This window comes from Tabrizicola sp. T74 (assembly GCF_057219935.1).
This window is the reverse complement of the sequence record NZ_JBXVVT010000001.1, coordinates 1,098,434-1,154,930: the sequence shown is the minus strand read 5'-3', so window position 1 is coordinate 1,154,930 and position 56,497 is coordinate 1,098,434. Positions and strand designations below refer to the sequence as shown.

General features: G+C 67.7%; 47 protein-coding genes (2 of these 47 cut by a window edge). 15 read left to right on the top strand and 32 right to left on the bottom strand.

Annotation, left to right across the window (positions count from 1 at the left end):
• The 4 genes in view from AC2EAL_RS05950 to AC2EAL_RS05935 are tightly spaced (at most 33 nt apart) and all read right to left on the bottom strand, a layout consistent with a single transcriptional unit that may run on beyond the window.
• A protein-coding gene (locus AC2EAL_RS05950; protein ID WP_484723246.1) for a MarR family winged helix-turn-helix transcriptional regulator crosses the window boundary here: on the bottom strand, positions 1–392 show its 5' portion. Its footprint begins 58 nt before the window's first position; only the first 392 of its 450 coding nucleotides appear in the window; it begins with the start codon at positions 390–392; the stop codon falls past the left edge of the window.
• Positions 389–1,219, bottom strand: a complete 831-nt coding sequence (locus AC2EAL_RS05945; protein WP_484723245.1) for a carbon-nitrogen hydrolase family protein — start codon at positions 1,217–1,219, stop codon at positions 389–391. The genes AC2EAL_RS05950 and AC2EAL_RS05945 overlap by 4 nt, the downstream gene beginning before the upstream one ends.
• Positions 1,219–1,476 (bottom strand): glutaredoxin 3, encoded by a 258-nt coding sequence (gene grxC, locus AC2EAL_RS05940; protein WP_484723244.1) that lies wholly within the window; start codon positions 1,474–1,476, stop codon positions 1,219–1,221. The genes AC2EAL_RS05945 and grxC overlap by 1 nt, the downstream gene beginning before the upstream one ends.
• Before the next feature lie 33 nt (positions 1,477–1,509).
• The gene (locus tag AC2EAL_RS05935; RefSeq protein ID WP_484723243.1) at positions 1,510–2,232 is read right to left on the bottom strand and encodes a double zinc ribbon domain-containing protein; all 723 of its coding nucleotides are present in this window, start codon (positions 2,230–2,232) and stop codon (positions 1,510–1,512) included.
• Between the two features lie 23 nt (positions 2,233–2,255).
• Here AC2EAL_RS05935 and AC2EAL_RS05930 point away from each other — a divergent pair, with 23 nt between their 5' ends.
• Both AC2EAL_RS05930 and hemH read left to right on the top strand, forming a co-directional pair.
• Positions 2,256–3,095, top strand: coding sequence for a methyltransferase domain-containing protein (locus AC2EAL_RS05930; protein ID WP_484723242.1), 840 nt, complete (start codon positions 2,256–2,258; stop codon positions 3,093–3,095).
• 51 nt (positions 3,096–3,146) lie between these two features.
• On the top strand, positions 3,147–4,247 hold the full coding sequence (gene hemH, locus AC2EAL_RS05925; protein ID WP_484723241.1) for a ferrochelatase: 1,101 nt from the start codon (positions 3,147–3,149) through the stop codon (positions 4,245–4,247).
• A 213-nt stretch (positions 4,248–4,460) separates the two neighbouring features.
• Here the strand turns inward: hemH and AC2EAL_RS05920 are convergent, their stop codons facing one another.
• Positions 4,461–4,913 carry a cupin domain-containing protein gene (locus AC2EAL_RS05920; RefSeq protein WP_484723240.1) on the bottom strand — a complete coding sequence of 151 codons (453 nt, stop codon included), beginning with the start codon at positions 4,911–4,913 and terminating at the stop codon, positions 4,461–4,463.
• A gap of 148 nt (positions 4,914–5,061) precedes the next feature.
• On the opposite strand from AC2EAL_RS05920, the gene lhpI reads away from it, so the two are divergent.
• Positions 5,062–6,831, top strand: a complete 1,770-nt coding sequence (gene lhpI, locus AC2EAL_RS05915; RefSeq protein ID WP_484723239.1) for a cis-3-hydroxy-L-proline dehydratase — start codon at positions 5,062–5,064, stop codon at positions 6,829–6,831.
• 60 nt (positions 6,832–6,891) lie between these two features.
• On the opposite strand, the gene AC2EAL_RS05910 is transcribed toward lhpI, so the two are convergent.
• A complete protein-coding gene (locus AC2EAL_RS05910; RefSeq protein ID WP_484723238.1) occupies positions 6,892–7,485 on the bottom strand; it encodes a L,D-transpeptidase in 594 nt (197 codons plus the stop codon).
• 177 nt (positions 7,486–7,662) lie between these two features.
• Between AC2EAL_RS05910 and dalA the strand changes: the two genes are divergently transcribed.
• Complete coding sequence (dalA, locus tag AC2EAL_RS05905) at positions 7,663–8,169, top strand: divisome-associated lipoprotein DalA (protein WP_484723237.1); 507 nt, start codon at positions 7,663–7,665, stop codon at positions 8,167–8,169.
• 48 nt (positions 8,170–8,217) lie between these two features.
• On the opposite strand, the gene AC2EAL_RS05900 is transcribed toward dalA, so the two are convergent.
• The 7 genes from AC2EAL_RS05900 to hslO all read right to left on the bottom strand — a co-directional run bounded on the left by AC2EAL_RS05900 (position 8,218) and on the right by hslO (position 16,843).
• Positions 8,218–8,709, bottom strand: coding sequence for a L,D-transpeptidase family protein (locus AC2EAL_RS05900; RefSeq protein ID WP_484723236.1), 492 nt, complete (start codon positions 8,707–8,709; stop codon positions 8,218–8,220).
• A 100-nt stretch (positions 8,710–8,809) separates the two neighbouring features.
• Complete coding sequence (locus tag AC2EAL_RS05895; RefSeq protein ID WP_484723235.1) at positions 8,810–10,024, bottom strand: class I SAM-dependent RNA methyltransferase; 1,215 nt, start codon at positions 10,022–10,024, stop codon at positions 8,810–8,812.
• Positions 10,021–11,877, bottom strand: coding sequence for an ABC transporter ATP-binding protein (locus AC2EAL_RS05890; protein WP_484723234.1), 1,857 nt, complete (start codon positions 11,875–11,877; stop codon positions 10,021–10,023). Before AC2EAL_RS05890 ends, AC2EAL_RS05895 begins: the two co-directional genes overlap by 4 nt.
• Positions 11,878–11,988: 111 nt before the next feature.
• Positions 11,989–13,836 carry an ABC transporter ATP-binding protein gene (locus AC2EAL_RS05885; protein WP_484723233.1) on the bottom strand — a complete coding sequence of 616 codons (1,848 nt, stop codon included), beginning with the start codon at positions 13,834–13,836 and terminating at the stop codon, positions 11,989–11,991.
• Positions 13,837–13,993: 157 nt separating this feature from the next.
• Entirely contained in the window at positions 13,994–15,136 is a 1,143-nt protein-coding gene (locus AC2EAL_RS05880; protein WP_484723406.1) for a CCA tRNA nucleotidyltransferase, read from the bottom strand.
• Between the two features lie 130 nt (positions 15,137–15,266).
• Positions 15,267–15,863: a CoA pyrophosphatase gene (locus AC2EAL_RS05875; RefSeq protein ID WP_484723232.1), complete on the bottom strand. Its 597-nt coding sequence runs from the start codon at positions 15,861–15,863 to the stop codon at positions 15,267–15,269.
• Entirely contained in the window at positions 15,860–16,843 is a 984-nt protein-coding gene (gene hslO, locus AC2EAL_RS05870) for an Hsp33 family molecular chaperone HslO (protein ID WP_484723231.1), read from the bottom strand. The genes AC2EAL_RS05875 and hslO overlap by 4 nt, the downstream gene beginning before the upstream one ends.
• A gap of 79 nt (positions 16,844–16,922) precedes the next feature.
• Between hslO and AC2EAL_RS05865 the strand changes: the two genes are divergently transcribed.
• Positions 16,923–17,360 (top strand): NUDIX hydrolase, encoded by a 438-nt coding sequence (locus tag AC2EAL_RS05865; protein WP_484723230.1) that lies wholly within the window; start codon positions 16,923–16,925, stop codon positions 17,358–17,360.
• Here AC2EAL_RS05865 and AC2EAL_RS05860 read toward each other — a convergent pair.
• Positions 17,292–18,599: a PP2C family protein-serine/threonine phosphatase gene (locus AC2EAL_RS05860; protein WP_484723229.1), complete on the bottom strand. Its 1,308-nt coding sequence runs from the start codon at positions 18,597–18,599 to the stop codon at positions 17,292–17,294. The genes AC2EAL_RS05865 and AC2EAL_RS05860 overlap by 69 nt on opposite strands.
• Positions 18,600–18,769: 170 nt before the next feature.
• On the opposite strand from AC2EAL_RS05860, the gene AC2EAL_RS05855 reads away from it, so the two are divergent.
• Positions 18,770–19,108: an Hpt domain-containing protein gene (locus AC2EAL_RS05855; RefSeq protein WP_484723228.1), complete on the top strand. Its 339-nt coding sequence runs from the start codon at positions 18,770–18,772 to the stop codon at positions 19,106–19,108.
• A gap of 243 nt (positions 19,109–19,351) precedes the next feature.
• Here the strand turns inward: AC2EAL_RS05855 and ilvA are convergent, their stop codons facing one another.
• A complete protein-coding gene (gene ilvA / locus AC2EAL_RS05850; protein WP_484723227.1) occupies positions 19,352–20,599 on the bottom strand; it encodes a threonine ammonia-lyase IlvA in 1,248 nt (415 codons plus the stop codon).
• A gap of 138 nt (positions 20,600–20,737) precedes the next feature.
• Here ilvA and AC2EAL_RS05845 point away from each other — a divergent pair, with 138 nt between their 5' ends.
• The 4 genes from AC2EAL_RS05845 to AC2EAL_RS05830 all read left to right on the top strand — a co-directional run bounded on the left by AC2EAL_RS05845 (position 20,738) and on the right by AC2EAL_RS05830 (position 30,079).
• Entirely contained in the window at positions 20,738–21,964 is a 1,227-nt protein-coding gene (locus AC2EAL_RS05845; RefSeq protein ID WP_484723226.1) for an argininosuccinate synthase, read from the top strand.
• Positions 21,965–22,227: 263 nt separating this feature from the next.
• On the top strand, positions 22,228–25,035 hold the full coding sequence (locus AC2EAL_RS05840; protein WP_484723225.1) for a S8 family serine peptidase: 2,808 nt from the start codon (positions 22,228–22,230) through the stop codon (positions 25,033–25,035).
• The gene (locus AC2EAL_RS05835) at positions 25,032–26,918 is read left to right on the top strand and encodes a trypsin-like peptidase domain-containing protein (protein ID WP_484723224.1); all 1,887 of its coding nucleotides are present in this window, start codon (positions 25,032–25,034) and stop codon (positions 26,916–26,918) included. The genes AC2EAL_RS05840 and AC2EAL_RS05835 overlap by 4 nt, the downstream gene beginning before the upstream one ends.
• Complete coding sequence (locus tag AC2EAL_RS05830) at positions 26,918–30,079, top strand: hypothetical protein (RefSeq protein ID WP_484723223.1); 3,162 nt, start codon at positions 26,918–26,920, stop codon at positions 30,077–30,079. The genes AC2EAL_RS05835 and AC2EAL_RS05830 overlap by 1 nt, the downstream gene beginning before the upstream one ends.
• A gap of 15 nt (positions 30,080–30,094) precedes the next feature.
• Here the strand turns inward: AC2EAL_RS05830 and AC2EAL_RS05825 are convergent, their stop codons facing one another.
• From AC2EAL_RS05825 to AC2EAL_RS05800, 6 genes are all read right to left on the bottom strand, one after another.
• Positions 30,095–31,117, bottom strand: a complete 1,023-nt coding sequence (locus AC2EAL_RS05825) for a serine protease (RefSeq protein ID WP_484723222.1) — start codon at positions 31,115–31,117, stop codon at positions 30,095–30,097.
• Complete coding sequence (locus AC2EAL_RS05820; protein ID WP_484723221.1) at positions 31,118–33,040, bottom strand: caspase family protein; 1,923 nt, start codon at positions 33,038–33,040, stop codon at positions 31,118–31,120.
• A gap of 181 nt (positions 33,041–33,221) precedes the next feature.
• Positions 33,222–34,679: a patatin-like phospholipase family protein gene (locus AC2EAL_RS05815; RefSeq protein WP_484723220.1), complete on the bottom strand. Its 1,458-nt coding sequence runs from the start codon at positions 34,677–34,679 to the stop codon at positions 33,222–33,224.
• Positions 34,676–36,037 carry a sensor histidine kinase gene (locus AC2EAL_RS05810; protein WP_484723219.1) on the bottom strand — a complete coding sequence of 454 codons (1,362 nt, stop codon included), beginning with the start codon at positions 36,035–36,037 and terminating at the stop codon, positions 34,676–34,678. The genes AC2EAL_RS05815 and AC2EAL_RS05810 overlap by 4 nt, the downstream gene beginning before the upstream one ends.
• Complete coding sequence (locus tag AC2EAL_RS05805; RefSeq protein ID WP_484723218.1) at positions 36,034–36,717, bottom strand: response regulator transcription factor; 684 nt, start codon at positions 36,715–36,717, stop codon at positions 36,034–36,036. Before AC2EAL_RS05805 ends, AC2EAL_RS05810 begins: the two co-directional genes overlap by 4 nt.
• An 11-nt stretch (positions 36,718–36,728) precedes the next feature.
• Positions 36,729–38,048 carry a S1C family serine protease gene (locus AC2EAL_RS05800; protein WP_484723217.1) on the bottom strand — a complete coding sequence of 440 codons (1,320 nt, stop codon included), beginning with the start codon at positions 38,046–38,048 and terminating at the stop codon, positions 36,729–36,731.
• Between the two features lie 150 nt (positions 38,049–38,198).
• Between AC2EAL_RS05800 and AC2EAL_RS05795 the strand changes: the two genes are divergently transcribed.
• Positions 38,199–38,816, top strand: coding sequence for a hypothetical protein (locus tag AC2EAL_RS05795; protein WP_484723216.1), 618 nt, complete (start codon positions 38,199–38,201; stop codon positions 38,814–38,816).
• Complete coding sequence (locus tag AC2EAL_RS05790) at positions 38,816–40,864, top strand: caspase family protein (protein WP_484723215.1); 2,049 nt, start codon at positions 38,816–38,818, stop codon at positions 40,862–40,864. Before AC2EAL_RS05795 ends, AC2EAL_RS05790 begins: the two co-directional genes overlap by 1 nt.
• A 77-nt stretch (positions 40,865–40,941) precedes the next feature.
• Here the strand turns inward: AC2EAL_RS05790 and AC2EAL_RS05785 are convergent, their stop codons facing one another.
• From AC2EAL_RS05785 to AC2EAL_RS05775, 3 genes are read right to left on the bottom strand one after another with little or no spacing between them, the layout of a single operon-like run.
• Positions 40,942–42,132: an MFS transporter gene (locus AC2EAL_RS05785; protein WP_484723214.1), complete on the bottom strand. Its 1,191-nt coding sequence runs from the start codon at positions 42,130–42,132 to the stop codon at positions 40,942–40,944.
• A gap of 37 nt (positions 42,133–42,169) precedes the next feature.
• Positions 42,170–43,573 (bottom strand): FAD-binding oxidoreductase, encoded by a 1,404-nt coding sequence (locus AC2EAL_RS05780; protein ID WP_484723213.1) that lies wholly within the window; start codon positions 43,571–43,573, stop codon positions 42,170–42,172.
• Position 43,574: 1 nt separating this feature from the next.
• Positions 43,575–44,234, bottom strand: a complete 660-nt coding sequence (locus tag AC2EAL_RS05775) for a helix-turn-helix domain-containing protein (protein WP_484723212.1) — start codon at positions 44,232–44,234, stop codon at positions 43,575–43,577.
• Between the two features lie 213 nt (positions 44,235–44,447).
• Here AC2EAL_RS05775 and AC2EAL_RS05770 point away from each other — a divergent pair, with 213 nt between their 5' ends.
• Positions 44,448–45,053 (top strand): DUF4336 domain-containing protein, encoded by a 606-nt coding sequence (locus AC2EAL_RS05770; protein ID WP_484723211.1) that lies wholly within the window; start codon positions 44,448–44,450, stop codon positions 45,051–45,053.
• On the opposite strand, the gene AC2EAL_RS05765 is transcribed toward AC2EAL_RS05770, so the two are convergent.
• From AC2EAL_RS05765 to smc, 6 genes are all read right to left on the bottom strand, one after another.
• A complete protein-coding gene (locus tag AC2EAL_RS05765) occupies positions 45,050–45,610 on the bottom strand; it encodes a sarcosine oxidase subunit gamma (protein WP_484723210.1) in 561 nt (186 codons plus the stop codon). The two genes, AC2EAL_RS05770 and AC2EAL_RS05765, sit on opposite strands and share 4 nt — an antisense overlap.
• The gene (locus AC2EAL_RS05760; protein WP_484723209.1) at positions 45,603–48,539 is read right to left on the bottom strand and encodes a sarcosine oxidase subunit alpha family protein; all 2,937 of its coding nucleotides are present in this window, start codon (positions 48,537–48,539) and stop codon (positions 45,603–45,605) included. The genes AC2EAL_RS05765 and AC2EAL_RS05760 overlap by 8 nt, the downstream gene beginning before the upstream one ends.
• Positions 48,536–48,820, bottom strand: coding sequence for a sarcosine oxidase subunit delta (locus AC2EAL_RS05755; RefSeq protein WP_484723208.1), 285 nt, complete (start codon positions 48,818–48,820; stop codon positions 48,536–48,538). The genes AC2EAL_RS05760 and AC2EAL_RS05755 overlap by 4 nt, the downstream gene beginning before the upstream one ends.
• Before the next feature lie 12 nt (positions 48,821–48,832).
• The gene (locus tag AC2EAL_RS05750) at positions 48,833–50,083 is read right to left on the bottom strand and encodes a sarcosine oxidase subunit beta family protein (protein WP_484723207.1); all 1,251 of its coding nucleotides are present in this window, start codon (positions 50,081–50,083) and stop codon (positions 48,833–48,835) included.
• 106 nt (positions 50,084–50,189) lie between these two features.
• Complete coding sequence (locus AC2EAL_RS05745; RefSeq protein WP_484723206.1) at positions 50,190–50,312, bottom strand: hypothetical protein; 123 nt, start codon at positions 50,310–50,312, stop codon at positions 50,190–50,192.
• Between the two features lie 78 nt (positions 50,313–50,390).
• Positions 50,391–53,846: a chromosome segregation protein SMC gene (gene smc / locus AC2EAL_RS05740; protein ID WP_484723205.1), complete on the bottom strand. Its 3,456-nt coding sequence runs from the start codon at positions 53,844–53,846 to the stop codon at positions 50,391–50,393.
• A gap of 145 nt (positions 53,847–53,991) precedes the next feature.
• On the opposite strand from smc, the gene AC2EAL_RS05735 reads away from it, so the two are divergent.
• On the top strand, positions 53,992–54,450 hold the full coding sequence (locus AC2EAL_RS05735; RefSeq protein ID WP_484723204.1) for a GNAT family N-acetyltransferase: 459 nt from the start codon (positions 53,992–53,994) through the stop codon (positions 54,448–54,450).
• Here the strand turns inward: AC2EAL_RS05735 and AC2EAL_RS05730 are convergent.
• Complete coding sequence (locus AC2EAL_RS05730) at positions 54,429–55,484, bottom strand: NAD(P)/FAD-dependent oxidoreductase (RefSeq protein ID WP_484723203.1); 1,056 nt, start codon at positions 55,482–55,484, stop codon at positions 54,429–54,431. The genes AC2EAL_RS05735 and AC2EAL_RS05730 overlap by 22 nt on opposite strands.
• Before the next feature lie 43 nt (positions 55,485–55,527).
• Between AC2EAL_RS05730 and mnmC2 the strand changes: the two genes are divergently transcribed.
• The gene (mnmC2, locus tag AC2EAL_RS05725; protein ID WP_484723202.1) at positions 55,528–56,226 is read left to right on the top strand and encodes a tRNA (5-methylaminomethyl-2-thiouridine)(34)-methyltransferase MnmC2; all 699 of its coding nucleotides are present in this window, start codon (positions 55,528–55,530) and stop codon (positions 56,224–56,226) included.
• Here mnmC2 and lpxK read toward each other — a convergent pair.
• A protein-coding gene (gene lpxK / locus AC2EAL_RS05720) for a tetraacyldisaccharide 4'-kinase (protein ID WP_484723201.1) crosses the window boundary here: on the bottom strand, positions 56,188–56,497 show its 3' portion. The gene runs 680 nt beyond the window's last position; the window shows 310 of its 990 coding nt (coding positions 681–990); the start codon falls outside the window, past its right edge; the stop codon is at positions 56,188–56,190. The two genes, mnmC2 and lpxK, sit on opposite strands and share 39 nt — an antisense overlap.

The following is a 56,497-nucleotide window of genomic DNA, read 5'->3' as shown; positions in this document are numbered from 1 at the left end:
CGGACCTTTTCGTGGCCGATGGATTGGACCACCTCGGCAATCAGCGGCACGACGCTGGCCACGGCCCCGTCGCGCGCCGCCCGGCCCGAGGGGCTGATCGCCACGAACTTCTGCCGCGCGTCCTCCCAATCCGGGCGGATATGGACGTGGCCCGCCCATTCCAGCTTGGTCAAGGTGTTGGTCATCGCCCCGCGGGTGACGTGGAACGACTTCGCCAGCTGCGCCGGAGTGCGTTCGTCGTTGATCCGGGCGAGGTGGTTCAGCACGCTGAAATGCGACAGCTCCATCCCCTTGGGCAGGACCTTGGAAATCCGGTTGCGCGCCAGCTGGTCGGCCATGAACAGCTCGCCAAACAGCGCCACCGCGATGTCGTCGGCCTTTTCCCCGCTCATGGTCCGTCAAAACTCCGGTCATGGCTCAGCGAAGGCACCCGGCCCCGGGCCTTGTCGACCTCGGCCAGATTCAGGTCGACCAGCGTCACCCCCGGTTCGGTGCCCGCATCGGCGAGGATCTCCCCCCAGGGCGCAATGGCCAGGGAATGGCCGTGGGTCTTGCGGCCCTTGCCGTTCGTCTCGGGGTGGAAGCCGGTCTGCGCGGGCGCGAGGACGAAGCAGCCCGTCTCGATCGCACGGGCGCGGAGCAGTGTCTCCCAATGTGCCGCGCCGGTGATGTGGTTGAAGGCTGCGGGCACAGTGATGACCTGCGCCCCGCCTTGCGCCAGACGGCGGTAGAGCGCGGGAAAGCGGACGTCGTAGCAGACGGTCATACCGATCTTGGCGAAGGGCGTCTCGGCCACCACGGCCTTCGCGCCCGGCCGGTAGCCTTCGCTTTCGCGGTAGACCTCGGTGGCGGACACGTTGACGTCGAACATGTGGATCTTGTCATAGCGCGCGGCGACCGAGCCGTCGGGGGCGATCAGGAAGCTGCGGTTGGCAAAGCGGCCATCGGCGTCATGGGTCAGGATGCCCAGCGACCCGATCAGCAACCAGATGCCCGCCGCCTTCGCCTCATCCCGCAGGGCGGCGAGGGTCGGGTCGTCCTCCTCATGCCGGAAGACGCTGCGCTGGTGCGCGCGGCTGGAGGAAAGGCCGTTCGTCAGTTCGGGCGTCAGCACGAAGCCCGCGCCTTGGGCGACCGCCTGCCGGATGTAGCCGATGGTCACGGGCAGGTTCGCGACCGGATCATCCGATACGGTCAGCTGAACCAGTGCGGCGCGCATCACGCGGCCAGAAGCGGGTCAAGCTTGCCCGCATCCTCGAGCGCATAAAGGTCGTCGCAGCCGCCGACATGGGTGTCGCCCACGAAAATCTGCGGCACCGTGCGGCGGCCATGCGCGCGCTGGGTCATCGCCTCACGCAGGGTCGGGTCGCGGCTGACATCGATCTCGGCAAAGGCGACGCCCTTCTTCTGCAGCAGGCGTTTGGCCGCGTGGCAATAGGGGCAGATCGGCGTGGTGTAGATTTCGACAGGACGCATCAGGGCACCTCTTTCGCGCCCGAATATAAGGATTCAGCCGTCCTTCGCAACGCGCGCCAGCGCCAGCACATTGACCGAGCGCGCGCCTGCCGAAAAAAGCGCCTCGGTCGCGGCGGCAAAGGTCGCCCCGCTGGTCATCACGTCATCGACCAGAAGGATATCGCGGTCCCTGACCCGCGACTCACGCGCCTTCGGGACGGAGAAGGCGCCGACAAGGTTGGCAAAGCGGGCGTCACGGGTCTTGCCGTCCTGGTTGCCGGTCGACCGCTTCCGCTGCAGGGCGTCGGGGCAATGTTCCAACGCTGCGGCCTTGGCGATGGCCCGGGACAGAAGCGCTGCCTGGTTGTAGCGGCGGCGGAAGAGCCGCATCCAGTGCAGGGGCACCGGCACCACCAGCATGCCGGGTGTCAGGATCGGGCGCGCCACCTTGGCCATCCAGGCTGCGGCGGGGCGCGCAAGGTCCATCCGGTCACCATGTTTCAAGGCCAGCACCAGGTTGCGGGCGTTGCCTGCATACATCAGCGCTGCTCGTCCCCGCTCCCAGGGGCGCGCGATGGCCATGCAGTCGTCGCAAAGCGCGCGTTCCTCGGCATCCGACCCGGGCAGCGGGACGCCGCACTGGTCGCAGACCATGCCCGAGACAAAAGGCGTGTCGCGCCAGCAGTCGCTGCACAATCCGAAGTCGGATTGCACCGGGGCCGAACAGGAAATGCACTGCGGCGGGTAGAGAAGCTGCAGCGCGCCTTGCAATCCCATTTCGCCCTCCTAAAGTCCCGCCGATGAATGACGCCCCGATCCTGACCGACCGGCTGACCCTGGCCCGCCACCGCGCCCGCGCCCTTTCCCAGCCGGGTCACGACGCGGCGATGTTCCTGCACCGGCTTGCCCTGACCGATATTCAGGAAAGACTCACCGAGGTTAACAGACTCTTTACAGCACCCGCCGTGGTGAGCGGTTTTCCCGAAATCTGGCAGGATGTGTGTCCCGGTGCCCTGCCCGTGGCGGATACCGAGGTGCTGGACCTGCAGCCCGGCGCGCATGACCTGATCGTGCATGCGATGGCGCTGCATTGGGCGAATGACCCATTGGGCCAGCTGGTGCAGTGCCGCCGGGCGCTGCAGCCGGACGGTCTGCTGATCGCCGTCCTGCCGGGGGGACGCAGTCTGCACGAGCTGCGATCGGCCCTGGCCGAGGCCGAGGCGCGGGTGACGGACGGGCTCTCGCCGCGCGTGGTGCCGATGGGCGAGATCCGCGACCTGGGCGGGCTGATGCAGCGGGCGGGCTTTGCCCTGCCGGTGGCAGACAGCCTGAACCAGGTCGTCGAGTACCGGGACTTCCCGACCCTGATGGCCGACCTGCGCGCCTCGGGCGAGACGAATGCTCTGGCGGGCCGCCTGCGCCGCTTTACCGGACGGGCGGTGCTGGCCATGGCAGCGGCGGTCTATTGCGAAAACTTCGCCACGCCCGAGGGCCGCCTGCCCGCCACGGTCGAGCTGGTTTTCCTGACCGGCTGGGCCCCGCACGAAAGCCAGCAACAGCCGCTCCGCCCCGGTTCGGCAAAGGCGCGGCTGGCGGATGCGCTGCGGGTTCCAGAGACACCCCTGCCCAAAGACGGTTGACCCCGCCGATCAACCCCTTATGTCCCCACCTGAACCATTGGGAAGAAGATCATGCTGGATGCCCGGAGCACTGCCGTGACGGGGACCGACGTCACCCCGGGCGAGGGCCGCCTCGCCCACGCCCCCGCCGACCACCCCAAGGTGCGCCGGGCGAAGATCGGGGTGCTGCTTGCCAACCTCGGCACGCCGGACGCCTATGACTACTGGTCGATGCGGCGCTATCTGAACGAGTTCCTGTCGGACAAGCGGGTGGTCGACATCCCGGACTGGAAGTGGCAGCCGCTTTTGCAGCTCATCATCCTGTCGCGGCGGCCCTTCACCAGTGGCGCGAACTACAAGCTGATCTGGAACGAGGAGCTGAACGAAAGCCCGCTTTTGACCATCACCAAGGCCCAGACGGCGGCGATTGCGGCGGTGATGGCCGAGAGGCATGGGGCGGAGGTCATGGTCGACTTCTGCATGCGCTATGGCAACCCTTCGACCGACGCGAAGGTGCGGGCGATGGTCGCGGCGGGGTGCGAGAAGGTGCTGTTCTTCCCGCTGTATCCTCACTACGCCGGGGCGACCTCGGCCACCGCGAATGACCAGTTCTTCCGGGCGCTGATGAAGGAAAAGCGGCAGCCGGCGGTGCGGACCGTGGCGGAGTATTTCGACCATCCCCTCTATATCGACGCGCTGGCGAAGTCGGTGGAGGCGGCCTATGCGGGGCTGGACCACCGGCCCGACGTGCTGGTGGCGAGCTATCACGGGATGCCGAAGCGGTACCTGATGGAGGGCGACCCCTACCACTGTCAGTGTGCCAAGACCTCGCGGTTGCTGCGGGAGCGGCTGGGGTGGGAGAAGGGGTCGATCGACACGACCTTCCAGTCGGTCTTTGGCCGGGAGGAGTGGCTGCGGCCGTACACGGTCGAGCATGTGGCGGAGCTGGCGAAGCAGGGGAAAAAGCGGATCGCGGTGATGGCGCCGGCCTTCAGTGCCGACTGCATCGAGACGCTGGAAGAGATCAACGGGGAGATCCGCGAGGCCTTCGAACATGCCGGGGGGGAGGAGTTCACCTACATCCCCTGCCTGAACGATGATGCGGCCCATATTCAGGCGCTGGTCGCGGTGATCGAGGAGAACCTGGGGGGGTGGCTGCCCCGGAAGGGGTGATGTGTCCACGGTGGACACTTGCCAATTTTTAGTGCGATCGCAAGCACTTGCCATTTTCTGTTAGGGTGGCCTTAACCATCTCGGATCCGCCGTCCCAGTGTCCGCCACATGACATAAGGTGCCCGGTCTGCCTTAGGTGTGCCCACAGCTGCTTGGGGGAAGGCCCGTCCGGCAGCTTTGCGGACGAAGCGGTCATTCAAACAGGCGCCCGTCCTAGATTGGCGTTCCATCCAGCCGCGTAAAGCGGCGGCCCGATGGGTCGTGATACATGATCACGTCATGGTCGGGATAATGAACTGCTCCCGACAAAGCACGGCTGCCGATCACCAACATCACCGCATCAGCCGATGATCTGTTCTCTAAGCAGTGGGCAATCGCCGACCCTGCGCGCCAACCCGCCGCATCACCGGTGCGCAGAATTGTCTCGGTCTCCTCGATCAAGACCAGTTCGCCGGAGAGTATGTAGACAAACTCGTCTTCTGTTTCGTGCCAATGTCGATGCGATGACCTTGAGCGAGGAGGCAATCGTTCAAGATGGACACCAAACTGCTGAAGGCCCACCTGGTCGCCAAGTGGGATCATGGCTGATGGACCGTCGTCCTGCCCCGACAGCGGATTTGGGCCACCCGGGTCTTCGGTCCAAACGCGGTTCTCGATCTTGGGCAAACCGTTCTCCGTCGCTGCCGGCCAACCATAGCTTGTGATGAAGCTATCAACAACGTCCGCTAAGGGCTCAAAGCCGTCCCTTGACAGTTTCAGCCAGGGATGTCGCTCTTTCTGCTGATACCTGCTGCAGGTGGGTATCTTTTGTCAGGTGGCGAACACGAGCCTGCTGGCTGGCAAGCGTCAGGGGGACACGATGGCGGCTTCGATCCTGCGGGGAGTGCCCCTGATTTCCGGTCAGGCCAGTGGCGAGGTCCTGCATGCGGATGTCGGTCTCAGCTTCATGGGGGGCGTCGACGCGGCCTCGGGGCGAGTCATCGACGTGCATCATCCGCTGTGCGGGCAGTCGGTTGCCGGGAAGATTCTGGCCATTCCCAGCGGGCGGGGGTCGTGTTCGGGCAGTCTGGTGATCTTCGAACTGTTGATGAACGGCCATGCGCCGGCGGCCCTGGTGTTCCGGCACAAGGAGACGATCCTGACCCTGGGCGTGCTGATTGCTGCAGAGCTGTTCCAGCGCGGAATTCCGGTGTTGCAGCTGGATGAGGCGGGGTTTGCGGCGCTGGCGGGGGTGGGTCATGCGCGGATCGACGACGACAGGGTCGAGCCCACGGAGGGGCCGACCGCCATGCCTCCAGGCTTTGTGCTGCCCGAACCTGACCCAGCGGATTTCGCCCTGAGTGATCTGGACCGCCGCTTTCTGACCGGAGAGTTCGGCGAGGCGGGGCGCATTGCCATGCGGATCGTCCTGCAGACGGCGCGGATCGAGGGCGCGACGGAACTGGTCGACGTGGACATGGCACATCTGGACGGGGTCTTCTACCAGGGCCCGGCGGGCCTGCAGTTTGCGCGGAAGCTCTGTGATCTGGGGGCGCGGGTCCGGGTGCCGACGACGATGAACGCGATCTGCGTCGACCGGCGGAAGTGGCGGACGCAAGGGGTGGCCGAGGTCCTTGGCGAAGGCTCGGACGCGCTGGCGGATGCCTTTGTCGAGATGGGGGCGAAGCCGACCTATACCTGCGCGCCCTACCTGCTGGAGCCTTTCCCGAGGGCGGGCCAGAACATCGCCTGGGGGGAATCCAATGCGGTGGTCTTTGCCAATTCGGTCCTTGGGGCCCGGACGCTGAAGTATCCGGATTATCTGGATATTCTGGTCGCGATCACCGGGCGTGCTCCGCTGGCGGACTGCTATCTGGACTCCGGGCGCCGGGCGACGGTCCGGATCGACCTGCCGCCCCTGGGTGAGGTGGACGATCTGTTCTTTCCGCTTCTGGGCTATCACATCGGCAAGCTCGCGACGAACGAGATCCCGCTGATCTGCGGGCTGGAGGGGCGGGCGCTCAGTCCAGATGATCTTAAGGCGTTGGGGGCGGCCTTTGCCACGACCTCGGCCGCGCCAATGGTGCACATCCTGGGGATCACGCCCGAGGCCACTTCGGCGGAGGCGGTGCTGGGAGAGACGGTGCGCCAGGTGCAGGTGACGCGGGAAGACCTGGCCGAGACCTGGGCCGAGTTGAACATCGCAAAGACGCCGGATGTCGACCTGGTGGCGCTGGGCAATCCGCATTCTTCGCTGACGGAGATTGCGGCGTTGGCCCGGCTGTGTGCGGGGCGGCAGAAGGCGGACGGGGTCCGGCTGGTGGTCACCTGCGGGCGCGATGTGTTCGCCCGGGCCAAGGCGGCAGGGTTCATCGATCGGGTCCGCGCCTTTGGCGGCGAGGTGCTGAACGACACCTGCTGGTGTTTCATCGGCGAACCCGTCGTGCCGCCTTCGGCGCGCAACATCGCCACCAATTCGGGGAAGTACGCGCATTACGGGCCACCGGCTTTGGGCAAGCCCTTTCACTTCGCCAGTCTGGCGCGATGCGTGGACGCGGCCTGTACCGGCCGGATCGACATGACGCTGCCCGACTGGTGCACCTGAGAAAGCAAAGACCGCGAGGCGTTTCCGCCGCGCGGTCCAATCTGGGCCAGAGTCCAAACGTCAGATCAGGCGAACCTGCGTCCCGACCTTGGCGTATTCGTACAGCTCTTCGATGTGTTCGTTGTACAGCCCGATGCAGCCGTTCGACGAGCGGCGGCCGATCTTGCGGGTGTCATGCGTGCCGTGGACCCGGTAGTAGGTCCAGCCCAGATACAGCGCGCGGCTGCCAAGCGGATTGTCCGGCGCCCCGCCCTCGACCACATCGGGCCATTCCGGGTGGCGCTGCTTCATCGCGGCAGTCGGGCGCCAGGTCGGGTTCACGACCTTCTGGACGACCGAGGTCAGGCCGCGGCGGGTCAGTTCTTCCGACAGCGGGACCGAGGTCGGGTAGAGGCGGTAGATCGATTCATCTTCCGACCAGAAGTGCAGCGCACGCGAGGTGGTGTCGGCGAGGATCGCACCGTTCCGCAGGTTGTCGAAGTAGTCCCGCCACTGCAGGATGCGGAAGCTGGAGACGTTGTTGCGGACCGAGGCCGAAGCCGGCTGGGTGAATTCGGTGCTGCCGTCCTGGGCGAAAGCCGGCAGGGCGGCCAGACCGGCGGTGCCCACCATTCCCCCTAGAACCGCGCGACGGTCAATCTTGCCGTTCGCCATGGCTGATACTCCTGCAAGTTGGTCTTTCGCCGGGGATATAACGGCATTGTGCGCAAGGCGCAAATCAAACACCTGTCAGCAGCCGCCGATTGGCGAGATGCCCGTTTGAACCTGCCGCAAGCTTCCGCTAAGAGGGGCCGGACGGCCGCGTGAGACGGCGATGGACTGGTGGACAGAATGAACAGACGCATTTTCCTGCTGGCGGGCGCTGGCATGACACTGGCAGCCTGCAGCACGACAAGTGCCCCGCAAGTCGGTGCAGATGGCAGGCCCCTGCCCCGCGTCTACCGGATCGGCGATCCGCGGGCGGTGTCGTTCCGCTTTCTGGACGCGATGAACACGCTGCGGTCGGCGAAGGGTCTGCCGCAGGTCAGCTTTGACGCAAGCCTGAACGCCGCAGCGGCGACGCATGCCCGTGACATGTCGGTGCAGAACCGGCCATGGCATTTCGGGTCGGACGGGTCCTCGCCGCTGGTCCGTGCACAGCGGGCCGGGTTCGCCGGGCGGCTTCTGGGTGAGAACATCTCGGAGACCTACGAGACCGAGCTGGAGACGCTGTCGTCCTGGATGGCGCGCGACGACACGCGGGTTGTGATCATGGACCCGCTGGCGACGCGGCTGGGCTTTGCCTGGTTCCAAGAGCCGGGCGGCAAGATCTGGTGGACGATGCTGACCGGCGCGTGATCCTGCTGTCAGCGAACGGATCGGGGGCCTGCGGGCCCCCTTTTTCGTTCAGGGCAGGATGATGATCGGGGTGCCTGGGTTCACCATCGAATAGACCCGCTCCATTTCCTTGTCGGTCAGCGCGATGCAGCCCCAGGTCCAGTCGCGGCGGCTGACGCGTTCGTTCGGGCCGCCGTGGATGAAGATCTCGCCCCCCGGGTCCTTGCCCTGGGATTCGGCAAAGGCGATGTCAGCCTCGTTCGGGTAGGAGATGTGCAGCGACAGGTGGAACTTGGAATCCGGGTTCTTGTGGCTGATGAAGTACTGGCCCTCGGGCGTCTTGCCGTCGCCTTCGAACTGCTTGTGGCCGGTGGGTTCGAAGCCAAGCGCGATGTCGTAGGACTTCAGCACCTTGTCATGGTGGAAGAGATACATCTTGCGGCTGGACTTGTGGACCTGGATCTGGGTGACCTCGGGGCCATTGTAACGCTTGAACTTTGAACCGCAGCCCGAAAGGCCGAGGGCGATCACCAGGATCGCAAATACCTTGAGAAACCGCATTTCGTGTCCGCCTGACGACTGCCCGTATTTTTTTCCAATGGATACAGGAAACTGGCCGCTTTGCCTAGACGGCTGGCGGGGCGCGGGGATCACGGAATTGTCAGGGGCGCGACAGGCGGGCGACAAGCTCGATATGGGTGGACCAGCGGAACTGGTCGACGACCTGCACCCAGTCGAGCCGGTAGCCTGCGGCAGTCAGGGCCCTGGCGTCGCGCGCGAAGGTGACGGGGTTGCAGGAGACGGCGGCGATCACGGGAATTTTCGAGGCGGCAAGAGTAGCGGTCTGCGCCTCGGCCCCGGCGCGTGGGGGGTCGATGACGGCGGCGGTGAAGCCGTTCAACTCGTCGGGTTCGAGGGGGCGGCGGAAGAGGTCGCGGGTTTCCACGCTGATGCGGTGGAGGTCCGGGGTGTTGCGGGCGGCAAGGTCAAGCGCCTTGGTCATCGCGGCGTCGCCTTCGACGGCGTGGACCTCCATCGTCTCGGCCAGCGGCAGGGTGAAGGTGCCGACGCCGGAGAAGAGATCGACCACGCGTTTCTGGGGGCCGAGGGCTTGTTTGACGGCTTGGAGGAGGGCGGCCTCGCCTTCTAGCGTCGCTTGCAGGAAGGCCCCGGCTGGGGGGACGACGGTGGCGGTGCCCATCGTGAGGGCGGGTCGGTCGCGGAGGGCCACCGTTTCGCCGTCCCAGGTCAGGCGGGAGAAGCCGTGGGTTTCGACAAGGCGGGCGAGGTCGAGGCGGAGGTTGGCGTCAAGGGGTTTGCCGCCGGTGACCACAACGTCGGGGCCGCCTCGGGTGAGGGTGACCTGGAGCGAAAGCTCGGTGGTGCGGGAGCCGCCGGCCATCACCAGCGCCTGCAGGCCGGGGAAGGCGGCAAGGATGCCGGGGTGGAGGAGCTGGCAGTCGGGGACTTCGGCGATGGTGTCCGAGGCGCGGGCGTGGAAGCCGATCAGGACTCCGCCCTTGGTGCGGCGGGCCGAGAGCGTGGCGCGGCGGCGGGACCGTGCCGGGGAGGTCACCAGCGGGAGAAAGTCGGCGCTGAGGCCTTGTCCGGCGAAAGCGATCTGGACGACCTCTTGCTTCCACCCTGCCACGAAGGCGTCAGAGGCGTGCTGGAGTTGGCAGCCACCGCAGGCGCGGGCGTGGCGGCAGGGGGGTTTCACACGGTTGACCGAGGGGGTGACGATCTTGGGGTCGGTCAGGCGGTCGCCGTCGGGCGTGCCTTCGACGACCTCACCGGGCAGGGTGCCGGGGACATAGATAGGACCCGGGGCGATGCCGTGCCCAAGGTGCCCAAGCCGGTCGATGGTGACGATCACTCTGCCGCTTCCGCTTCTTCGTCTTCGGTGCCGATGAAGCCGCCTGATTGCCGCTTCCAGTAGCGCGCGTAAAGCCCGTCCTTCGCGAGAAGCTCATCATGGCTGCCGACCTCAACAATCCGGCCACGGTCAAGGACGATGATCCGGTCCATCGCGGCGATGGTTGACAGGCGGTGGGCGATGGCCAGCACCGTCTTGCCCTGCATCACGCGGCCCAGGGCCTCCTGGATCGAGGCTTCGACTTCGGAGTCGAGCGCCGAGGTCGCCTCGTCCAGCACCAGGATCGGCGCGTCCTTCAGGAAGGCGCGGGCAAGCGCGATGCGCTGGCGCTGGCCGCCGGAAAGCTTCACCCCGCGTTCGCCCAGGAAGGCGTCGTAGCCCTTGCGGTTCTGGTGGTCGAGCATTCCGACAATAAATTCATCGGCTTCGGCGGCCTTGGCGGCGGCGATGATCTCTGCCTCCGACGCCTCAGGTCGGCCGTAGGCGATGTTGTCGCGGGCCGAGCGGTTGAACATCGCGGTTTCCTGCGTGACCATGCCGATCTGCTTGCGCAGGCTCTCTTGCGTGACTTTGCGAAGGTCGAAACCGTCCACCGTGATGCGGCCTTCTTCGGGGTCGTAGAGGCGGAGGAGGAGGGAGACGAGCGAGGATTTTCCGGCTCCGCTTGCCCCGACGATGCCCAGCTTTTCCCCGGCGCGGATGGTCAGGTCGATGCCCTGCACGCCGCCGCGCTGGCGGCCGTAGGCGAAGGTGACGCCGTCAAAGCGGATGTCGCCCTTGATACGGGGGAGCGTCTGAGCATCGGGGGCATCGGCGAGGGTGTGGGGGACGGAAAGGGTGCGCATGCCGTCCTCGACCTCGCCCACCGAGGTGTAGATCGACATGAGGGTAAAGCTGACCCAGCCCGACATCTGCGCGATGCGCATGGCGATGGCGCCCGAGGCGGCGATGTCGCCGGCGGTGGCCTGGCCCTGCTGCCAAAGGAGGACCGAGCCGCCGATCAGGAGAACCGGGAGGACGCCCGCGAGAAGCATGAGGCTGAAGCGGAACCAGGTGGAGATGACCCCGAATTCAAGCGAGCGGTCGCGGAAGACCTCCATCGCGTCCAAGGCCACGCGGTCCTCGAAGGCGGCGTGGGCGAAAAGCTTGACCGTCTTGATGTTGGTGATCGTGTCGACGACCTGGCCCGAGACCATGGCGCGGCTGGAGGCGCGGGCGGCGGAGTTCACCCGCACCTTCGGCATGAAATAGCGGATCAGGAACAGGTAGGCGACCAGCCAGACGGCAAGCGCAGTGGCCACGGTGGCGTCGACGACCAGCAGGAAGACGACCGAGCCGATGACGGAGGCGAGCGCAAAGCAGACGGTGTTGATGACTTCGGTCGCGACATCGGTGACGGCGCGGGCAGCCTGCATCTGTTTCTGCGCGATGCGCCCGGCGAAGTCGTTGTCGAAGAAGGTGACGGCCTGGCCCAGCGTCCAGCGGTGCAGACGCGACAGGACCAGCGGCATCACGTTCGGGCCGATGATGATGCTGTTCGAGGCCGAGGAGACGGCGAAGGCCAGGGGGCGGATGACGAGGTAGAAGGCGAGGAACCAGACGATCAGGGTCCAGTGCTGGGCGAAGAAGTCGGTCGGGCCGGAGTTGACGGCGGCGTCCACCACCCAGCCGAGGATGAGGGCGGAGACGACCTCGGTCACGCCCGCGAGCGAGGAGAGCACGCCCGCGACGATGAGCATCGGCCAGGAGCCCGACAGCGACCAGCGCATGAAGGCGCCCAGCCGTTGCGGTGGGGGGCCATCGGCGGGGCGGAAGGCATCGATGAGGGAGCCGAGGCTTTGAAGCGCGCTCATTGGGGTGAGGTAGGCCTGTGGGAGGGAAAGGGCAAGTGTCGGTCGGCAGGGACGGCTCGTCGATGACTTCGTCACTCCTCGCAGGGGGTGACGAAGTCGAACGACGAGGGGTTATTCGGCGGCTTCCTCTTCGAGGCCGATGAAGCCGCCGGACTGCCGCGCCCAGAAGCGGGCGTAGAGGCCGTTCTGGCGGAGGAGTTCGGCGTGGGGGCCGTCCTCGACCACTGCGCCGTCCTCCAGCACAACGATCCGGTCCATCGCGGCGATGGTGGAGAGGCGGTGGGCGATGGCGATCACCGTCTTGCCCTCCATCACGCCATAGAGCGCGCCCTGGATGGCGGCTTCGGCTTCGGAGTCCAGCGCCGAGGTCGCCTCGTCCAGGATCAGGATCGGCGCGTCCTTCAGGATCACGCGGGCGATGGCGACGCGCTGGCGCTGGCCGCCCGACAGCTTGACGCCGCGTTCGCCAACATGGGCGTCGTAGCCGCGGCGCGCCTGCGGGTCCTCCAGCGTGAGGATGAAGTCATGCGCTTCGGCCTTTTTCGCGGCGGCGATCATCATCTCTTCCGTGGCATCCGGGCGGCCGTAGAGGATGTTGTCGCGGACGGACCGGTGGAGGAGCGAGCTATCCTGCTGGACCATGCCGATCTGGCGGCGCAGGGATTCCTGCGTCACTTCGGCGATGTTCTGACCGTCGATCAGGATCGCGCCGCTTTCGGTGTCGTAGAAGCGCAGGATCAGCTTGACCAGCGTGGACTTCCCCGCGCCGGAGCGGCCGACGACGCCGATCTTCTCACCGGGGCGGATCGTCAGGGTGACATCGCGCAGGCCGCCGAAGCCGCGGCCGTAATGGTGGCTGACGTGCTGCAGCTGGATCAGGCCCCTGTCGAAGCGCAGCGCCGGGGCGTTCGGTCTGTCGACGAGGGTGATGGGCTGGGCGATCGTCTCCATCCCTTCGGCGAGCGTGCCGAGGTTCTGGGCGAGGTTCGTGGAGGCCCACATGATCCAGTAGGTCATCGAGTTGATGCGCAGGACCAGCGCCAGCGCAGCCGCCACCACGCCGACAGACGCCGTGCCCTGGACCCAGAACCACACCGCCAGGCCGCCGACGCCCAGGATCATCAGCCCGTTCAGGAAGGTCAGCGCCATGTCCATCTTGGTGACGATGCGCATTTCCGTCTGGAAGGTCTGGCGCGATTTCTCGATCGCTTCCTTGGCGTAGTTCAGCTCCTGGTCCTGGTTGGCGAAGAGCTTGACCGAATGGATGTTGGTGTAGCTGTCGACCACGCGACCGGTGACGGCGCTACGCGCGTCGCTGGAGGCCGTGGCGGCGGGACCGGCGCGGCGGATCGTCCAGCGCATGAGGAGCAGGTAGCCCGCGAACCACAGCAGCAGCGGGATCATCAGGCGCGGGTCGGCCTCGGCCAGCATGAGAAGCGCGCCGATGAAGGTGGCGGCGGCGAAGGCGGCCATGTCGAAGACCTGGAACACCGCCTCACCGGCGGCCGGGGGGGCCTGCATGATGCGGTTGGCGATACGGCCGGCGAAATCGCTTTCGAACCAGCCGACGGGCTGGCGGAGGACGTGCTTGTGCGCCCGCCAGCGCATCATGGTGCCGAAGTTCGTCATGATGGTGTTGTGCAGAAGCCCGACCGAGCCGCCTGCGACCAGCGGCCGGACGAACAGCACGATGAAGGCGACCACGGTCAGTTCCACCCAATGCGCGGCAAGGAAGCTGGCGGGGGTCTGGCCGGTCATCTGGTCGACGAGGCGGCCCAGGTACCAGATCATGCCCACGTCCAGCACGGCATTGCCGACCGAGAAGAGGGCGGTAACGGCAAAGACCTTACGGAAGGCCTGGACGTAATCCTTCAGGAACGGCCAGAGCCGCGTGGGGGGCGCGTCGGTTTCCGTATAGGGTTGATACGGATCGACGAGATTTTCGAAGAAGCGGAACATTGGGGGAAACCCTGGAAGGTGGCAGCGATGGGGTGAGGCGGTTGAGCGACCGCCACGACGGGACCGGTCAACTCAGGCGAGTCGAAACGAGATCCCGTAGTCCATGCTGAGCCTCCGTCATTGGGTGCGGCGTACTTAGCCGAATCGCGGCGGAATGTCACGCCCCTTTGAGCAGCTGCTCGCGGGTGAGGGTGAGGTCGGAGGCGAGCCAGCTTGCCTCCAGTTGCTTGAGCCGTGCCCCCAGCGCCTCGCCCTGAAGGGCTGGCATCAGGTCGGATGCAGTGATCGGAAAGCGCGCGCCGGCACCGCGGTGGACGTCGGCTTGCCAGTCCTGTGGGGGGTGGGTTCCGAAGGTGGCGGCGCGGGACAGGATGGCATCGGCGGCGAGGGCGTCGCCCAGCCGCCAGCCCAGCGCGGCGGGGGTCTCGGTGGTTTCGAACGCGGCGCGGAGGGCGGCGAGGTCGCGCGCCTCGGCCTTGGAGAGGCGCAGGTCGGCGGTCTCGCCGCCGAGGACAGCCAAGCGACGGAGCCAGCGGGGGGGCTCGGCGGCGTCGAGGTGGACAAGCGGGGCGAGGGTGCGGTGGTCCGCCCCGGGGACGATGCGCGTCAGGACACCTGCGTGAGACATGGCGGCGACGGCAGGGGCGGGGTCGCGGGCGGTCAGGAGTTTGCGCAATTCGGCAGTAATGCGTTCCTTCGAGATGCCGTCGAGGCCTTCGGCCAAAGCGGCGCAGGCGGCTAGGCCCTCGGGGTCGAGGCCTTCACTTGGGTCGCCGTAGGCGGCGTGGAAGCGGAAGAAGCGGAGGATGCGGAGATAATCCTCGCGGATGCGCGTCTCGGGGTCACCGACAAAGCGGACGCGGCGGGCTTGCAGGTCGGGAAGGCCGTGCAGGGGGTCGGTGACGGTGCCGTGGCGGTCGGCGTAAAGCGCGTTCATCGTGAAGTCGCGGCGTTGGGCGTCTTCCTCGATCTTGGTCGAGAAGGCCACGACGGCGCGGCGGCCATCGGTTTCGACGTCGCGGCGGAAGGTGGTGACTTCGTGCGGCTTGCCCCCGGCCACGACGGTGACGGTGCCGTGGTCGATGCCGGTGGGGACGGGTTTGAAGCCTGCGGCGTCGGCAAGGGTTGAGACGGTTTCGGGCGTTGCGTCGGTGGAGATGTCGACGTCGCTGACGGGTTCGTGGAGGAGCGCGTTGCGGACGCAGCCGCCGACGAAAAGCGCCTTGTGGCCAGCTGTTTCCAGCGCCTGCATCAGGGCTTGCGTGCCCGGATGGTCCAGCCAGTCGCCGGTGATGGTGATGGGTGAAGCGGTCATGAGGGCAGGATAGGGGCGGATTCGCGCGACGGATAGGGGTGCGCTTGCTGCCGGCCCCCGGGGCGCTGCCCCGGACCCCGGGATATTTGTGGACATAGAATGGAGAGAGGGAGCGCTAGTCCTGCACCCGGTCCGCCAACCCCCGCAGGATACGCGCGGTGGCGCCCCAGATGTAATAGGGGCCGTACGGGACGGCGTAGTAGCGGCGCCAGACGCCCATCCATTGCCGCCTCTCGATGGCGAAGCGGGCGGGGGTGAGGACGTGGGTGAGGGGGACGGTAAAGACTTCCTCGACTTCGCCTGCCTCGGGGACCGGGTCGAAGGGGCCACGGATCAGGCCGACGAAGGGGGTGACGGCGAAGCCGGTGACGGTTTCGTGGACCGGGAGGGTGCCGAGGATCTCGACGCGTTCAGGTGGCAGGCCGATTTCTTCGTGCGTTTCACGCAGGGCGGCGGCTTCGGGGCTGGCGTCTGTGGGGTCGACCTTGCCGCCCGGAAAGGCGATCTGGCCGGGGTGGTGCTTCAGGTGCGAGGAGCGTTTGGTCAGGATCAGGCGGGGGCCGTCCTCGCGCAACCAGACCGGGACCAGCACGGCGGCGGGGCGGAGGGGCTTGTCGGTGGCGTGACGGATGCCGGGGTTCAGGTCGAAATCCGAGGACGGCCCGGCGGGGCGGGCAAGCGCCTGGCGCAGGGCGTCCTCGGGGTTGGTCACGGTTTGACGGCCTCGAACCCCAGGGTCTTGGGGTCCAACTCATAGTGCTTGCCGCAGAACTGGCAGTCGGCGGTGACGACGCCTTCGGCGGTGGTCATCTGGGCGATGTCCTTCTGGCTGTAGATCGACATGGTGTTGCGCACCTTGTCCTCGGAGCACGAGCAGCCGAAACGGACCGGCTGGGCGTCGAAGACGCGGGGGCCTTCCTTGTGAAAGAGGCGGACGAGGAGGTCGGTGGGCGGGACCGAGGGGCCGATCATCTCGAGCGTTTCGACGGTGTCGAGGAGGAGGTTCGCGCGGTTCCAGTCGTCGGATTCGGCGCCGCCCAGGATGTCGGCATGGGTCAGAAGGCCGCCCTCGCCGCTGCCCTGTTCGGCGGCGACACCGCCCACGGCGGGCATGTGCTGCAGCATGATGCCGCCGGCGCGCCAATGCATCGGGCGGCCGGGCTCGGTGCTTTCGCCGTAGGCGAGCTGGAAGCGGGTCGGGATCTGTTCGGACTGGGCGAAGTAGGTCTGGGCGCAGTCGGACAGGCTTTTCCCGGCGATGGGGGTGAAGCCCTGGTAGGGCAGCATGCCTTCGCCCTGGTCGATCATCACGGCGAAGTAGCCCTCACCGATCTGGGAGAAGGGGTCGGCGTTCGGGTCAAGCCGGTCGGCATCGTAGCTCGCGTAGGCGCGGATGCGGGCGGGCTCGCCTTCCCTGGTCGGGCCGTAGTAGTCGGTGGCGATCAGGCGCGCGGCGCCCTTGCCGCGGACCTGCAGCGACAGCTTCCAGCGCAGCTTGATGGTCTGGCCGATGAGGGCGGTGAGCAGCGCGGTTTCGGCGACAAGGGCTTCGATCACCGAGGGGTAGGCGTGCTGCTTCAGGACCTGGTCAAGCACGCCGTCCAGGCGCGCGACGCGGCCGCGGATGCCCGAGGCGTCAAGCTGAAATGGCAGGACGGTATCGTCCCAGGCGATTTGCGAACCGGTGGTCATGGGGGTTTCCTGAAAGTGCCAAATGCTGGCATACTGCGCCTATATAGGCAGGGCAACCGAAGGTCCAAGGGGTGCGGGAATGATCCGGCGGTATGGCGAGGCGGTGAAGGCGGGGCAGCGGTACACGCGGCGGCCGGGGGTCTATGCGGTGCTGCTGGACGGGGATCACATCCTGGCGACGCACCAGGCCGAGCCGGTGCCGGAGTTCCAGCTGCCGGGCGGCGGGATCGACAGGGGAGAGCAGCCGATCGCGGCGCTGCACCGTGAAGTGTTTGAGGAAACGGGCTGGAAGATCTCGGTGACCAGGCGGCTGGGGGCGTTCCGGCGGTTCACCTACATGCCTGAATATGACCTCTGGGCCGAGAAGGTCTGTACCGTATTCCTGGCCCGCCCGGTGCGGCGGCTGGGGCCACCGAGCGAGCCCGGGCATACCGCAGTTTGGCTGCCGCTAGAACAGGCGGTGGACCGGCTGGGCAATCCCGGGGACCGGGGCATGTTGGCCCGATTCCTGCGGTAGGAAGTCGACCACCACGCCGGAGACGTCGTCGGGAAACGAATCGGTGCCGGATTTCCGCGACAGGTCCCAGACCAGCGCCTCAAGCAGGTCGGCGCCAGACAGGTGCGCTGACCGGCGCAGGCTGTCGGCGAGCCCGTCCTGACCGAAGTCGCCACCGGACGGCAGCGGGCATTCGGTGAAGCCATCCGACACCAGGACCAGCCGGTCCCCCGGCGCGAAGGGCAGCGTCAGCCGTTCGAACCTGGCCTCGGACAGAAGGCCCACGGGGAGCCCGCCACGGCCCAGCTGTTCCAGCCGACCGTCGGCGCGGATCAGCATCGGATGCGGATGCCCGGCCTGCACCAGGTCGATCCCGCCCCGGGCCAGGTCGACCATCACGATGGCCATGGTAAAGTACTGGTCGGCCTGGATTTCATCCAGCATCAGCCGGTTGAAGCGTTCGACGACCGACTCGGGCGGCAGAAGGTCGTGGCCACCATCGGCCCGCTTGGCAAAGGCAAGGTTCTGTTCCGGCGACGAGCCGGTCAGCAAGCCCGCAAGCCGCGCGGTCATCATCGCCGAGGCCACGCCATGGCCCGAGACGTCGATCGAATAGGCGACGAAACGGTTGTCATCGACCTGGAAGCTGCCGACCAGGTCACCGCCGACCCGCCCCGAGTTGCGCAGAAGCAGCGAAACCTTGGCCCGGCCATAGTCGCGCACCCGGTCGCGGACCAGGGTCTGTTGCAGCTTTCGCGCCTCGATCAGGTCGCGGTCGAGCGAATCATAAAGCTTCTGCAGTTCCGCCAGCGTCGCGCTGATGACCCGGTTCTTGGCCAGTACCTCAGCCTGCATGGCGAGCATCCGTTCCCCCGCGCGGAGCCGGGCGCGCAGTTCGTTCGAGGCGACGGGCTTGGTCATGAAATCGTCGGCCCCGGCTTCCAGGCCATCGGCGATTTCGGTCTTTTCCGACTTGGAGGTCAGCAGGATGAAATAGCCATAGGCCTCACGGCGCAACCCACGGAATTCACGGCAGAATTCCAGACCTGTCATCCCCGGCATCATCCAGTCGCTGATGATGATGTCGATGTCCTGTTCGCGGCAGAGTGCCAGTGCGGCCTGGCCCGAGTCGCATTCGCTGACCCGATAGCCCCAGCGGTTAAGCTGCATCGCCACCATATGGCGCTGCGCCCGGCTGTCATCGACCACCAGGACATGCCGTGGCGCATCGCCGGCCTGCATCTCTGATTCAACCCTCATCGCGGCGGGTAACACGTGAACCTCTTCCAACTTGTGGGTCCAACGTGCCGGGCAGGCCTTAACGCCGGATGAAGGATAAAATGCGCGGCATCTCGTTCGGGCTGAGCGAGAATTTGTTAACGCTCGGCCCCCCAGATTGGCCGGACGGGAATTGCTTGCGGGTATCGGCGATGATCGACTGGCAACAGATTGACGAATTGCGGGACGAAATCGGGGCCGAGGGCTTTGCCGAAGTGGTCGACATGTTCCTTGAGGAAGCGGAAGGCGCTGTCGCCGCCCTTTCGCGCGGGATTCCTGCGGAAGAGGTGGAAGGGACGTTGCACTTTCTGAAGGGCAGCGCGCTGAACCTTGGCCTGACGGACCTGGCCGCCATCTGCCAGGAAGGTGAGCGTCGCGCCGCTGCCGGGGACGGTGCTCTGGTCGATTTTGCGATGGTTGTCTCGGTCTACCGCACGTCGCGCGCAGCGTTGATCGGCGGGCTGTCGAAAGACCGGGTCGGCGCTGCCTGAGACGAGTTGGCCGGCCTGCAGGGCCTGACGCCAACCACAGCGTGCCTTGTCACCTGCCGCAAGCGTAACCGGGATCAGGTCCTATTCGGGCAGGAACCGGCGGCTTGCCGATGACTTCGTCTATGCTTTGACGCGGAACCGGACGGGAGGGCCGCAAAGCGCCGTCTGGAGGCACCGATTGGCATCGCACAAGGTGGGTCTGGCGGCAGGACGCCAGACCGGTGTTAACCCGACTGCGCGGTGTCAGATCAGGAACTCGGACAGGGCTTCGTCATTGGTGATGTCGCGGAAGGCAAGACCGGCTGCGTCCATCCGGGCGGTGAAGCCGGCAAACCCATCGGTCGAGCGGGTTTCGATGCCGATCAGCACCGAGCCGAAGTTGCGCGCGGACTTCTTCAGGTATTCGAAGCGGGTGATGTCGTCATCCGGCCCGAGCAGGTTCAGGAATTCGCGCAGCGCGCCAGGGCGTTGCGGCATGCGCAGGATGAAATACTTTTTCAGACCAGCATAGCGCTGCGCGCGCTCCTTGACCTCTGGCAGCCGTTCAAAGTCGAAGTTGCCGCCCGAGGTGACGCAGACCACGATCTTGCCGCGGATTTCCTCGGCCAGTTCCGGCAGGACGTCCACGGACAGCGCGCCTGCGGGTTCCAGGACGATGCCTTCGTGGTTCAGCATCTCGAGCATCGTGCCGCAGATCCGGTCCTCGGGGGCGAGGAGAACATCGTTCCGGTCGATCCAGGACAGCATGCGGAAGGTGTTGTCGCCGACCCGCGCCACGGCGGCACCGTCGACGAAGCTGTTGACCTTGGGCAGTTTCACCGGCGCGCCCTCTTGCAGGGCTGCGGCAAGACTGGCCCCGCCGAGAGGTTCGACAAAGCGGAAATCGGTGGTGGGTGCCACTTCGCGCAGGTAGCCCGTGACGCCAGAGGAAAGGCCGCCCCCGCCCACCGGCAGGACCACAAGGTCGGGCGCCTGGCCGAGTTGTTCAAGCAGCTCGACCGCGACCGAGGCCTGGCCCTCGATCACGTCGGGGTCATCGAAGGGTGACAGGAAATGGGCCTGGGCCTCGGCGCAATAGCTTTGGGCGGCAGCGAGGGTCTGGTCGAAGTAGTCGCCAGTCAGCTCGATCCGGATGGTGTCGCCGCCGAAGACGCGGGTCTTGTCGATCTTCTGCTGCGGCGTGGTGACCGGCATGAAGATCACGCCCTGCACTCCGAAATGACGGCAGGCATAGGCCATGCCCTGGGCGTGGTTCCCGGCGCTGGCGCAGACGAACTGGTGCTGGTCGGGCTGGCGGGCGCGGACCTTGCGCATCGCGTTGAAGGCCCCGCGCAGCTTGTAGCTGCGGACGGGCGACAGGTCCTCGCGCTTGAGCCAGACCTCGGCGTCATAGCGGGCAGACAGGAAGTCGTTCCGCTGCAAGGGCGTCTCGGGGAAGAGCTCGCGAAGGGCGGCGGTCGCGGTGCGGGCCTGGGCGGGAAAATCGGTCATCCATCCCCAATGCCGGAAGGCTGCCGTCAAGGCAAGGAATGCCTTTGCATGCCGAATTGTGCCCCGCACAGCGCTGTCCTTGCCCTTGGGGAGATTTCGTTCTAAGCGCCAGCGAAACCGCGAGATGGAGCCTTCCCGATGCTGAAGCCCAAGAAAGTCGTCCTTGCCTATTCGGGCGGGCTTGATACCTCGATCATCCTGAAGTGGCTGCAGACGGAATATGGCTGCGAAGTGGTGACCTTCACCGCCGACCTGGGCCAGGGGGAGGAGCTGGAACCGGCGCGGGCGAAGGCGCTGTTGATGGGCATCAAGCCGGAGAACATCCACATCGTCGACGTGCGCGAGGAGTTCGTGCGCGACTTCGTGTTCCCGATGTTCCGAGCCAATGCGCTGTACGAGGGGCTGTATCTGCTGGGCACATCGATCGCCCGCCCGCTGATTAGTCAGCATCTGGTGCGGATCGCGCAGGAAACTGGGGCGGATGCGGTCGCGCATGGGGCGACAGGCAAGGGCAACGACCAGGTCCGGTTCGAGCTGTCGGCGGCGGCCCTGGACCCGGCCATCAAGGTCATCGCGCCGTGGCGGCTTTGGGACCTGACGAGCCGGACGAAGCTGCTGGAGTTTGCCGAGGCGAACCAGATCCCGATTGCCAAGGACAAGCGGGGCGAAGCGCCGTTCAGCGTGGACGCGAACCTTCTGCACACCTCTTCCGAGGGCCGCGTGCTGGAGAACCCGGCAGAGGAGTTCCCGAATTATGTGCTGCAGCGCGTAGTGCCGGTTGAAGAGGCTCCCGACCAAGCCGAAATGGTGGAGATCACCTTCGAGAAGGGCGACGCGGTCGCGATCAATGGCGAGCGGCTGAGCCCGGCCACGATCCTGACCCGGCTGAACGAGATCGGCGGCAAGCATGGCGTGGGCGTGCTGGACCTGGTCGAGAACCGCTTCGTTGGGATGAAATCGCGGGGGGTCTACGAGACCCCCGGCGGGACGATCCTTCTGGAAGCGCACCGGGGCATCGAGCAGATCACGCTCGACGCAGGGGCGGGACACCTGAAGGATTCCGTCATGCCGCGCTATGCAGAGCTGATCTACAACGGGTTCTGGTTCAGCCCCGAGCGGGAGGCGCTGCAGGCGCTGATCGACAAGACCCAGGAACACGTGACCGGGACCGTGCGGGTGAAGCTGTACAAGGGCTCGGCCCGGACGGTGGCGCGGTGGTCGGAGCATTCCCTGTACTCCGAGAAGCACGTGACCTTCGAAGAGGATGCGGGGGCCTACGATCAGAAGGATGCGGAAGGCTTCATCCGGCTGAACGCGCTGCGGCTGCGGTTGATCGCCAGCCGGAATGCACGGGTGGCGAAGTAGGCTGTCCGGCGTGGACAGTTTTTCGAGCCGAATGAAATCAACGGGTTGAGGGCGCGGATTTACGCGCCCTTAACTTTCTGCGGCCCCCCGCCGCCTGACGGAAAATTCACGTCTTCCGCAGCGTCAATTTGCTACACTTCCCACAATTGAGGTGACCGTTCCCATTTGGCGGCGGCCGGGGCAGGATTTGCCGACCCCGTGCCGCCGTGTAAGCTTTCCTTCGTGCCCACCGACCTTCCATCTTGCATATTGGAGACTGGCCGATGTCACAGCTTTACGGATTGCCGTTCCTTCGCAGCCTGATGGCCGAGGCGACGCCCGAAGATGCCCGATCCGTCTATGATCCCGACCGCCTGCGCCTGGCGCTGACGGTTCCGGCGGGCGGGGACGATCTGGCCGGTTTGCGCAAGCGGCTGGCGGCGCTGCTGGGGTCGGAGAACTTTGGGCTGGAGCCGCTGTTCGACGCCCCCGATCCGGATGAGCCGGTGACCTTTACCTTCACGCCGAACGGGCTGGACCGGACCCTGCCGGAGGACGTGATGTTCGGCATCGCGGCGGACCTGCGGAGCGAGCTGGGCCTGATCGCCTGCGACCCCGACCTGGGCGCCACGGCCTATGTCGAGCCGGTGAAGGATGTGCCCAGCGCCACCGAAGGCGTGGTGATGGACGCGATCTGCTGGGTCGACGATCCCGCGCCCGAGCCGAAGACCTGGGCCTTGGAGAAGGCAGGCGTCCTGAAGGCCTGGGCCAAGTCGCCGGGCAAGGGCAAGGGCATCATCGTGGCCCAGCCGGACACCGGCATCGCCAAGCATGTGGAACTGGACGACACGACCATCGACTTTACCAAGACGCTGAACCTGGTCGACGGTGGCACCAAGCCGACGGATCCCTTGAAGCCGTCGATGTCGAACCCCGGGCACGGCACCGGGACCGGGTCGGTGCTGGCCTCGGGCGAAGGCGGCAAGATGAAGGGGGCGGCGCCCAAGGCGACGCTGGTGCCGATCCGCTGCATCAACGACGTGAAGATCTTCAACGCGGCCCCGGTGGCCAAGGCCATCGACCATGCGGTGAAGGTCGGCGCGCATGTGATCTCGATGAGCCTGGGCGGCTTTCCGGCCTTTGCGCTGCGGCAGGCGATCAAGCGGGCGATTGCGAAGGACGTGATCCTGCTGGCGGCGGCGGGCAACTGCGTGGGGCTGGTGGTCTGGCCTGCGGCCTACCCGGAGATGATCGCGGTCGGCGGCACCAACATCAGGGACAAGAAGTGGAAGGGGTCGTCGCATGGCAATGCGGTCGATTTCTCGGCCCCGGCAGAGAATGTCTGGAAGGCGGTGGCGACCGATCCGGCAGCGCCGACTACCAAGATCGAGGGCGGACAGGGCACATCCTTTGCCACGGCGATGAGCGCGGGGATCGCGGCCTTGTGGCTGGGCCATCATGGCCGGGCCAAGGTGATCCAGGCGGCGCGGGCGCGGGGGACCAGCGTGCAGGCCCTGTTCCGGACGGCGGTGCAGCAGACTGCGCGGCGGCCGGCGGGGTTCCCCTCGGGCCTTGGCGCGGGTGTGATCAACGCCGAGGCTCTCTTGGACCTGGCCTTGGCGGACATCGCCTCGGCCGTGGTGGAATCGGCCTTCGAGGACCCGAGCGGCGGGATGGACGAGGCGCTGGCGCGGTTGTTCGGGCCGGGCAAGGTCGACCCGGACTTTGACTGGGATGCGCTGGGGCCCGAGGTTGCGGCGCTGGCGATTGCCGATGCGCGCGCCGGGCGCGGGGCACGCGGACCGGGGCGCGAGGCGCGGGCGTTCCGGCGCGCCTCGGCCGAGCTGACGGAGGCGGCGGCGGGCAGTCGGGACCCGCGTCTGGCGCAGCTGGCGCTGCGTGGCAGCCCACCTGCCCCGGCGATCACCATTCCCTCGCCGGTAGACCCGGCGCGACTGGCAAAGGTGCTGTCCGGCCTGGGGGCGGCGGCGCAGCCGGGGCTGTCGGTGGAAAAGGCATCAAGCCTTGACCCCAAAGAAGGGCAGGCGCGGCTGGACACGGACGGACGGCGCAAGGCCCTGGCCCCGCTGGAGCGGCGGCTGGCGACCAGCGAGAAGAAGGTCGACCTTGACCGGCTGGACCGGGGTCTGGCCAAGCTGCACCGCGAGGGCACCTCGGCCCGGCTGGGCGAGACGACGCTGATCCAGCTGGAGGCGCTGGTGTCGTTGACGGAACGTCCGGCGCTGGAGGTTGCCTACCGGACCACGCCCGACGGGCGGCGGCTGCAGACCATCGACACGACGGACCCGGAGTTGGGCCGGTTCGCCGGGCTTCTGGAGATCGCGCGGCCGGACCTGGAGGACGGGCCGTTGCAAGCCGTGGGGCGGATCGACGGGGACGCGATCCATCTGGGCACCGGCTTTGTGGTCGGGCCGGGTCTGGTGATGACCAACCGGCATGTGCTGGAGGAATTCGCGAGCCCCCTGCCCCGCGCCGACAATCCGCGGCGCTGGCAGCTGTTCCGGACCACGACCATCGACTTTTCGCCCACGGGCAATGACCCGGCGCAGAAGTTCGTGGTCGAGGCGGTGGCCTTTGCCGGGCCGCAGCAGATCCACCGGTTGCCGATCAGCTTTGCCAAGCTGGACCTGGCGCTGCTGAAGGTCCAGACGGTCAACAGTGCAGGCATGGCGCTGCCGAAGCCCTATCGGGTGAACCAGGACGCGGGCTGGCGCGGGGCGGATGCGAACCTGTTCGTGGTGGGGTTCCCGGCACCTCCGGGCACCTTGCCGGTCGACGAGCGGGGGGCGGTGCGCCGGGATGTCATCGAGCGTTTGCGCGAGATCTTTGGCCTGAACTACCGGCGCAAGTACTTCAGCCCCGGGATCGCGCAGGCGGGGTCTCTGGCCTCGGTCTTCAACCATGATGCGACGACCTTGGGCGGCAACTCCGGGTCGGTCGTGGGGGCGCTGAGCGGCGATCTGGCGGCGGTGGGCCTGCATTTCGCGGGCGACTGGCTGCGGGCCAACCATGCGCATGACCTGGCGACGGTGCGGGCAGCGACTCCGGGGCTTGCCGCCTTGCTGGCATGACCGAGGCGGCGCTGACAGAGCAGCAGGCGCAGGACCTGGCGCGGGCGATCACTGGCAACCGGCTGGCGGTGGCGGCAGTCTATGACGGGATCGCCGCGCGGATGGGGCCGGACCTGCCGGACTTCAAGACGGTGGCGCTGGGGCTGCATGACCCCATTGCCGCCTTCCGGCAGGCGCTTTTTTCGACCGGAAAGACGGCCCCGCCCTGGCACCGGGCGTTCCTGACCGAACTGACCGCTCAGGGGCTGATCGACCCGGTGGCGCTGGAGCAGTTGACGCGGAAGCCGGGCGGCGTGTCGATCCTGCCGCAGAAGGCGGACGGAACGCCGATCGATGTCGCGAGCTTCAATGCGGTGCTTTCGCCGTCGTTGCGGATGGCCGACCTGATGTACGCCTTCAGCCTGGCGGCGCGGCGGTTGTGCCAGATCACCGTCGCGGGGCCGACTGCCAATGACAAGGGCACGGGGTTCCTGGTCGGACCGCAGACGGTGCTGACCAATCATCATGTGGTGGCAAGCCTGATCGACCCGGTCAGCGGGAAGGCGATCCCCGGCAGCGCCGGCAGGCTGACGTGCAAGTTCGAGACGCTGACCGAGATCACCGGGCGGAGCTATGCGGCCGCCGACGACTGGCTGATCGACTTCAGCCCGGTCAACCCGAACCCTGGCCCGGGGGCGAAACCTGCCGGGGCGCCGAAAGAGCTGGACTATTGCGCGATCCGGCTCAAGGGCGCTCCGGGCCGGGAGCGGGGCTGGTACGACCTGACGAAGACCGGCGCGCTGGATGCCGAGGGGGATGCGTTCTTTGTGTTCCAGCATCCCTATGGCCTGCCGCAGCGCGCGGCCTTTGCGACGCATACGAAACTGGACGACGACCCGGATTTCCTGCGCCACAGGGTCGCGACGTCCCCCGGGTCGTCGGGCGGGCTGTGCCTGGACAACCGGCTGCGGCCCATCGCGATGCACCAGGGCGCCATGCTGGACGACGACGGGCTGCCCGCGGCCCGCGAGGCCCGGCGCAAGCGGGCGATCCGCCTGCAGGCGATCCGCGAGGTGGCCAAGGACATTGCCCGCGCCGATGCCGAGCATGACCGCGTCTCGCTTTTGTCGGACAAGTCGACCGCGGTGATTGGGCGCGATGGGACGCAGTCGACCCTGCGGCTGATGGCCGAGGGGCGGGGGAGCTATATCCTGATCGTGCGGGGTGCGCCGCAGAGCGGCAAGACCTTCTCGGCGCGGCTGCTGGAGGCGTCCGTCCCGGATGCAGAGCGCGTGATCGTCACGCTGCAGGCCGGCCAGCTGCCCGCCGATGCCCGCGACCTGGCCCGGATGATCCTGAGCCAGGCCGGGATGGCCGAGGCGGAGATCACTGCGGCACTTGCGCCGCAGGCCACGTTGACGACCACTGCGGCGACGGTCGCCGATGTCTTCGCTATCCTGAAGCGTGCCTTGCAGGGCATCGCTGCGGCCGGGACATCGCAGGGCAAGCGGATTTGGCTTGTCATCGACGACCTGGACAAGGTGCAGCTGCCGCAGATCGGCGCGCGGACCCTATTGGACCACATCTACAATGACGCCGAACTGCCATCGATCATGCGGATCGTGCTGATCGGCCTGACCGACACGCTGGTCAACGTCGCCCCGGGCCAGATTGCGGTAGAGCCGCTGGCCGATCCGGGACAGGTGGACCAGAAGGACATCGAGGACTGCCTGGGTCGGCTTCTGACCGAAACCGGCAAGGCGACCTCGGCCGAGGCGGCGAGCCTGCAGGCCCGGATCGTCAGTTACGCGGCGGCCGAGCTGACGAACTGGCCCGACGGCAGCAACATGCTGACCCGGATCTCGAGCTTTCTGGCAAGCGTCTACATGAAGGCGATCAAGTGATGGCGGAGAGTGCTGCAGACAGCGACCTGACCCGCGCCGCCCTGACCGGCGCCTTCGACCCGAACCAGATCATCCCGACGGGCGCTGCGGACCGCGAGGCGCGGCTGCGCGCGCTGGCGGCTGTGGCGACCGAGGTGCCGGTGACCATCCGCACCCCGTTTGCCGCCGATGCGCCGGTGGCCGTGCGCTGGCTGTGGCGGCTGACCCCGGACGGCCAGCGCGCGGGGCTGACCCGGTTGCCCGTGGGCCGCGCGCGGGCCGCGTTGTTGCGCAGCCTGCCGCCGACGGTCGACGACGCGATGGCCCGCGCCCTGCGGCTGCTTTTGCAGGGCGGACGCAAGGTGCCGCCCATCGCGCGCCGTCGCCGGTCGGCCCCGCGCCCCGAGGACTTGCCCGAGCTGTTGCAGCTGATGCAGGCGGTCGAGCTGTTGCGCAGTGCGGGTGTCGCGCTGGCAGGCTGGGCCGCCGATCCGGGGCTGGCAAAATGGCTGTCGCGGGTCGCGGTCGGGGCGGACAAGCAGGCGGCAAGTGAGCAGATCCTGCCGTGGAAGCTTCATGGGCGGCGGGCCGAGCTTGGCGCCTTGGCACGGTTTGCCACGGCGGGCGAGGTCGCAATGCCGCCCTTCGAGCCCTTCGACAGCAACCTGACGCCGGGGCCGACTGCGCCGCCGACGGTTATCGTGTCGGGGCTGGGCGGCAGCGGCAAGTCGGCGCTCTTGGAGGCGCTGCGGCGGCGGCTGGCGCGGGACCGGTCGGTCCTGCAGGTGACCTTCGACCTGGACCTGCCGGCGTTGCGGGCCGGGCAACGGGTGGCGCTGACGCTGGAGCTGTTGCGCCAGATCGGCCAGGTGCGGCCCGAGCTGGAGGCGCAGCTGTCGACGATCCGGCAGACCCTGCGCGGCGGGGTCGCGTCAACGACCGAAGGCATCGACCCGAGCCGCGAGGCGAGTGCGGTCTATGCCACGCTGACCGACCTGAACGCCCTCCTGATGGCCGGGGGCCAGGCCGAGGCGATCCGCCTGGCGCTGATCTTCGACACGTTTGAGGAGGCGGTGACCCTGGGGCCGGACCGGGTGCGGCTGATTGCGGACTGGATCAACCTGGTGGGCGCGAACCGGCTGAATCCGCGCGTCATCCTGTCGGGGCGCGAGGCGAGCAGCCTGACCCAGGCAGACCTGCCGGGGCTGGCCGTGCAGGGGACGATCCTTCTGGGCGATCTGTCACCGGCGGGCGGGCGGGCGTTGCTGCGCGAGCAGTTCCGGAACCGCAAGATCGAGGCGGAGGACCTGGTGGCGCAGCTGGTCAGGGTCTTCGGGTCCGACCCGCTAAGCCTGGTGATGCTGGCGCGCTTTGCCGACGGGATTGGCAAGGAGGGTGGCGACAGCAGGGCGGCCTTGGCCGATCTGGCGAAGGGCGAACGCTCTGCCGCGCGGGACCGGCTGGACGGCGAGGCACGGCAGACGTTCCTGTTGTCGCGCATCCTGAACCGGCTGCCGACCGACCTGCAGCAGGTGGCCAGCCCGGGCCTGGTCCTGCGTCAGGTGACTCCGCAATTGATCCTGGAGGTATTGGCGGGGCCCTGCAAGCTGAAGCCGGGGCTGACTTTGCCCGAGGCCGAGGCGCTGTTCGACCGGCTGGACGACATGATCTGGCTGGTGCAGCGGACCTCTGATACCGAGCGGGTGGCGGTGCATGTCCCGGCCTTGCGGCGGCGGATGCTGCCGCAACTGTTGGGGGACCAGACGGCGAAAGCGGTGATCGCGGAAGCGGTGCGCTGGTATGAGGCGCGTGCCGCAGCGGGCGAGGCCGGGGCCGATCTGGAGGCGGGCTATTATCGCGCGCTGGGGGACCCGGCGTCGTTGCCGGACGATCCGGACGTCCTGCGGCAGCTGTGGGATCATCTGGGTCAGAACGTCGAGGACCTGGACTTCGCGCGCGACCGGTTCCGCGACGCGCTGGGACGGGTCATCGGCCGGGCAACGGTTGATAGGCTGCAACCGGGCGTGGCGCGGAAAGGCGCGCGCGACCGGCGGCGGAAGATGCAGATGTCCGAGGGCTTGGAAAGCGCGGTGCTGGAGGAGGCGACAGCAGCGGAAGTGGTCGACGGGCCGATGCCGGTCGATCTCGTGTCAGCCCGGTTCGCGGCGCTGGACCTGGCCGAGGTTGCGGCAGAGGCGCCCCGGCTGGCGCGGGACTTGCTGGACGGGATCGTCGGCTCATCCCTGCAGGAAGGCGAGCGGACGGCAGAGGACGTGCAGGTCCTGTCGGCTGCGGCCCTGCAGGCGGCCTCGGCCTGTCTGTCGCCGGACGTCCCGCCGACGCGAAGGATCGACCTTGCCTCTGCAGCGCGGACATGGCTGAGCGAGACCCGCAGGCGGGGCCTGTTGATGGAAAGCTATGGCGGCGCCATACGCCAGTCGCCGCAGCTGTGGCCGGCCAAGCTGGTGGGCGTGCTGGTGCTGTCGCTGGCAGGGGGCGAAGCCCTGGGCCAGATGGGCGAGGTCGTGCCGGACGCCGTGCGCGGGATGGCGCGGGTGTCGCACAGCCCCTATGCCTGGCGGGCGTTGCGGGCCGTGGGCACACTGCGCGAGGATGCCGAGGTCAAGGTCGTGGCGCTGGCCTATCTGGACCCGGGGGTGCTGAACCCCTTGGTCGAAGGCAGGATGCTGCCGGAAGGGCCCGAGGCGTCACGGCTGCTTGGGTCGTTCCGGGGCGCGACGGGTCAGCTGTCGATCAGCGACCACAACCGGGTGGACGCGCTTTTGCTGCGCGAGGAGGTGACGCTGACCAAGGCGCTGCCCGGCTTTGGCCAGCGCCGCGAAGCTGTCCCCGGTCGGTTGCCCGAGTTCCATGGCGCGTTCCGGCTGCTGTTGGGCCGGGGCGAGGTGTCGCCGGTCCAGGTGCAGGCGGCCGTGTCCGAAGCGGCGCAGGCCGTGCCGTGGTGGCCGAAGGAGCTGCGGGGGGAGGCTTTCGCCGAAGCGCCGTTCAGCCCGACGCTGGTCTCTTCGCTGATCGACACGGCAGACCGCTGCGGGCTGCTCCCGGACCTTGCGGGCGCGATGGCGCGGCAAGGCGACGCGAACACGGCCTGGCAGCGGCTGGCGTCGCTGATGCAGGCGACCGAGGCGCATTACCGCCAGGCGGCGGGGCTTGGGAGGTAGGGCCGCGTTGCAGGGTCAGGGGTTCGCCGCGATCGTCTCGTTCAGCCAGGGGACGAATTTCGAGATGTCGGTGTAGGCCGAGAAGAGGGCGGTCTCCTCGCAGCCCTGGCCCGAGGTGGCGGAGAGGCCCCAGCTGACGATGCCGGCCTGGATGTAGCCGCCGCCCTCTACGGGGACGACAAGGGGGCCGCCACTGTCGCCGCTGCACGAGGTCTTGCCGCCCTCGAAGGTGCCGGAGCAGATCATGTTTTCGGAGACGGCGTCGGGGGCCTTCGCCATCAGCTGGTCCCAGATCGCATAGGCGTCCGCTTCGGCGACGCCAAGGGTCTGGACGGCATAGCCGAAGCCGCCCGCTGCGTCCTCGGCCTTGGCTTCCAGCATGGCGGTGTTGCAAAGCTCGCGGTCGAGGACCTGGATCTGGGCCTGCCGGAGTTCGGGCGAGGGTTGCGCGCCTTCTTGCAGGCCCCAGCCGGTGACGATGGTGGTCACGCCCTGCTGGTTGAGGAGGTCGCCGTATTCGGCGTCGGGGACCTCGATGGTCTGGTAGGGGACCTGGGGCGCGCGGGCGAGCTTGATGAGCGCGATGTCGAAGTCGAACTGGCTGCCGGAATAGGACGGGTGGCGGAAGATCGCTTCGGCCGGGATCAGGTCGCCGGAGCCCTCGGTCAGGGTGTTGGTGCCGACGAGGATGGACACTTCGGAGGGCGCGAGGTCGGCGAAGCTTCCGTCGTCCTGTGGCATGTGGATGCAATGGGCGGCGGTGAGGACCCAGCGGTCGAGCACCATGGAGCCGCCGCAGAATTGCGCGTCGGTCGAGACGGGGGCGCCGCCGACAAGAAGCGCGACTTGCCAGGGCCAGGCGCCGTTGGCGGCGATCTCACCGCCAATGACCTTGGCCCCGGCCTCGGTGGCCCGGGCCGCGCGTTCGGCCTTGGCGCCGGACTTGGCGTAGAGGAAAGGGGAGGCGGTCTTGGGTGCCTCTTCGGCCAGGGCGGGGGTGGCGAGGAGGAGGGCAAGGCAGAGGGCGCGGAGGGTCATTCAGGGCTCCATCGGAGTGAGGCGGATGATCTGGCGGATCAGGGTGAGGGGGGCGGGTTTCAGAGAGAAGCCGCGGGTGGCGGCGTCGGGGTCGAGGCGGGTTGTGAGCCAGGCGGTCATGGCGTCGGGCGGGGTGGCGCGGGTGGTGTCGGTGCTAGCAAGGCGGGTGAGGTCGACGCGGGGGGCATCGGGTGGGGCGGGGACGGCGAGGGTCCAGATCTCCTCGATCCCGCCGGGGCTGCCGGGTTCGATTTGCAGCCCTACGCGGGTGGATTCGCCGGGCGCGAGGCGGTTGGAGAGGTTCTGGGTCGGGTAGATCGGTTGCACGCGGAAGTCGGCGGTGAAGTAGAGGACGGAGACGTCCTGCGCGGTGCCAGAGGCGTTGGTGATGGTCAGCCAGAGCTGGTCGCAGGGGGCGACGGGGTCGTCTGCGTTGAAGGGCGCTGCGGGGCCGGGTGCGTCGCAAGTGGTGGCGGCGCGGCGTTCGGTGGTGACCGTAAGCGGGGCCTTGCCGGTGAGGCTGCGGCCGGTTGCGCCGGACAGGACGGCGCGGAGAGCGAGGCCGTGGGCGGCTTGGGCGAGGGTGCGGTCGAGCGCGTCGGCTTCGGTCTCGCCGGGTTCGGGGCGGACGCGCGGGGTGGTACCGGGGCCTTCGGGGTCGAGGAGGCCGTCGGGTCCGGCCAGCGCGATGGTGCCTTCGGTTAGGATGGGGATCAGGTCGGGAGTGGCTCCGGGGGGTGGCAGGGCGGCGGTCCAGGCGGTGTAGTCGTGGGGGTCTGCCGGGTCGGCGAGGACGGAAGCGGCGAGGGTCAGGGGGGCGGGGGGCGGGGCGGAGGTGAGTTCGGCCCATTGCGCCTTAGCCGGGGGCGGGGCGGAGAGGGTGGCCTCGCGGGCGGTGACCTTGGTGAGGGTTGCGGTGGCCAGCGGCGTGGGGTCGGCAGGGGTGGCGTAGAGGGCGAGTTCCGCGCCTTCGGTCAGGCCGTCGAGGAGGCCGGCGGCAAGTTTGCCGTCCTTGAGGGGGAAGCGCGGGGTGGTGGGGCCGGTGCCGAAGACGGGCGCGGTGAGGAGCGGGCCTTCGCCGTCGGGCATCTGGCGGGCGGGGCCCTGGGCCATCGCCTCGGTGGTGGCGGTGAGGACCTGCTCCCACGAGGCGTCGGGGGCGGCGCGTAGCGTTTGTGCAAGCCGAAGGGTGAATTCGCCGTGCCAGGTGCCGTCGGGCATCGGATATTCGAAAGAGCGCTGGTCGGACTGGGAGGAGTAGAGGAAGACGAAGTCCCCGGTCAGCGGCGCGGCGGGGGGGCCTGCGACGGGGGTAATGTCGTCGGGGATGCCGAGTTGCGCTTCGTCGATGACCTTAGCGACCCCCTGCCCTCCCACTGCGCGGAAGCCGGTGGCGGAGTGGCAGGCGTCGATCAGGGCGATGACCTTGACGCCTTTGCTTAGGGCTGTCTGCGCCCAGGCTTGCAGGTCGTCGTCGACGAGGGCGTTCTCGACTGCGCCGGTCGCGCCCTTCCAGCCTGCGGCGTCGGCGGGGAGGAGAAGCTCGTCATAGCCGCCGCCTTCGTCGCCGGAGAGGTCGGGGGCCTGGGCGCCGTGGCCAGAGAAATGGAAGACCACGGTGTCGCCTGTAGTGGAGGCATCCGTGGCATTACTGAGGGCGGCGAGGATTTCGGCGCGGGTGGGTTGGCCAGTGGTGGTGCCTGCAGGAAGCCCGGTGGGGTCGGAGGCGAGGACGGTGATGTTCGCACGATCGACGCCCCGGGCGATCAGGGTTTCGGCCATCAGGCGGGCGTCGTTCGAGGGGCCTTTCAGATCGGCATCGAGGGTGAGGTAGTCGGAGACGCCCACGATGACGGCGCGGATCTCGGCCTGGGCCGGGGTCAGGAGGGTTGCGGAAAGGAGCAGGGCCAATGTCGCGCGCATGATGGGGGCAGATTACGCGCGGGCGGGCGTGGGGCAAGTGGGGTACGGCGGGTGACGGAATTTGTCATTGGGCTGCCCCCCTCCCCGGCCCTCCCCCCTTTGGGGAGAGGGGGCGCATCTGGCTGGCGGCGGTTCTTTGCGCTGGCGGTTGCGCCGGTAGCAGTGCGTGGGATGGCGTCCCTCAGTTCACCGGCGTGACCCGGCGGCCCCCGGCGGCGATGCCGTCCTGGATGCGGGCGTCGACGTCATTGCCGGAAAGCGACGCGAGGAAGCCCTGGAACTCGGGCGTCAAACGGGTGGCCTCGCGGCCAGCGGCAATGACCATGTCGATCTGCGCCTCGGGGAGCTTGAGCCGGGTCGGGACGGCGTCGAGCTGGTTGCGCAACGCGGGGGGCAGGAAGGCGAAGCTGGCCTCGCCCACGAAAAGCTTGAAGTCCTTGCAGTCCCAGCCTTCGGTCGTGCCGCGCAGTTTGCGGACCTCCGCCAGCGGCAGGGCGCAGCGCCATTCGATGAGTTCGCTCTCCCACAGGCGAAGCTCGCCGCGCATGGAATCGTAGCCCGAGCGGGACGCGGCGGCCATGGCGGAGGTGGCGATGGACATGGCAAGGTTGACGCCGCCGGGACCCGCGACCTTCTTCGTCCAGCCGTAATCCTTGTCGACGCCCGCGTTGGCGACAAGGAAGAGCATGCGCTTCAGCTTGACGGCTTCCTCAGCGGTCAGGGGGGCGTAGGGGACCTGGGCGCGGGCGCGTTCCACCGCCAGACCCGTCGTGCCGAAGTTGTCGGTGATGCCGCCGTCAAGGAGTTTGACGAACTTCACCTCAGCCGGGTTGGTGTAGCTTTCCAAGGCGCGGGCGTGGGCACGCATGGCGGCGGTGGCCTCGGGGTTGTAGCGGGCGGCGGTGAGCCAGTCGGGTTCCCGGTAAGTGCAGTCGCCCTGATGCGCCTCCAGCACGATGGGGGTGAAGACCAGCGGGAAGGCGGCTGAGGCGGCGACGGCTTCGGAGAGTTTGACGCGGGAGAGGTCGGAGCAGAGGGCGTCGAAGGTTTCGGGGGAGAACAGGAACGGCGTGTTGTTCGCCATATCGGTGGCGTTGATCCAGGTCTTGATGCCCGTTCGGCGGAGGTCGGCGAAGGTGGCGCCCTTGTACAGCGTCTCGTCCAGGTAGCGGCCGAAGGTGTCGCGGCCGTTCACCCCGCCGGAGACGCCCTTGACGATGGTCAGGGGGTTCAGGGCCGAGGTCGTCATGTAGGTTTCGGCGTTGGTGATCAGGAAACGCTCGCGGAAGCCGTCGATGCCCTGCGGGCCGTAGAGGCCAAGCTGCGCGGCCATGACTGACCCGCCCGAGACGCCGGAGACGAGGTGGACGTTGTCGAGAAGGCCGTTCGGGGTGCCGGTCTCGATCCCGACAGCCTGCAGTTCCTGGAGCATCCCGTAAGCGAAGGCCGTGGCGCGCATGCCGCCGCCGGAGAAGGCGAGGCCCACGTAAAGCTCGCCCTCGCCCACGGTCAGGGTGTCGGCGAGGGCAGCGTTTTCCCCCTGCAGCGGCTGGTTCTGCGGCTGGTTCCAGGGAGCGCAGCCGAGGAGGAGCAGGAGGGGGAGAAGGGCGCGGTGCATCGGGACTCCGGTTCGGGTCATTCCGATTGCTGCAGCCTGGGCCAGCGGATTTCAAGTGTGAAACCCTTCTGGGTGGGCGGGAGGGTCAGGCGGGCGCCGTGGCGGGCGGCGATAGCGCGGACAAGGGCGAGGCCGAGGCCGTGGCCGGGGGTGGAGCGGTCGCGTTCGGCGCGGGTGAAGCGGTCGAAGGCCTCGGGCCTCAGGTCTTCGGGGAGGCCGGGGCCGGTGTCGGCGAGGCGCATGAGGATGCGGTCGTCTTCGGGGGTGAGGGTGAGGGTCAGGTGGTCTCCGGCTGCGCAGTACTTGATGGCGTTGTCGAGGAGGTTCGAGAGGACCTGGGCGATCAGGTTGCGGTCGCCGAGGATTTGCAGGCCGGGGGTGATGTGGGCTTCGGCATGCAGGCCCTTGTCTTCGAGGAGGGGGTCGTAGAGGTCCCACACCTCGGCGGCGGTGGCGGAGAGGTCGACGGGGACAAGGCCGCCGCCGGTGCCCTGGTCGGCCTCGGCCCGGGAGATGTCGAGGAGCGAGTCGAACATGCGGATGGCCTGGCGCATCTCGGCCTTGAGCTCCGCGGTCAGGTCGTCCTGGCCTTCGATCTTCGACAGCTTCTGCAGCATCCGGTTGAGGGGGGTGCGGAGTTCGTGGGCGATGGTATCCGACAGGCGATGGGTGGCGCGGTTGAGGTTCTCGATCCGGTCGAGCATCGCGTGGACATGGGTTTCGAGGAGGCCGAACTCGTCGTCGGAGCGGGGGCCGGGGAGGCGGGCGTCGAGTTGGCCTTCCGCCACGCGGTCGGCCAGCGTGTTGATGCGGTTGATGCGGGTCATCACGCTGCGGGCGGCAAACCAGCCGACGAGCGCGCCCGCGACGAGGAGGGCACCGAGGAGGCCGAGCATGCCGCGGCGGAGGGCGGCGAGGGTGGCGTCGACGGGTTCGAGGCTGCGGGCGACGAGGAGGGGGAAGCCGCCCGGAAGTTCTCGCGCGACGGCGAGCCAGCGGGTGCGGCCTTCGGTGAAGGTCACTGCGTTGTCGGTGGTGAAGGTGTCGCCAGCGGGGGAAAGCGTGGCAGGCCAGTCGGGCCGGGTTCCGGCGAGGACTGTGCCGGAGCGATCCATGAGGAGGAGCATTTCGTCGCCAATCGCGGCGGTGGCGCGGTAGTCGATAGCCTGGCGGAGCGCGATGATGCGGCGCTGGTCGTAGAGGGCCGCGAGGCCGTTCAGATCGGCGGTGAGCAGGGTCTTTTGCGCCTGCAGGAGGCGGGTTTCGACGAGCCGGTACTGCAGCGCCATTGCGGCGAGGGAGAGGAGCGTGACGGCCAGCGCCATCAGGGCGGCAAGGCGCAGGGTGGCCCTGGCGGCTATCGGTCGGGCCGTGGTCACGCGGGAAGGGGGGCGAAGATGTAGCCCTCGCCCCGTGCGGTCTGGATCGCCTGGCTGCCTGCCTCTTCCAGCTTGCGCCTCAGGCGGCCGACGTGGACGTCGACGACATTGGTGCCGGGATCGAAGTGCAGGTTCCAGACGTTTTCCAGAAGCTGCATGCGGGTCACCACTTGGCCGGCGTTGCGGGCGAAATAGGTGATCAGTTCGAATTCCTTCGGGCTGACCGCGACATGGTTGCGCTTGACGTGGACGGTGCGGGCCTTGAGGCGGATTTCCAGATCGCCAAAGGCCAGGAGGTCGTTGTCGAGGACCTGGATCGTGCCGCGTCGCAGAAGGGCGCGGAGGCGGGCGCGGAGTTCCTCGGGTTCGAAGGGTTTCGGGAGGTAGTCGTCGGCGCCTTTTTCGAGGCCTTCCACACGGTTGGCGGCGCGGCCGAGCGCAGAGAGGATCAGGATCAGCGCGGTGGAGCCGCCCGCGCGGATGCGGGCCATGGCGTCCACCCCGTCGCCGCCCGGGAGCATGCGGTCAAGGACGATGACCTTGTATTGTCCCGTCGTGGCGGCCTCGATACCGGAGGGGAGCGTGTCGCGGTGGTCGGTGGCGCAGCCCAGCGCCTCGGCCTCGGCGCGGATGGCGGCGGCGGTCTCGGGGTCGTCCTCGATGATCAGGATGCGGTCCATGTTGGGTCCATTCAAAACACGACCACGTCGGGGTCAAGGACATTTGCGCCGCCGACAGGCCGGACGCCTTCGGGCGCGTGCCACGGGTCGAGCCGGATGTGCCGGGTTGCGCCGCCGGGGGCTTCGAGGAGGAGGAGGGCGGGGGCGGTGAGTTCGTAGGTTTGCAGGTCCTGCGCCGTGCCGTTGATCGCAAGGATGCGGTCGCCCTTTGCCAGACCGGCGAGAAGGGCGGGGGAGTTGTCGGTGAGGGCGGTGACAGTGCCTTCGGCGTCAAGCGTCACACCGAGTGCGGCGAGCGTGTAGGCGGTGACGGTGGCGGGGGCGAGGAGGCGCGGGGCCTCACGGGTGCGGAGGGCGGTGTCTTCGGCTTCGCTGAAGGCGAGGGTAAGGGTCGCTTCGTGCCCGGCGCGGCGGATGGTCAGGCGCGTCTCGCCATCCGCAATGGCAGCTTCGATGGCGAACACGAAGTCCCCGGGGTTCATCAGCGTCATGTCTCCGACTCGGGTGATGATGTCGCCGGGTTCGAGGCCTGTGGTATCGGCCAGACTGCCTGGGGCGACGGCATCGACCAGCAGACCCTGGGGTTCGGTGCCCAGGCTTTCGGCGACCTGACGGTCCACCGGGCGGGCGGTCAGGCCGAGCGTGGGGAATTGGGGGAGGGTTTCGTCGATCAGGCCCCAGACGATGCGTTTCAGCTCTGCCGTGGGGATGGCGTAGGCGATGCCGACGAACATGCGGCTGCCGTCGGCGATCTGGGAGTTCATGCCGACGAGGCGGCCTTGGGCGTCGACCAGCGGGCCACCCGACGAGCCGGGGTTCACGGCGGCGTCGTGTTGCAGCATGAGGAGGGGCACCGCGATGTCGGTCTGGCGGGCGAGGGTGGAAATGCGGCCTTCGGTCAGGGTGAACTCGATCCCCAGGGGCGCGCCGAGGGCGAAGACTTCGTCGCCGAGTTGCGGCGTTTCGGCGGCGAGTTGCAGGCCGTCGGTGGGGGTGGGGAGGGAGATCACGGCCACGTCGCGGACGGGGTCGCGGGCGATGACGAGACCGGTGAGGTCGTTCCCATTGCGGTCGATCAGGCGGACTTCCTCGGCCTCGCCGACCACGTGGGCATTGGTGACGGCGACCTGGCCGCCTTCCCAGATGAAGGCCGAGCCGAGGAAGCGGTCCTCGGAATCGTTGCTGCGCAGGGTCAAGACCTTGTCCATTGCCGCATCCAGCGGCGAGGCGCTGGCGGGGCTGAGGACGGCGATCAGCGCGAGGGCGAGGAGGGCTGCCAGCGCCTCGATGAAGGGGAGCGGTCTGTGCCGCCTTTGCCGGTTGGCCTGCATGTCTGTAACCTGTGTCTGCCTCTATGTGATCTTGCTAACGGGGCGGGTGCGGCGGGTCCCGTGACAAAACCTGTCATCTGGAATTCCAGCATTTACAGGGACGTGGCGGCACCGCATGTTCGGGGCGACAAAAGCCGGAAGAGTGTTCCCATGCGCCTGATGCTTGCCGTTTGTGTGCTGTCGCTGGCCCTGCCCGCCTGGGCTGAGGGGCCTTCACCGGTGAAGATCGCCGAACTGTCAGCGCGGCTTTATGCGGCGGGGATGGAAGCGGGCGATCCGCTGCTGGTCCTGTCGGCGGCAAAGCTGCGGAAGTCGCTGGCACCGGTGGCGGGGGACCGGGCGGCGGTGGATGGGGTGGCCGGAGAAGGTGGCCCGCTGGGGTGGGAGGAGATGCTCGCCTCGGCCACGGAACTGGCGGCGGGGGATGAGGTGCTGCTGGGGCTGATCGAGGATGCGGGCCTGGAGAGACCAAGGGGCGTTGCCTCGGGGCCGGTCTACAACATCGGGTCCTTGGGGAACGGGAAAGGCGACACCTATCCGCCGATCGAATTCCGGGGCGGGGAGTACGCCGAGGTCTATGTCGAGGCGAAGGCAGCGACGAACCTGAACCTGGCTATCTATGACGACAGGGGGCGGCTGGTCTGTTCGGACACCGACATCAGCCACATCGCCTATTGCGGCTGGACCCCGGCGACGGCGGGGACTTTCACGCTGAAGGTCGAGAACAAGGGCCCAATGGCGGCTGACTATGCGTTGATGACAAACTGATGAAATCGCTTTTCACACTTGCGATGTGTCTGGCGGCTGCCCCTGCCCTGGCGCGGGAGAACTATGCGCTGCTGATCGGGGCGAACCAGTATCCGTCGCTGGAAGAACGCTGGTGGCTGAAGGGGCCGGCGAACGATGTGCAGTTGGTGGCGCAGTACCTGACGACCGACGCTCCGGTGGCCTTTGCGGCGGAGAATGTGACCGTGCTGTCGGATGGGGTAGCGGGGGCTGAGGCGCCGACTCTGGCGGCGATCCGGGGTGCGTTTGCGGAGCTGACGGCGGAGGTTCGCCCTGGGGATTTCGTCTATCTGCATTTCTCCGGCCACGGAACCCAGGCGCCTGCGTTGGATCCCGCGACGGAACTGGACGGGCTGGACGAGCTGTTCCTGCCGGTGGACATCGGGCCGTGGTCGAACCAGGTGGGCGCGGTCGAGAATGCGCTGGTCGATGACGAGATCGGGGCGCTGATCGACGGGTTGCGGGCCAAGGGCGCGAATGTCTGGGCGGTGTTCGACAGCTGCCATTCCGGCACGGTGACGCGGGCGGTAGAGACCGATGACGTGCGGGTGCGGCAGTTGCCGCCCGACGCCTTGGGCATCGACATGGATGCGGTGGAAGTATCGCGGTCGGTGGACCTGCGGGCCACTGAGGCTCCGTTCGATGGCGGGAGCGGAGAGGGGTCGTTCGTCGCCTTCTTCGCGGCGCAGACCAACGAGGTGACGCCGGAGAAGAACCTGCCGAAGGGCAAGCCCGGGCGGAAGCCGCAAGGGGTGTTCACCTGGACGCTGATGGAGGTGCTGGCGGAGTATCCGAACGCGACCTACGGGCAGGTCGGGCAGGAAGTGCTGCGGCGCTATGCGGTGAAGAACCTGGCGAAGTCGACGCCCCTGTTCGAGGGCGATCTGGATCAGGTGGTGTTCGGCGGCGAGGGCGGGGCAAGGGTCTCTCAGTGGCAGGCGCAGGTGTCCGACGCGGGGTTTGTCATCCCGGCGGGGGAGCTGCATGGGCTGAGCGCGGGCGCGGTGCTTGCGGTGATGGGGTCGGCGGCTGCGGCGGATGACGAGGCGCTGGGGTATGTGGAGCTGACTTCGGTCGAGACGTTCTCGTCGGTCGGTGAAGCGGTGGAGCGGGACGGGAAGATCCTGCCTGCCGAGCTGCCGAAAGGTGTCACGCTGCGGAAGCTGGACGCGGCGCTGGACTTCACGCTGACCGTGGCGCTGCCTGCGGCGGGGTCGGCCCCGGCGGATGCGCTGCTGGCCGCGCTGGGGGAGTTGCAGGCGGCGGCGGGGCCTCGGCTTAGCTTCGTGGCGGCGGATCAGGAGGCGGACCTGCGGCTGGCGGTGCTGCCGGAGAGCCCTCGCCCGGACGCGATCTGGGTGCTGCCTGCCACGGGGCTGGCGGAGGACCTGGGGGCGACGCCCTCGGTGTCTACCGGCGACAAGGATGGGACGGAGCTGGCGGCCACGCTGGCGGATACGTTGACCACGATGGCGCGGGCGCAGAACCTGTTGAAGCTCGCGGGGGCGGTGGGTTCGGTGACGCCGGATGTTGAGGTGGAACTGCTGACGCGCACGCCGGAGGACCGGACGCTGCGCCCCCTGCCCTTCACGCCGGTGCCGGTGCTGGTGCCGGATGACGAAGTGCATGTGCTGGCCAGGAACAGCGGCGAGGGGCCAGTGGACGTGAACGTTCTCTACATCGGCGCGGACTGGTCGATCAGCCACTGGTTCAGTGGCCGGTTGCAGCCGGGGGACGAGCTGAAGAAGGGGCTGTTCAAGATCAGCGCGGATGTCTTGGGGCAGGAGCGGGTTCTGGTGGTTGTGACGCCTGCGCAGCCGCAAAGCCCGGTGGAGGACCTGAGCTATCTGGCTCAGGATGCGCTGGACACGACACGGTCGTTGGGTGGCTCGGCATTTGGTGAGGCGCTGGCGGAGGCCGGGTTCGGCGAGACGACGCGGGGGGCGGTGGCGCTTACCGACGGTGAGGAGGAAGCCGGGCCGGGTCCGGCAATCCTGTCGCTGGAACTGCGGACCGTCGCCGGGGACTGAAGCTGTAAGCTTATGAATTCTATGGTTTGCTGCGCAGCATTGGTTGCAGCATTGCTGCACCGTTGCTGCGCAGAAAATCAGCGGCGGTCGGCGGCCCAGAGGGCGGTGGCTCCGATCAGCGACGCGGCGACCCCCAGCAGGGCTACGGTGCCGTAACCGGCGAGCGTGGTGCCAAGCGCGAAGCAGGTGGCGGCGGTGGCATCCCCTGCAAGGCGCTGGACGGCCATGAGCGAGGCCCCTGCCCCGGGTCGGTCGGCGAGGAGGTCCTGCAGGTAGGCGATGGGGACGGTCAAGGTCACGGCCCCACCCACGGCGGCGGGGAGGACGAGGAGCCAGACGAAGGGTGTGGCTGCGAGGACGGGGAGCAGCGCCACGTGGACGCAGTAGAGCGCGGCCCCGGCGAAGATCAGGCGGGTGCGCGGGATCCCTCGGGTCAGGTTGGGGATCAGCAGCATGAAGGGGACTTCGAGGCCCGCGACGAGGCCGACGTAGAGGGCGACGTCCTGTGTGCCGCGGCCGATCTCGGGCACCATCACCAGCGAGATGATCGCCATGTAGACGGTTGAGGCGCTGAAGACCGCGCCCAGGGCGATGACGCGGGCGGCGATGCGGGGGTGGCCCATCTCGGACAGTGCGGCGCGGAAGGAAAGGCCCGAGGGGTGGTCGTCCCAGGGGGTGCTCCCGTCGGCGGGCCAGAGGCGGAGGACGGCGGTTAGCATGGCGGCAGTCAGGAGAAGCGCCACGGGGAAGATCAGGGTGACCTGTGCGCCTGCGGCGAAAGCGACGGACCAGAGGGGCAGGACGACGATGAAGGGCGCGGCGAAGAGGGCGCGGATCACGGCCAGGATGCCGTCGCGGTCCTGAGGCGGGTAGCGGGTGGCGGCGAGGCGGGCGAGGGCGAAGACCTGGCCGAAGGTGATGCCGCTGATCGGGATCAGGAGAGCGACGGTCAGGGCAAAGACCCAGGGGCCGGGGGTGACGGTCATGAGGCCGGTGCCGAGGAGGAGGGCGCAGACGGCGGCAAGGGTGATGCGGCGGCGGTTCGCGGTCTGGTCGGCGCGGATGCCGCCGATGACGGAGGCCGAGACGGAGACGAGGGAAGAGAGCGCAAGGAGGACGGCATAGCCGTGGTCGCCGAAGCCGAAGGTATGGACGGCGAGGGTGGAGAAGTAGGGGCCGAAGGAGCAGACCACGGCGCCCTGCAGGGCCATGACGAGGCCCGCTGCGCGCAGCGCCGGGTCGGTCAGGCAGAGGCGGATGGCGGACATTGCGCTTGGGTATCCCGCCGCCGTGGGGGCGGCAAGGTCAGTTCGGGATCACCTTTCCGGGGTTCATCAGACCCTGCGGGTCAAGCGCCTGTTTCAGCGTCCGCATGACGTCCAGTGCGACGGGGTCCTTGCGGCGTTTCATCGAGGGAAGTTTGGAAAGGCCCACGCCGTGTTCCGCCGAGAAGCTGCCGCCGAGGTCGGCGACGATGTCCTCGATGGCTTCAAGCACCTGGTCCTTGAGGTGCTTGTCGTCGCGGGTGGGATAGGCAGTGAAGTGGAGGTTGCCGTCGCCAAGGTGGGCCACGGTGATGGTGCGGGCGCCGGGGTCTAGGGCTTCGAGGCGCTGGATGGCCGTCGTGAGGAAAGTGTCGACCTTGTCGAGGGGAAGGCAGACGTCGGTATCGACCTCGGGGTGAAGGCCGACGCCGATCTCGGCGGCGGCCTCGCGTCGGGCCCACATCGCGCGGCGCTGCTGTTCGTTGCGGGCGAGGATGGCGTCGGTGATGAGGCCCGCCTCCATCATCTCGGCCAGGATGGTCTCCAGGGTGAGGACGAGGGCGATGTCGCCGTTCGCATCCGGGGTGGCTTCGTGGGGGACGGTGGTGGCGGCCTCGATCAGGATGGTGATTTCGGGGATGTGGTCGAAGGGGAGGCCGAGATCGGGGCGGGCTTCGCGGAGGCGCTCGGAATAGGTGCGGGGCATGAACTCGAAGGCCTCGACCCGGCCGCCGGTGGCTTCCTGCATCCGGTTGAGGAGGGTCAACGCGTCGGGGAGGGAACGGGCGGCGAGGGTGGCGGTGGCGTGGGCGCGTGGCGCGGGGACCAGTTTCATCACGGCGGCGGTGATGATGCCGAGCGTGCCTTCCGCCCCGATGAAAAGATTTTTCAGATCGTAGCCGGAGTTGTCCTTGTGAAGCTCTGACATGAGGTTCAGCACGCGCCCGTCCGGGAGGACGACCTCCAGCCCCAAGCAAAGGCCGCGAGTGGAGCCGTAGCGGAGGACGTTGGAGCCCCCGGCATTGGTGGACAGGACCCCACCCAGCATGGCGGACCCGCGGGCGCCGAACCAGAGGGGGAAGTAGAGCCCTTCCTTTTCAGCGGCTTCGTGGAGGCGAGTGAGGATGACGCCGGCCTCGGCGATGACAAGCCGGGCGTCGCGCTTGACCTGGCGGATGCGGTTCATCCGTTCCAGCGTCAGGAGGAGGCCTCCACGCGTCATGGTGCCGCCGACGAGGCCGGTGTTGCCGGAGATGGGGACGATGGGGACGGAATGCTGCGCAGCGATCTTCACGCAGGCCGCGACTTCGGCGGTGGAGGCGGGGCGAACGACGGCCACGGGTTGGCCTTCGTAGCGGCCCATCCAGTCGCGAGCATAGCGGGCCATGTCGGGGCCGGTCAGGACGTTCGATGCGCCGACGATGGCGGCGAGGTCGGTCAGCATGTCAGCCCTGCGGATAGGCGATCACGGACAGGTAGCGCGCCGGGAGCTTGACCAGCCCCTCCGGCCCATGCGGCGCGTCGGCGTCGAAGAACAGGCTGTCGCCGGCTTTCAGCGGATAGACCGTGTCGCCGTGGCGGTAGTCGACCTCACCCTCCAGCATGTAGAGGAGTTCGAGGCCTTCGTGCTGGAAGGCCGGGAAGGTGTCGCTCTCGGTGGTCAGGGTGATGATGTAGGGCTCCACCACCACGCCCGAGTTGTTCGAGCCGATGTGGCCCAGCAGGTTGTACTGGTGTCCGGCCCGGGTGCCGCGGCGTTCGATTTCGACGTGCTCTCCGGCCCGGACGTGCTGCGCCTCGCGCCGTTCCTCGTAGCTGCGGAAGAAGGCGGTGACCGGGACGGAAAACGCGTGGCTGAGGACCTGGAGGGTCGTGAGGGACGGCGAGGTGTTGCCGTTCTCGATCTTCGACAGCATCCCGATGGAGAGGCCGGTCACATTGGCGAGGTCGGCGACGGTCATGCCCTGCTGGCGGCGAAAATTGCGGACCTCACGCCCGATGGCGGCCTCCAGGTTGCGCTCGGTGATTTCGCGGACCCGGTGCGGGTCCTGGTCGAAGGCAGGCTTGCCGCGCGGGAGGGCTGGGTTGGCTGTGCCGTCGGACATGAAATGACCCTGCAGTGAAACCAATACTTCTGATTTCACTACCGGGAAACACGCCATGAGGCAAGCTTCTGCGGTGGATGTGCGTGACCGTCCGACGTAAGCTGACTGCATGGGAAGGTAAGGTTGATGCTGGTTGAAGAGTTTGGCCCCGACATATGGCTTGCAGAGGGGTCTCCGGTCACGGCGGCGGCTGGCTTCCACTATCCGACCCGCATGGTGCTGATCCGGCTTTCCGGGGGCAGCCTGATCCTGATCTCTCCGGTGCAAGCGACCGGGGCGTTGATATCAGCGGTGCGGAAACTGGGGTCGGTCCGGCACATCATCTCACCCACCAAGTTGCACAACCTTTTTCTCTTGGACTGGAAATCGGCCTTTCCGGACGCACTGCTGCACGCGTCACCTGGATTGCGCGCGCGACGTCCCGACATAGCATTTGGTGCTGATCTGTCTGCTGAACCGCATTCCGACTGGGCGAACGAAGTGGATCAGATCGTGCTGCGCAACCGCATCGCGGACGAGGTGGTCTTTTTCCACCGGCAAAGCGGAACTGTCGTGTTCACCGATCTTCTGCAGAACCTGCCCAATGGCTGGTTCAAGGGCTGGCGCGCCCTGGTTGCTCGGGCCGATCTTATGACGGGCGACGAACCGGCAGTTCCCCGCAAGTTCCGGTTGGCCTTTACGGACAGAACCGTCCTGCGAGCCGCGTTGCAGGTCGTTTCAGACTGGCCCGTCAAGAGCGTGGTCATGGCGCATGGCACACCGGTTGTGAAGGATGCGTCAGACTTCTTGACCCGCGCTTTTGCCTGGGCGCAGCGCTAGAAGGCGGAATGGGCGGCGGTCTCGATGGCGTGGAGGAGGCTTTCGGCGCTGGACCGCGGACCGTAAAGCCGGGCCGCGCCGGGGCCGTGCTTGATAAGGTAGACGCCGAGGTGTTCGATCACGGTTCGGGTGGCGTAACCGTCTGGCTTTGCAGTGTAATCCACGTTGCAGAGACGTTCGAGAAGGGGCGTCAGGTCAGGGGCCGCCAGGTCGAAGGCGACCCAGGCGTCGGTCTGTTCGGTGATGCTGGCGGCGTCGCCGAGGGCGGATTTCAGGAGGTCGGCGATAAGTTCGTGGGTGGCGTAAGGGGCCTCGACGAACCACATCTCGGGGGCGGTCCAGAAGGCAGAGTACGGGGTGCCTTGCTGGTGGGTGGCGGGGCCGGGGAGGGGGACGCCTGCCTTCTGCGCGGCCTTGGCAAGGTCGGCGCTGCGGCCCTTGCGGGCGGCGACAGAGGCGAGGGCGACGTCGGTGCGTTCCGTGATGGTCAGCGGGCCGTGGGTGACGGTTGTGGCCTCGCGGCGGCCGAGGGCGGTGAGGGGCTGCAGGCTAGCCACGGAGGCGCTCTCCTTCCGGGTCGAACATGTGGGGCGAGATGATCTCGACCTCGGTATCGAGGCCCGCGAGCAGGTTCACGATCCGCATCCGCTGGCCGATCTTCTTGTCGCCGCCCTTGAGGTAGCCCAGCGCGATGTCGTGGCCCAGATGCGGCGAGTAGACCTTGGAGGTCAGCCAGCCGCCATCGTTCGCCGCCACGGGGGCCGCGCCCTTCTCCAGGAAGTGACTGCCGGCGGTCAGCTTGCCGTTCGGATCGACGGGTTTGACGCCGACGAGGCGGTAGCCGTTTTCGTCGGTCAGTCCTTCGCGCTGGGAAAGGACCATGCCGATGGAATCCTTCTTCTTCGACACCATCTTGCCCAGCCCCATGTTCAGCGCGGTGGATTGGCCGTTCAGCTCGCCCCCCGCGACATGGCCCTTTTCGATCCGCATCACGCCCAGCGCTTCGGTGCCGTAGACGATGGGGTCGAATTCGGCTCCCTTCGCCAGCATCTCGCGCAGGAGGGCGTCGCCGTAGCGGGTGGGGACGGCGATTTCATAGGCCAGTTCGCCCGAGAAGCTGATCCGGAAAAGACGCGCGCGGAGGCCGCCGACCGTGATGTTGCCCGCGCCCATGTAGGGGAAGGCGGCGTCAGAGATGTCCTGGTCGACGACTTTCTCCAGCAGGTTCCGTGCGTTCGGACCCGCGACCGAGAACTGCGCCCAGGCTTCGGTGGTCGAGATGAGCTGGACGTCCATATCCGGCCAGAGGCACTGACGGCAGAATTCCAGGTGGCGGAACACCGTCACGGCGTTGGCGGTGGTGGTGGTCATGACGTATTCGTTCTCGCCCATCCGGGCTGTGGTGCCGTCGTCGAAGACGATCCCGTCCTCGCGGAGCATCAGCCCGTATCGGCACTTGCCAACGGCGAGGGTGGAAAAGGTGTTGGCGTAGACCTTGTCGAGGAAGGCGCCCGCGTCGGTGCCCTGGATGTCGATCTTGCCGAGCGTGGTGACGTCGCAGATGCCGACCGATTTGCGGGTCGCCAGGACCTCACGGTCGACCGACTGCCGCCATTCGGTTTCGCCCGGTTTCGGGACCCATTGGGTGCGAAGCCAGTTGCCGACCTCGACAAAGATCGCGCCCTGTTCCTTGGCCCAGTGGTGGCTGGGGGTCAGGCGGAAGGGCTTGAATTCCTTGCCTCTTGACCGTCCGGCCAAGGCGCCCATCGCAACGGGGGTGTAGGGCGGGCGGTAGATCGTGGTGCCGGTCTCAGAGATCGAGCGGCCGGTGAGTTCGGCCATGATCGCCAGGCCGATGACGTTGCCGGTCTTGCCCTGGTCGGTCGCCATGCCAAGCGTGGTGTAGCGTTTGAGGTGTTCGACGGAGGTGAAGTTTTCCTGCTTGGCAAGCTTCACGTCCTTGACGGTGACGTCGTTCTGCTGGTCGATCCAGGCGCGGCCCTTGCCGTGGTGGACGTGCCAGAGGGGCGCGATGCGCACCGGCGCGTCCTCGGCCTGGGGCAGGTCGGGGGCGGAGGTGAGGTCGAGCGCGGCGAGGGCGGCGTCGCGGCCGGTCTTCAGCGCGGCGTGGGTGGAGAGTTTACCGGCTGCGGCGCCGGCGACGAGAAGGCCGGGGGGGCCTTCGGGGCCTGGGACGAAGGCGGCGATGGCAGCATCGTAGACGGGGCGGGATCGGTGATGTGAGTGGATGTTCACATTCGGGTTCCAGCCACCGGAGACCCCAAGAGCGTCAACGCCAATCGTTTCCGCACGACCGTTCGATTGGCGGACATTGATGGTCTTCAGGCCGAGTTTGCCGGATGTGTCGATGACTTCGGCCCCACGCAGGTGGCGGATGCCGGGGAGGAGATCGCCCCCCTCGCGGCTGTCGATCACCGCGACAACGTCGACGCCCTTGGACTGAAGGTCCAGCGCAGTGCGCAGGCCGTCATCGTTGTTGGTAAAGACCGCGATGCGCTGTCCCGCTGACACGCCCCAGCGGTTGGCATAGGCCCGCAGCGCGCCGGCCATCATGATGCCGGGACGGTCGTTGTTTTCAAACGCGATGGGGCGTTCGGTGGCCCCGCCCGCCAGGATCGCGCGGTGGGTGTAGATGCGCCAGAGGATCTGGCGGGGCTTGCCTTTGGCGGGGGTCGGCAAGTGGTCAGAGACCCGTTCCACCGCAGAATAGATACCGTGGTCGAAGGTGCCGATGACGGTGGTGCGGGTCATCAGGCGGACGTTCGGCAACGAGGTGAGTTCGGCCACGGTGGCCGCCGCCCAGTCCGCGCCGGGGGTGTTGCCGATGGCGTAGGTCTCGGCGTTGAGACGCCCGCCCATGCGGAAATCCTCGTCGGCGAGGATGACGCGCTTGCCCGCGCGACCAGCGGTCAGGGCGGCCATCAGGCCCGTGGGACCGGCCCCGATGACGAGGAGGTCGCAGTGCAGGAAGCCTTTGTCGTATTCGTCCGGGTCCTCCTCGCGCGTGACAGAGCCGAGGCCTGCAGCGCGGCGGATGATCGGCTCATAAAGCTTTTCCCAGAAGGACTTGGGCCACATGAAGGTCTTGTAATAGAACCCGGCCGCGAAGAAGGTCGACAGCTTGTCGTTGACCCCCATCGCGTCGAAGCGGAGAGACGGCCAGCGGTTCTGGCTGTTCGCGCTGAGGCCGTCATAGAGTTCGGCCACCGTGGCACGGGTGTTCGGTTCCTGCCGTCCGCCGCTGCGCAGTTCGACCAACGCGTTCGGTTCCTCTGACCCCGCAGAGATCGGCCCGCGCGGGCGGTGATACTTGAAGCTGCGGCCCATCAGCTTGACGCCGTTCGCCAGCAGCGCCGAGGCCAAAGTGTCGCCCGGATGGCCCTGGTAGGGGAGGCCGTCGAAGGTGAAGCGGAGGGTCTTGGTGCGGTCGATCTGGCCGCCGTCGATACGGTGCGACTGGGTCATTTGCTGCGCCCCCGGGCCAGCGCCACATCGCGGGCGAGTTCGACCTTGGTGATCTCATGCGTGACGGTGTTGCGGGTGACGACAAGCCAGGACCGGTCGCCCTGTTCGTGATACCAGAGCTCCTGGTGCTCGCCCGCCGGGTTGGTCCGCTGGTAGAGGTAGTCGTGGAACGCTTCGATCCCGGCGGTCATGCCATCGGGCCGGTCCATGAGGGAGGCGTCGCCGAGATAGACGAATTCCTGCGCATCGCGGGGGCCGAGGATCGGATGGTGAATGATCATTCGATTATTCCGTCAATGCAGGTTCGGCTGGGCGCCCTGGCCCTTTTCATCGATCATCAGCCCCTTGAGGAACCGGTCGAAGCGGTAGGCCGTGGCGGTGTTGTGTGGTTCGTCCTTCGCCAACAGATGTGCGAAGCACCAGCCCGACGCCGGGGTGGCCTTGAAGCCGCCGTAGCACCAGCCGCCGTTGAAGTAGAGGCCCTCGACCCCCGTCTTGTCGATGATGGGCGAGCCGTCCATCGACATGTCCATGATCCCGCCCCAGGTCCGGAGGAGACGCACGCGCCCGATGGCGGGCATGAGCGCCATGCCGCCCTCGGCCACGTCCTCGATCACCGGCAGATTGCCGCGTTGGGCGTAGGAATTGTAGCCGTCGATGTCGCCGCCGAAGACGAGGCCGCCCTTGTCGGACTGGCTGACGTAGAAGTGCCCCGCGCCGAAGGTCATCACGCCGTCGATCAGGGGCTTCAGGCCTTCGGAAACAAAGGCTTGGAGGACGTGGCTTTCGATGGGCAGCCGCATTCCGGCATGGGCCATGACCTTCGAAGAAGACCCCGCCACTGCCACGCCGACCTTCTTCGCGCCGATGTAGCCGCGGGTGGTCTCGACACCCTTGATGCGACCGTTCTCGATCCGCATTCCGGTGACTTCGCAGTTCTGGATCAGGTCCACGCCGCGGCTGTCAGCCCCACGGGCATAGCCCCAGGCCACTGCGTCGTGCCGCACCGTCCCGCCGCGCGGCTGCATCAGCGCGCCCTTGATCGGGAAGCGGGCGTTGTCGAAGTTGAGCCAGGGGTACATCTGGCGGACCTCGTCCCGGCTGAGAAGCCGGGCGTCCGCCCCGTGCATGATCATCGCATTGCCACGCCGGGTGGCCGCATCACGCTGCGCGTCGGTGTGGATCAGGTTGATGATCCCGCGCTGCGAGACCATCGCGTTGTAGTTGAAGTCCTGCTCAAGCCCTTCCCAGAGCTTCAGCGAGAATTCGTAGAAGGGCTCGTTGCCGTCGAGGAGGTAGTTCGACCGGATGATCGTGGTGTTCCGGCCCACATTGCCGCCGCCGAGGTAGCCCTTTTCCAGCACCGCGATGCGCGATTGCTTGAATTCCTTGGCAAGATAGTAGGCCGTGGCGAGCCCGTGCCCACCGCCGCCGATGATGATGTAATCGTATTCGGGTTGGGGCTCGGGGTCGCGCCAGACGGGTTTCCACCCCTTGTGGCCGGTCAATGCCTCGGCAATGACCCGAAATCCGGAATAGCGCATCGGCCTTCTCCTGCATCTGGGCCTGTTCTAGGCCCGATCCGGCGCAGGGAGCCGTCGGTTTTCGCCACGCGCGCCGCCGTTTTCGCCACGACGCGCGAACGGAGGGTCAGGGTTCGAGGGTGGTTTCGATGGCCGCGAAGGGCGACCAGGCGGGGGCCATGTTCGACACCTGATCCTGGGCCCAGGCAAAGAGAACGAGGATCGTGGCGGTGGAGAGGAGCAACTGCATGTTCAGGTCCCGGCTACGTTTTGTTCACGTACCGTTCTGACTGATTCTGGTTGCCAACCGGTTAACCATGCGCCCGCGTCAGGCGACCAGAGCCTCGGCCTTCTTCAGGTCGACGGAGACCAGCTGGCTGACCCCCTGCTCCTGCATCGTCACGCCGAAGAGGCGGTCCATGCGGGCCATCGTAACCGCATGGTGGGTGATGATGAGGAACCGCGTGTCGGTGCGGCGGGTCATCTCGTCGAGGAGGTCGCAGAAGCGGGTGACGTTGGCGTCGTCCAGCGGCGCGTCGACTTCGTCGAGGACGCAGATGGGGGCGGGGTTCGCGAGGAAGACGCCGAAGATAAGGGCGAGCGCGGTGAGGGTCTGTTCGCCGCCGGAGAGGAGCGAGAGGGTCGCCAGTTTCTTGCCGGGGGGTTGGCAGAGGATTTCAAGACCGGCCTCCAGCGGGTCGTCGGATTCGACGAGGACAAGCCGCGCTTCGCCGCCTCCGAAGAGGTGGGTGAAGAGGGTCGCGAAGTTGGCGTTGACCTGTTCGAAGGCGGTCAGCAGGCGTTCACGGCCTTCCTTGTTCAGGCCAGCGATCCCGGCGCGGAGTTTCTTGATCGCCTCTTCGAGATCGGACTTTTCGGCGGCCAGCGTGTCGTATTCGGTCTCAACGGCCTTGGCATCTTCCTCGGCGCGGAGGTTGACGGCCCCCAGAGCCTCGCGCTGCCGTTTCAGGCGGGAGACGTCGTGGTCCAGCGTCTCGGCGTCGGGCATCTTGTCGGGGTCGGTGCGGAGGCTGGTGAGAAGCTCGTCGGGGGTGCGGTCGTCTTCCTCGGCGATCCGTTCTGCGGCCAGCGCCACGCCTTCGCGGGCGGCATCGAGGCGGGCTTCGGCGCGGGCGCGGGATTCGCGGGCCTCCCCGGCCAGGCGCTCGGCCTCGCGTTCTGCCATTGCGGCTTCGCGGAGGGCGGCTTCGGCTTCGGCGAGGGCATCGGCGGCTTTGCGGCGGCGCTCTTCGGCCTCGGCGATGGCGTCCACGAGTTCGTCGCGCTTGGCGGCGATTTCCTCTGGGGCGAGCATCGCCTCGGCCAGTTCCTCCTCGGTCTCCGACCGTCGTTCGGTGAGTTCCTCAGTCCGGCGCGAGGCCGTTTCCAGGCGGTGCTTCCAGCCGGAAAGCTCCTTGGTGGCTTCCTGACGGCGGCGGGTGCGCGCTTCGCCCTCGCGGCGGACCTCGTCCTGGGCCGATCGGCGGGTCATCATGGTGATGCGGGCGGCCTCGACGGTGATCTTGGCGGCCTCAACCGCGCCCCTTGCCGCATCCAGATCGCCAAGGTCGGCAACCGCTGCCTCGGCCTCTTTCAACCGCGCGCGGGCGGCCATGGCTTCATCTTCGAAGCGGCTGACGGCGAGCTTCGCGGCTTCGAGCTTGCCGCCGGCGATGGAGCGGTCGGCCTCGGCGCGGGCCAGGGCGCGGTTGGCCTCGGCGAGGCGGGCGTCGGCGGCGCGGCGGGCGTCGCGGGCGCGTTGGTCGGCGGTGGCGAGTTCTTGCAGGCGGGCTTGCAGGGACTCGTGCGCCTGGCGGGCACCGTCTGCACGGGCGGCGACGTCTTCGAGGTCGCGCTTCAGCTGGACGAGGCGGTTCAGCTGCTGCAGGCGGAGGGCGGCGGCAGAGGGGGCGTCCTCGGCCCCGGCGCGGAAGCCGTCCCAACGCCAGAGGTCGCCTTCGATGCTGACGAGGCGCTGGCCGGGGCGGAGGTCGGCCTGTAGCTGGAAGCCTTCAGCGCGGGTGACGAGGCCGATCTGGGACAGGCGGCGGGCGAGGACGGCGGGGGCCTTCACATGGGACGCCAGAGGCTCGGCCCCGGCGGGGAGGGGCTGCGCCTCGCCGTAGGGAGCAAGGACGGCCCAGCCAGAGCGGGCATCCTTGGCGACTTCGGGCGCGCGGAGGTCGTCGGAGAGGGCTGCGCCGAGGGCTTTTTCATAGCCGGGCTGAACCTCAAGCCGGTCGAGAAGCTGATGGCCTGCCTGCGATTCCCGTTCCACCAGGCGCGCGAGAGCGGCGACTTCAGCCCGCAGCGCATTGGCTTCGCCTTCGGCGGAGGAGCGGGCGGCGCGGGCGTCGGCTTCGCGGGTCTGGGTTTCGGCGCGGGCGGCTTCGGCGGCCTCCAGTGCGGCTTCGGTGGCTTCGCCTTCGGCGAGGGCGGCTTCCTGCGCTTCCTCGGCGGCCTCGAAGGCCTCGCCTGCGGCCTCCAACGCACCGGCGGCGGCGGCGACGGCTTCGCGGGCGGAGGTGGCCTGATCCTCGGCCCGGTCGAGGACCGAGCGGGTGTCGGACAGCATCCGCTGCGTCGACTGGTGGCGGGCGGCGAGGCGGGCGGCGTCTTCGGTGAGTTCGGCGAGCGATGTCTCGCGTTCGGCCAGCACGGCGCCGGCTTCGCGGGCGGCTTCGACGGCCTCAGTCAGCTTCTCCTCATGCCCGTCATGGGCGCGGGCGAACTGTTCGATCTCCCATTCCAGCCGCTCGATCACCTCGCCCGCGTCACGGTTCAGGCCCGCCTCGCGCTCAAGGTCCTGCGTGAGTTGACCGATCCGGCCATTCAGCGCGTCGATCTGGGCAAGGGCGCGGGCCTCCTGATCGCCAAGCGCGTCGCGTTGCAGGACAAGGCGCTGCAGGATGGCGGCAGCGATGGCCTCCTCCTCACGCTTGGGCGGCAGGGCGTCTTCGGCGGCCTCGCGGGACTTGCCTGCGCCCCGGGAGGCGGCTTCGGCCTGGCCTTGCGCGATCAGCCGTTCGCGCAAGCTGGCTTCGGCCGCTTGCCGCGCCTCGTCCGCCTCGCGCCAGCGGCGCCAGAGGAGCATGCCTTCGGACTTCCGCAACTCCTCGGAAATCTCGCGGTAGCGGGCGGCCTGCTTGGCCTGGCGGGTCAGGACGGAAAGCTGCTGGGCGAGGTTTTCCAGCACGTCATCAACGCGGGTCAGGTTGGTTTCGGCGCCGGAGAGTTTGAGTTCCGCCTCATGCCGGCGGGCGTAAAGTCCGCTGATCCCGGCGGCTTCCTCCAGCACACGGCGGCGGGCCTTGGGCTTGGCGTTGATGAGTTCGGAGATCTGGCCCTGCCGCACCAGCGCGGGGGAATGGGAGCCGGTGGAGGCGTCGGCAAACAGCATTTGCACGTCGCGGGCGCGGACGTCCTTGGCATTGCAGCGATAGGCAGACCCGGCATCGCGGGTGATGCGGCGGACGATCTCGATCTGATCGGAGTCATTGAAGCCGGAGGGGGCGAGGCGGTCGGTGTTGTCGATCACCAGGGCAACTTCGGCGAAGTGGCGGGCACCGCGGGTGGCGGCACCGTTGAAGATCACGTCCTCCATCCCGCCGCCGCGCATGGCGGAGGGGCGGTTTTCGCCCATGACCCAGCGGAGCGCCTCCAGGAGGTTGGATTTGCCGCAGCCGTTCGGGCCGACAACGCCGGTCAGCCCCTCATGGATCACCAGATCCGTGGGGTCGACAAAGCTTTTGAAGCCGTTGAGGCGCAGTTTGGTCAGGCGCAAGGATCACATCCGAGTCGGGTGGGAGATGTTCCCGCCGGGGGGCGGCAGAGTCAACCGGGCGCGCTGGATATGGGCGGTTGGGTCGGGCTTATCCCCAAGATGTTGCGGGGTTGCGGGTCGTTTGGGGGTGGCGCAGTCTGTGGGGATGACACCGATGCTTGCCACCGATCCTGCGCTTTGGCCCGCCGTGTTGCATCTCTTGCACGGGGCGTTCGCCTATATGGAGGGTCGGATCGACCCGCCGTCCTCGCTCCGCGATCTGACGCCGGAGGCGCTGACGCGGCAGGCGGAGGTGGGGGAGATCTGGGTGATTGGCGCTCCGGTCGCCTGCGTGTTCCTGACGCCGAAGCCGGGCGTGCTTTATGTGGGGAAGCTGGCGGTGGATGAGGCGTCTCGGGGCCAGGGGCTGGCGCGGCGATTGATCGACGTGGCGGAGGCGCGGGCGCGGGAACGGGGGCTGCCCGCGCTGGAGTTGCAGACGCGGGTGGAGCTGGTGGAGAACCAGGCGGCGTTTCTTGCGATGGGGTTCCGGGAGGTCGGGCGGACGGCGCATCCGGGGTATGACCGGCCGACCTCGATCACCTATCGGCGGGCGGTTTTCTGAAGCAGGGTTTCCACGGTGAAGTCCGGCGGGATGGTGTCGCGGCCATCGAGGACGAGGTCGGCCATGACCTCGGCGACCTTGGAGGCCATACCGAAGCCAATCTTGAAGCCGCCGTTGGCAATGAAGTGGCCGGGGCGGCCGGGCCATGCGCCGAGGACGGGCGCGCGGGTGGCGGATTTGGGGCGGATGCCGGCCCAGCGGGCGGTGATTTCGGCTTTGCTTAGGGCGGGGACGGCGGCGATGGCCTTGGCGTGGAGGGCGTCAAGCTGAGCGTCGGTTTCGGCGTGGGTCCAGGTGGTTTCCGAGGTGGACCCGATGGCGACAGTGCCGTCGGCGTGGGGGACGATGTGGAGGCCGTCGACGAAGAGTTGCGGTTGGTCGCGGGCGTCGTGGCGGAGGGAGAGGGCCTGGCCTTTCACGCCGGAGCCGAGAGTGATGCCCAGAGCCTGCGAGAGGTCTTGCAGCCCGGCGATGCCGGTGGCGTGGATGGTTAGGCCGGTGTCTTCGGCTTCGCCGAGGATCAGTTCGGCACCTTGGGCGGTCAGCGCGCCAGTGAGGGCGGCGAGGCCCATTCGGGGGGAAAGGCGGGCGGAGAGGGTGTCGTGGACCAGCCAGCCGGTGGGGGTGACGGGCTCCCATTCCGCGCCGGTGGCGGGGATGACCTGCCAGACCGCCCTGCCCCGCCACAGCGTCGCGGCTTCGCTTTCGCGGCGGCGGGCGGCCTCGACGGCGCGGTCGTCGGGGAGGGGTTGCAGGCGGCCAAGGCGGGCGTAGCCGGAGGGGAGGTTGGAGGCGGCCTCGACAGCGGCCCACCAGTCGGCGGCCATGAGGAGGCTTTCCAGTTGGAAGGCTTTCTTGGCGTTCCAAGCCTCGGGGACATGAGGAGAAAGCGCGCCGACCAGCCCTCCGGAGGAGCCTGCGCCGGGGTGCGCCGTCTCGATCACCCGGACCCTGGCGCCGCGCCTAAGGCAGGCCCAGGCGATGGACAGGCCGAAGATCCCTGCCCCGCGGACGGTCACGTCGACGCTTGCCATTCCCCTGCCCCACGACCATGAACGGGGCAAAGGACTAACCCCGATGAGCGCCGCCGAACAGCCCCCCGATCTTGACTGGCGCGACGACCTGATCCCGGTGTCGCGGCAGTTCGACGATCCCTATTTCTCTCTGGCCGGGGGGCTTGAGGAGACGCGGCATGTGTTCCTGGCTGGGAACGGGCTGCCGGGGCGGTTGTGCGACGGGTTTCACATTGCCGAACTGGGCTTCGGGACCGGGCTGAATCTGCTGGCGGTGCTGCTGGCGCACCGGGGGCCGGGGCGGGTCAGATATACCAGTTTCGAAGCCTTTCCGATGCCTGCGACGGATATGGCGCGGGCCTTTGCGGCTTTCCCCGACCTTGCAGACATCGCAAAACCGCTGCTGGCGCAGTGGGCGTCGGGGGCGCGGGTGTTGCAGTTTCCGAACCTCACGGCGCGGGTCATCGTGGGGGATGCACGCGAGACCTTGCCCAGGTGGGACGGCCGGGCGGATGCCTGGTTCCTGGACGGGTTTTCACCGGCGAAGAACCCGGAACTGTGGTCGCCCGAGCTGATGGTCGAAGTGGCCCGACATACGGCGCCTGGTGGGACCTTTGCGACCTATACCGCCGCAGGGCATGTCCGCCGCGCGCTGGCCGAGGCGGGGTTCACTGTCACTCGTGCGCCGGGGTTCGGGCGGAAGCGGCACATGTCGGTCGGGCGATTACAGCCCGAGGGAGGCGAGCCGGGCGTCGAGGGCTGACCAGTCCGCCACCTGCAGCCGGACGACCAGCGTCAGGACCCGGGTGCGCCAGGCAGTCGACAGGCGGGCGGCGTCCTTTTCGGTGGTGACGAGCTGCGCCCCCGCGGCGCTGGCCTCAGCATCCAGCCGCCGCATCAGCGTGTCGGACAGGGTCGCGTGATCGCCAAGTGCCTCGGCCCGGATCAGGTCGGCCCCTTCGGCCCGCAGGGTGGCGAAGAAGCGCGAGGGGTCGGCGATCCCGGCGAAGGCGACCACACGCTCCCCTGTCCAG

Bases quoted from the DNA above. Each gene is read 5' to 3' on its own strand.
- AC2EAL_RS05845 (WP_484723226.1), top strand. From the start codon at position 20,738: ATGCTGAAGCCCAAGAAAGTCGTCCTTGCCTATTCGGGCGGGCTTGAT.
- AC2EAL_RS05795 (WP_484723216.1), top strand. From the start codon at position 38,199: ATGCGCCTGATGCTTGCCGTTTGTGTGCTGTCGCTGGCCCTGCCCGCC.
- AC2EAL_RS05790 (WP_484723215.1), top strand. From the start codon at position 38,816: ATGAAATCGCTTTTCACACTTGCGATGTGTCTGGCGGCTGCCCCTGCC.
- AC2EAL_RS05835 (WP_484723224.1), top strand. From the start codon at position 25,032: ATGACCGAGGCGGCGCTGACAGAGCAGCAGGCGCAGGACCTGGCGCGG.
- AC2EAL_RS05830 (WP_484723223.1), top strand. From the start codon at position 26,918: ATGGCGGAGAGTGCTGCAGACAGCGACCTGACCCGCGCCGCCCTGACC.
- AC2EAL_RS05855 (WP_484723228.1), top strand. From the start codon at position 18,770: ATGATCGACTGGCAACAGATTGACGAATTGCGGGACGAAATCGGGGCC.
- AC2EAL_RS05775 (WP_484723212.1), bottom strand. From the start codon at position 44,234: ATGTCCGACGGCACAGCCAACCCAGCCCTCCCGCGCGGCAAGCCTGCC.
- AC2EAL_RS05805 (WP_484723218.1), bottom strand. From the start codon at position 36,717: ATGGACCGCATCCTGATCATCGAGGACGACCCCGAGACCGCCGCCGCC.
- AC2EAL_RS05930 (WP_484723242.1), top strand. From the start codon at position 2,256: ATGAATGACGCCCCGATCCTGACCGACCGGCTGACCCTGGCCCGCCAC.
- AC2EAL_RS05825 (WP_484723222.1), bottom strand. From the start codon at position 31,117: ATGACCCTCCGCGCCCTCTGCCTTGCCCTCCTCCTCGCCACCCCCGCC.
- ilvA (WP_484723227.1), bottom strand. From the start codon at position 20,599: ATGACCGATTTTCCCGCCCAGGCCCGCACCGCGACCGCCGCCCTTCGC.
- AC2EAL_RS05745 (WP_484723206.1), bottom strand. From the start codon at position 50,312: ATGCAGTTGCTCCTCTCCACCGCCACGATCCTCGTTCTCTTTGCCTGG.
- AC2EAL_RS05900 (WP_484723236.1), bottom strand. From the start codon at position 8,709: ATGCGGTTTCTCAAGGTATTTGCGATCCTGGTGATCGCCCTCGGCCTT.
- AC2EAL_RS05945 (WP_484723245.1), bottom strand. From the start codon at position 1,219: ATGCGCGCCGCACTGGTTCAGCTGACCGTATCGGATGATCCGGTCGCG.
- AC2EAL_RS05840 (WP_484723225.1), top strand. From the start codon at position 22,228: ATGTCACAGCTTTACGGATTGCCGTTCCTTCGCAGCCTGATGGCCGAG.
- AC2EAL_RS05780 (WP_484723213.1), bottom strand. From the start codon at position 43,573: ATGCTGACCGACCTCGCCGCCATCGTCGGCGCATCGAACGTCCTGACC.
- AC2EAL_RS05735 (WP_484723204.1), top strand. From the start codon at position 53,992: ATGACACCGATGCTTGCCACCGATCCTGCGCTTTGGCCCGCCGTGTTG.
- AC2EAL_RS05800 (WP_484723217.1), bottom strand. From the start codon at position 38,048: ATGCAGGCCAACCGGCAAAGGCGGCACAGACCGCTCCCCTTCATCGAG.
- hemH (WP_484723241.1), top strand. From the start codon at position 3,147: ATGCTGGATGCCCGGAGCACTGCCGTGACGGGGACCGACGTCACCCCG.
- AC2EAL_RS05860 (WP_484723229.1), bottom strand. From the start codon at position 18,599: ATGAGGGTTGAATCAGAGATGCAGGCCGGCGATGCGCCACGGCATGTC.
- mnmC2 (WP_484723202.1), top strand. From the start codon at position 55,528: ATGAGCGCCGCCGAACAGCCCCCCGATCTTGACTGGCGCGACGACCTG.
- AC2EAL_RS05910 (WP_484723238.1), bottom strand. From the start codon at position 7,485: ATGGCGAACGGCAAGATTGACCGTCGCGCGGTTCTAGGGGGAATGGTG.
- AC2EAL_RS05890 (WP_484723234.1), bottom strand. From the start codon at position 11,877: ATGAGCGCGCTTCAAAGCCTCGGCTCCCTCATCGATGCCTTCCGCCCC.
- AC2EAL_RS05760 (WP_484723209.1), bottom strand. From the start codon at position 48,539: ATGACCCAGTCGCACCGTATCGACGGCGGCCAGATCGACCGCACCAAG.
- AC2EAL_RS05935 (WP_484723243.1), bottom strand. From the start codon at position 2,232: ATGGGATTGCAAGGCGCGCTGCAGCTTCTCTACCCGCCGCAGTGCATT.
- AC2EAL_RS05770 (WP_484723211.1), top strand. From the start codon at position 44,448: ATGGTGCTGATCCGGCTTTCCGGGGGCAGCCTGATCCTGATCTCTCCG.
- AC2EAL_RS05755 (WP_484723208.1), bottom strand. From the start codon at position 48,820: ATGATCATTCACCATCCGATCCTCGGCCCCCGCGATGCGCAGGAATTC.
- hslO (WP_484723231.1), bottom strand. From the start codon at position 16,843: ATGACCACCGGTTCGCAAATCGCCTGGGACGATACCGTCCTGCCATTT.
- AC2EAL_RS05730 (WP_484723203.1), bottom strand. From the start codon at position 55,484: ATGGCAAGCGTCGACGTGACCGTCCGCGGGGCAGGGATCTTCGGCCTG.
- AC2EAL_RS05865 (WP_484723230.1), top strand. From the start codon at position 16,923: ATGATCCGGCGGTATGGCGAGGCGGTGAAGGCGGGGCAGCGGTACACG.
- AC2EAL_RS05815 (WP_484723220.1), bottom strand. From the start codon at position 34,679: ATGACCCGAACCGGAGTCCCGATGCACCGCGCCCTTCTCCCCCTCCTG.
- AC2EAL_RS05750 (WP_484723207.1), bottom strand. From the start codon at position 50,083: ATGCGCTATTCCGGATTTCGGGTCATTGCCGAGGCATTGACCGGCCAC.
- AC2EAL_RS05885 (WP_484723233.1), bottom strand. From the start codon at position 13,836: ATGTTCCGCTTCTTCGAAAATCTCGTCGATCCGTATCAACCCTATACG.
- dalA (WP_484723237.1), top strand. From the start codon at position 7,663: ATGAACAGACGCATTTTCCTGCTGGCGGGCGCTGGCATGACACTGGCA.
- grxC (WP_484723244.1), bottom strand. From the start codon at position 1,476: ATGCGTCCTGTCGAAATCTACACCACGCCGATCTGCCCCTATTGCCAC.
- AC2EAL_RS05820 (WP_484723221.1), bottom strand. From the start codon at position 33,040: ATGCGCGCGACATTGGCCCTGCTCCTTTCCGCAACCCTCCTGACCCCG.
- AC2EAL_RS05785 (WP_484723214.1), bottom strand. From the start codon at position 42,132: ATGTCCGCCATCCGCCTCTGCCTGACCGACCCGGCGCTGCGCGCAGCG.